Raw genomic sequence first — 51,583 nt, forward strand, 5'->3', positions numbered from 1 at the left:
GATCACCATTGGCATCATTGATTGGATCGCCGTTTTGATCAGTTAATGTGACTGTCATCTTCGGAGCGGTTTGACCAGTTATCGTGTAGCCACCGTTATTAGTACTAATACTAGTTTCATTAATGACGGGTGTATAAGTAACTGTTTCGGTAGTTGTAATTGTTCCGTCAGGATTGACCTCAGCTGGTACTGTTGTCTTATCAGCTTTATAACCAGTTAATATCGGAACTGTGACGTCAATCTTCTGACCTGTCTTACCTGAGATATCTGGCACAACCTGATTACCAATATTACTTGGAATAGTAACGGACGCCGTAATTTGATTACCAACATACACGACATTAACATTGCCGTCAGCTGGTACAATCAAATTCTGGTTGCTCTCCACCGTGTAACCCTTGATGGGTGGGAATAATGTAGTATCAACTGCTTCACCAGTCGTTCCGTTTGCCGACACTTCTGCACCAAGTACTGTTTCACTATCATCAACAGGGATTAGTGTGTATGAATGTGCCGCTGGCACATAATTTGCTGTTTCAGTTGTGGTGATCGTACCATCAGGGTTAACCTTCGCCGTGACTTCTGCCGGGTCAGCCGTATAACCAGCCTTTGCTGGCACTGGAACGTTTACGACATTGCCCACAGTTCCTGAAACATCGGGAACCGTTGTGTCTGTGGGGTTTTCTCCGTCAGTAGTTGTAGTGAATGTTACAGTTCCAGTAACCTTATTACCGGTATAATTAATCGTAATTGAAGGTTTCACAAGATTTCCATTAGCATCCGTCGTAAAATCAGCCGTGTATGTGGACTCATCAGGTGTGTATCCTTGAACAGGCTGCGGGGTTATTGTTTGGGTTGTGTTAATATCACCAGTAACACTGTTTTGAGAAGGCACTAAATCTGCCGGTAAACCAGTGTAGTGAATACTTACACTCTGTTGACTTAATGTATATTTCAACGTAATTGAATTATTGTCTGATCCTACAATATAAGAAGTTGGATTGGATGAAAGTGGTGTATAGCCCTCAATACTTGGGCTCGTAACCGTAATATTTTCACCATCGATACCTTTTAATGTCGTATCAGCAGGGAGCAACGAGTTATCAATCGGCTGATTATTCTGATCAACATAATTAACCGTCACTGTTTGTTGTTGAATATAGCTTAAAGTGACAACGTTATTGCCATCACCATCTTTATTAACAACGTACGTTCTTGGGCTATTTGGTTCTAATTCATAGCCATCAATGTTGTAATTATCATCAACTTCAGTCAAGCTAACCGTGGTGCCAAAGGTTGTACCAATTGTCTTGTCATAAGTTCCATTATCAATTGGCGTTCCATTCTCATCAACATGTTTAATTAAAACTGTTTCCTTATTGGCAATGTAATGAAGTGTAACCACATTATCTGCTTGATTAAGAGATGTAATAGCAAAAGTCGTTGGATTATCTGTCACAGTCGACTTAAATTGAGAGTCATACGTATAACCCATAACGGCAATATCTTTGGGAATTGTAGCTGTCCCATTGTATGAGCCAAGTACTGATTGGGGAACACTTGAATCAACATTAATTGGATTTCCCTGTTCGTCCACATATTTTATCGTTATAGGTACTTGATCTGCATTGTAAGTATACGTAATTGTCGTTGTTTGGGGAATAAACGGATTAATTGCCAAATAATTTGCAGCAAGTTTTTCGGTACCCTCAGTTGGATTAGTGTAAGTAGATTTAGGATCATATATTAAATTTCCTCCCACATCACCATAACCAGTTCGTTTATACACAAAGCTCATTGTACCCTTGTCAATATCAGTAACTGTATAAGTCAACGTACCAATGGGTGTCGAACGAATAGTTTCAACGACAGATTGACCCGTGTACGAGAATGGTGACATATACCCCGTGGCATTAGGACTGGGAGTGACTGTATATCCCGGAAAGGCATCGGAAGGACTAGTTGTATACGACTGACCAGATAACCCTGTCATCACAACATTGGTAGCTCCAGGAAGTGCATCACCGTTTTGATCAACGTATTCAGTGGTTTGTGTAATAATGCTTGGCTTTAAAACAGCATCACCAGGCCAAGTCATTGCATTGCCTTTTGAATCAACTCTTTCGCCATCTAGATACCCATAGACGTTTGTTAAGATGGTGTATCCGCTACCACTTAGCCAAATAGAATCTGCGTCATTATACACAGTAACTCCTGAAGAACTATCAGTATAAGACTTCCCTGCTGCCACAGTGTTGCTGGATACTTGTGTCCAAGTATCACCAGTCTGCTTTGTCACGATTACAATCACTTGACTCGCAGTGCTCCGATCAGTCGCAATCGAGACGTGGTATTTATTTTGACTTACTTCAAAATAAATATAGTCATCTGCTAACAACGGATCGTTCGTTGATTCAAGATATGCCGCATAAGTGTCACTTGCATAAGCCGGATCAGTCACACTAAATCCGGCCGGCAAAGTATCAGTTGTCCCGGTAGCGTCGCTAGTTGCACTATCTGAATTCGATATGGCAACGGCGTCGACTTTGGCCCGAAATAACACGATTGAGCTTGCACTCAAATCTGCGCCAGTTAATGAATGATTGCTATTAGATAAGGCAGCACTATCCGTCGCGCTAACAGAACCACTCGAGAGATTAGCAGCATTACTGCCGGATTCAGCACTCGAACTAACTGCACTAGAAGATACCGCTAAGCTGCCCGTGTTGCTGACAGTCGTGTTATTAATATTAGCTGTACTATTGATGTCATTAACTGTCTGTTGCGAAGTTGGCTGCTCAGCTTTTTTAGTTTCAGCACTGATGCCTTCAGATTGAGTGGAACTCGAAGCTTGTTGTTTCGTATTTTCCACCACACTACTACCAGCACTAGCAGCCTGCTCACTAGCCGAGCTAACAGCAGAAGAAGCCGCTTCACTAGAAGCAGTTACACTGTCACTCGTCGCTGATGCGGTTGATGTTGCTGAAGTGCTAGTTGTGGCTGTTGCACTAGTCGCTGTATCTGAAGTGCTTACCGTAGTGGTGTTCTTCAACTTGACACTTGAATCAGCCACAACTGGATTAGCGTCCGTTGCCTCACTAGTACTATCAGCCGTATTCGTGTCCGCTTGTGCCGGCGTGATAAAGCCAGCTTGAGCCAACCCAAAAGAGACCGTTGCTAGTCCAGCAACAAGCCAAAGTTTTCCAGCCTTGTAGAGCTTAAAGTGCTCCTTCTTGGTACTACAATCCCGGTTTAATTTATGATTATGCTTTCCAACATTACCCATATCTACCCCTCCAAACTAAGGTATGTCCTTTGAAATCCCATCAATTCTCTATTGATCAGCCTACGCATTTACATGGTGACTACCCCCGTTCAACTGTTTTGCGACTAACATTGTCCTATATCAACGTTTAAAAGATAAAACTTTTCTTCACATTTTCTATCAATAGATATCCCACTATCTATATAATTACGGTAAAGAGTCGACTATTCAACTAGTATTATAGAATTAAATACATAAAATACCAGTCAATATGATTATTTTTTTATTACATTTTTGTAACTACGATTAGGCCCTTAACGATTTAACCATAGTTTTACCGGATTACCCAAATGAAACGTTTACTTGCCCAACAGATCAGTAATTGAACATTTTGAGTGGCTCATTTAAATTGACTTAGCAAGGTTGAATCAAGTAATTCTATTTATAATTTATGAACATCAAATCCAGCAAAACTGATGTTTAAAATCTGACTATAATTTGAAAAATCAACTATTTTTTTGCTTATAAATCCATCATCACATCCCTCATTCCATTTAATCTAATCACCACGTCCACACCTTGATTCCTTAAACTTTAATTAATCTCATTTTCTCCCCACAAACACCCTATCTTTGTTGTTTCAATCCGGTTATTTATGGTATGATATTCGTAGTTTATTAGAGAGTTCTAATTATTAGGAGGTTACACCCAATGTTGTTGAAATCCTTAGTTAAACCTAAAGAGCGCTTGGTGACAGTTCAGGAAAATGTCACACTTGAAGAGGCTTTGAAGGTACTTGAAGATTCTGGGTATCGTTGTGTGCCGATTCTAGATGAAACTGGCACGATTTTCCGTGGTAACATCTACAAAATGCACATTTATCGTCACAAGTCTCGCGGTGGCGACATGCAACTTCCCGTTACGACGCTGTTAAAAAACGCCACGAAGTTTATTTCGGTCCAAGCTGCTTTCTTTAACGTCTTCTTCTCAATTAAGGACTTACCTTACATTGCAGTTCTGGACACGAACAACAAGTTTTATGGCATCCTCACACATACCCGTTTGATGGATATGCTGTCACAATCTTGGAACGTCAACATTGGTTCTTACGTGTTGACTGTGGTATCACCAGGTAATCGTGGCGATTTAGCCGGCATTGCTAAAATCATTACAAAATATACTAACATTGTGAGTGTCATTAGCCTGGATGCACAAGAAGGCGAATTGGTGCACCGGATCATGTTCACCTTACCAGCCGATGTTGATGAAGATAAGCTTGATCGCATCGTCCATGCGCTGGAACGTAAGGAATTCCGCGTTCCAGAAATTGAATACTTACACAACGAACTTTAATTTCATTACCAAACACAAATAAGGGGTCCAATCAGTCATCTCAATTGACGACTGATTGGACCCTTTTGATTTAAGACTAATACTGTTTATGTAGTTATTTGCTAGGCACGCTTGCGTTTTTTATACTCACTCTTCTTGTTCAGCCCGATGCTGACTTCTAAGGCCCGATCAACTTGTAACATGGTTGCTTCATCGAGCTGGGCAACATGATCCTTCAACCGTTGCTTGTCGATTGTTCTCACCTGTTCTAATAAAATCACCGAGTCTTTTTCAATTCCGGTATGGTGCGCCTTGATCCCAACGTGGGTTGGCATCTTAGGCTTAGAAATCTTAGCCGTAATTGCCGCCACAATTACCGTTGGACTATAGTGGTTCCCAATATTGTTTTGGACGATCAACACTGGCCGCACTCCACCCTGCTCAGAACCAACCACGGGCGATAAATCAGCGTAAAAAATATCGCCCCGCTTAATCTCGTCTTCTGCCATCTCTTCACCCCCTAACGTAACGTTACTCACTTTGGTTCAAATACAGTTGCGCCACCTCGTCTTCACAAGGCAGGTATTCCTGTACAATCTCTTCATTAAGTTGACTCATCTCCTGATACCCGGTAATCAGTGATTCCGTCATGATGACCGACCGTGGTGTTAATTCGAGGCTAGCGCGCTGCTGCACAGCACTCACCAATCGTAACCGTCGAAACGGCGTCTGTAGGTGGTTAAATTGATCACTAGTTTCGTCTCGTACAACATAGTTTTTCATGATAGACTCCTAATCGTTCCGTTACTCATTCTTATAATTCTACCATTGCCAACTCAAAAAAAGAACCCCTCGCCGACTAATCTGACAAAGGATTCTAATCTTGTAATTATAATTAACGATATACGCGGGGTACCCGTGATGTGAACCCGCAAGCAATCTCATAGTGAATCGTTTGGCAGTAATCCGCAACATCCTGTAAGCTGATTGTCAGACCATGGTCCTCGCCAACCAACGTTACCGGTGTTCCAACCGGGTATTCGTGTGGCAGCCGAATCATCAGTTGATCCATGCACACTCGACCAACAATTTCACAGAAGTGACCATCTACAATCACGTGAAACCCTTGTAAACGTCGTTCGTAACCATCTGCATAACCAATTGGCAATGTTGCAATGCACTCATCGGCTTTGGCCGTGTACGTAGCACCATAACTAACGGACCGACCAGCTGGTAATTGTTTAACAAAAACCAGTTCGCTGGTTAAACTCATTGCTGGGTGTAAATCAAACGGTGCCGTTAACTCTGTCCCTGATGGGTTAAGACCGTAAGCTGCTACACCATAGCGAATCATATTACCGTTACAGACCTCATGCCACAAACTTGTTGCTGAGTTGGACACGTGGACGTACTTGGGCTTTTCGGGCAAAACAGCCATGAACGCTTGCCAGCGGGAAACTTGTTGTTCAAAATAGGCCGTATCCGCAGCATCCGCCGTGGCAAAATGCGTGAAGATTCCTTCAAATTCAAGTTGTTCCGAAGCGATTAAATACTTAACAGCCGTTTCAAGTTCGGCTGGATGCTGAAAACCAATTCTGCCCATCCCGGTATCTAACCCTAAGTGAACTGTCAATTGATGGGGCACTTTAATCACCTGGGTTGCGGTTTGCAACCATTCAAGTGAGCCGACTGTCGCAGAAATATGCCGACTAGCCATTAAATCAGCGTACTTCGGGTCAGTAATCCCTAACACTAAAATGGGTTGAGTAAAGCCAGCATCACGTAACGTGAGCGCTTCATCCAAAATTGCCACGCAAAAACCTGTCGCACCGGCCTTCTCAGCTGTTCGTGCAACTTGGGTGATTCCGTGACCGTAACCATTCGCTTTGACGACCTGAAACAGTTCAGTTCCAGGTTTTAAACGGGCCTTTTCAGTCGCGATATTTTGATAAATCGCCGCTTGATCAATAATCAACTGCGTCGGGCGATGTCGTCCAATTGTCATTTTTCTGACACTCCTTCTAATAATACCTGTGTCATGACGAGATCACGTGTGTGTGAGATTGACACAAACCCATTACCTTCAAACGGATGCTGTACCAGCACCGGTTTGCCGGTTTCGTCGTCCAAAATCTCCACATCTTGGAACGATACCGCGTGACCGATTCCGGTCCCAAGCGCCTTACTGTACGCTTCCTTTGCAGACCAGCGTCCAGCCAAGAATTCCGCCGACCGTTTATCACTTAACGCTTCATAAACCGCAACCTCGTTAGGCGTTAAGACCTTGGTCACAAAGTGTTGTCGGTCAGCCATTTTTCGAATTCGGTCAATCTCTTCAATATCCACACCAATCCCGTAAATCACACAAAGTTCCTCACTTTTCTCACTGATTTCGTAGTTTTATTCTACCACACCAATTAAATTTGTAGCGTGACCGTCACTCACCTCAACTTGAATGACTTTCACGATAATTTTCTTGTCAAAAAAACGCCCGATTTCAAAATTGAAATCAGACGTTTAAACTTTTAATTTTCAACGCTGACTCATATCAGCGTGAAAGTGATTAGTCTTTTTTACGGATGGTAAAGCCGTGTTTGCCACCACCGTTGTTCTTGTTACGATCACGATTACCACCATGATCGCGATGATCCTTGTTAGAACCATAGCGACGGTGATTATCGTTACTCTTACCGTAACGACGGTTGTTACCGCCACGTCCATGGCCACCGCCATGACCGCCACGATAGTTACGACTGCCACCATGACCGCCCTTACGCTTAGGTAATGGCCGTTCTGGTGTAATCTTAACGGGTACTTGAGTCGAATCATCCTTAGTTAAGTCATTTAGTAAGGCAGCTACTAAATCAACTGCTTCATACTGGTCAAGTAACTTAGAAGCGACCTTCTCGTACTTTTCAGTATCGGTCTTTTCCACTAATTCCTTAACCGTTGACTCAGCGTTAGAAAGTTGACCGGTAAATGCTTCTTCAGCCGAAGGTGGCTTCAAAGGCAGCATCCGCACCTTGGTTAACTTTTCGATTTCACGCAAGTAGTCCATTTCGTTAGGGGTAACAAAGGTTAATGACACACCATGATGCCCGGCACGACCAGTACGTCCAACACGGTGAACGTAACTATCTGGATCTTGAGGAATATCGTAGTTAAAGACGTGCGTCACATCAGCAACGTCGATCCCACGGGCAGCCACATCGGTTGCCACTAAGATATCAAGTTGACTGTGCTTAAACTGGTTAAGGATCTGCATCCGACGTTTTTGCGTTAAATCACCATGGATCCCGGCAGCATTGTAACCACGTGCTTCCAACCCACGAGTGATCTCATCAACCCGACGCTTAGTACGGGTGAAGATGATACTCAAATCTGGTGCTTGAACGTCTAACATACGGGTCATGACGTCAAACTTCTCATAGTCTTTTGCACGAATATAGTATTGATCAATTAAGTCAGTTGTTAATTCTTTGGCTTTGATCTTAACGTGTTGTGGGTCTTGCATAAATTGAACCCCAACGCGCTTAATCTCTGGTGGCATCGTAGCAGAGAACAACAGAGTTTGTCGTTCAACTGGCATTGCCTTGATAATGGCTTCGATGTCATCCAAGAAGCCCATGTTTAACATCTCATCGGCTTCATCCAGGACCAACGTCTTAACGTGGTCCAGTTTTACCGTGCGACGGTTCATGTGGTCTAATAAACGACCAGGTGTCCCCACTAAGATTTGTGGGTGACTCTTCAAGCTGTTGATTTGGCGACGAATATCAGCACCACCGTAGACGACTTGAACCTTAGCGCGTTCTTCCTTACCCAATTGATACATCTGTTCTTGAGTTTGGATAGCTAATTCACGAGTTGGTGAAATCACCAAGGCTTGAATGTTTGGATCGTCCCGATCAATGGTTTCAAGAATTGGCAGTGAAAATGCGGCCGTCTTCCCGGTACCAGTCTGTGCTTGCCCGATAACATCTTTACCGGCCAATACCAACGGAATTGTTTCTGCTTGAATGGGGGTTGCTTCCTCGTAACCGTTACGCTCAACGGCCTTCAACAAAGCTTTTGATAACCCGAGTTCTGAAAACTTCAAATAAGTATCCTCCTAATAGGCTTTTACAAAGGGGATAGGACTAAGAGAAATCCGTCTCGTGTTGCGTCCTATCCCCCGATTGACATTAAGTTCGAAAAAATTACAACTAAAGTATCATACATCACTGCAACAAAATAAGCAACCAAAGGATTTCCAATGGTTGCCCTTACATTACTATTTTTGTAATGCAGCTAAAACATTTTCAAGGTGAATCCCGTGACTACCCTTGATTAACAAGGTATCAGTCGCTGTCAGGACACTTTGTAAATCCGTAATTAATTTACCTTGCTGATCAACGTTATATAGGTGTAACGCATCTGGTTGATAATCAGCCTGAAGGACATCATATAACGCAGCCATATGCGGTCCAACCAAATAAACATCCTGCACTAGTGCTGAATCAAAGGCCGTTTGAAGGCCAGCGTGCAGTGCATCAGATTGAGCCCCTAATTCAAGCATATCACCGAGGACCACGCGGCGCTTGCCCTCCGTTGCCACCTTCGAAAAGGCAGCCATCACTTCTTTAACTGCCGTTGGGTTGGAGTTATAAACGTCACTTAAGATTCGTTCACCGGCCTTGCCCTGAATCCATTCAGCACGGTTTTTAGTCAAATCCAGTGACTTGAAAGCGTCGACCGCAACGTTAGGTGTAATACGGTAAAGCTTGGCCACACTCAAGGCTGCCAGTGCATTATTAATATTATAATCACCGATCATAGGTACTGTAACCGTCTGATCTGGCCACTGATTGGTCGAAAATTGAGTATGCGTGTCAGTTGCAACCACGTTCGTGGCGTACACATCATCCGTCGCTTGACGCCCAAAGGTTACCTGACGTTGCGTCACGGCTTTAGCACGCTCAGTCAGCAATGGTTCGTCGCCGTCAAAGATAAATGTCCCATCCGCTTTTAGGCCGTGGGTGATCTCCATCTTCGCATCGGCAATCTTATCCCGCGTCCCGAAGAACTCGATGTGTGCTTCACCAATCATGGTGATGATTGCCAAATCGGGCGACACTAACTTGCTCAAGAAATCGAGTTGACCTGGACGATCCATCCCTAATTCCACGACCAGTACTTCGGTATTGGGTTCCATTGCCAAAATCGTAACGGGCACCCCAATTTCGTTGTTGAAGTTATCCGTCGTCTTCGTCACGTTAAACTGTGTCGATAACACCGCAGCAACCATGTCCTTGGTCGTCGTCTTACCGTTCGAACCGGTAATGGCCACCACTTTGGGATTAATTTTAAGCAAATAATGCTTACTGAGTGCTTGCAGTGCCGTTAACGGATCATCCACAACTAGCACTGGAAAATCACTTGGTACGGCACCGTGATCAGCCTTCCACAGGGCAGCTACCGCACCGTTTTGTTTGGCGCTTTGAATAAATTCGTGACCATCGCGTTCACCTTCCAACGGTACAAACAGTGCACCATTTGTCACTTGTCGACTATCAAAAGCAACGCTAGACACTTCAATATCATGCCAAGCAGTCGTATCATTTTGGGCAGTAACCGCCGTAGCGATTTCACCAAGTTGCATCTTCATTGAAAAAAATCTCCTATATCCGTTCTGGTTTAAGTTGACTATCCGAAACATTATACCATGTTTATCGGTAGACAGTTGTGCTGGTTCTTACGTAACGGCGTTCACACCGACGTCAATTATAAATCAATCTCATTTTCGACAAATGGTGCTTGGTCTTGGATGGACAACCCCCACGTTTTGCGTTCCACATCGTAACTGAGTGTCGCGACCTGACGGGTTGTTTCGTACACATCCATCCGGTCATGCCACCAGTTTTGACGTTCTGGGTGCATCTGTAACCGTAACGGAATCAGGTACTGTCGACGTCGCTCAACCGCTTGATCAAACGCCATGATAATGCCATCCGAGAAAACCGTCTCCAACTGTTTCAAAATATCATTTGGAACATCACTCACCGAGAATGGGCGGTTAAACATCATCCAACGGTTGCTGTGCAAGAGTCGTAGATGACGCTTGAGTGAAATATCCAACACGTGATTAAAGGTGCGCATGTCGCGATAATAAACTTTCGAAAAGCCATCGTTCACGCTTAAATAGGCGTATTTGTTTTGGAGTTTAGAATATAGTGGTAAATGATAGTGCGTACCCATGTGCGCCATATAAAGTAGTTCAGCGATCTCACTAGGCATCAAAAGATCTAAATCGTCGTTTTCATGGAAGTCCAGCCACTTCTTCGGTGTCTGAGTCTTCCCAAGCAAAAAGGCCCTTACTGAGCTCTGCCCAGTAACGGTTGGAAAACGCGTATGATTGTTGATTTGATTGCCCTCAAGCTGGCCGTCAATTAACACAATTCGTTGCGGCACATCTGCCACACCATTCACAAAATCTGCTGGGGTAATCCCATAGGAAATAACGAGGTTGTTCACCTGTTCCCAGTTAATGTAGATAAAATTACCTTGCATCACTATACTCACACTCTCCCAAGTTTTAGACACTTTAATTGTACTACGAAACCCCTTAAAAAAGGACGTGAAACCAGTAAACGGTGTAATTATTTTTCACACCTAGCTACCCCCAATTCAACAAGGTTTTCAATTGGAATTTGGCTTGACGGTCTCATAATAGTTCAATATGATGGAGAAAACGTGAAAGGAAGATTGACATGACCAACGTCCTCTTTGTGTGTCTTGGCAATATCTGTCGCTCCCCGATGGCAGAAGCCATCTTTAAAAATTTAGTAAACCAGCAGAATCTAACTGATCAGATTGCAGTCGATTCCTGTGCGACTAGCAGCGAAGAATTAGGTAATCCACCTCATCCTGGCGCTCAAAAGGTAATGGCGGCTCACGGTTTAGACTACAGTGAGATGCACTCGCGCCCAATTACTAAACGTGACTTTGAATGGGCGGATTACATCATTACCATGGATAATCAAAACGTGTTTAACCTACGCCAAAAAGCGCCGACAGCCGATCAAGCCAAAATTCATTTATGCTTAGATATCCTGCCTGGCAAACATGGTGAGGAGATTCCTGATCCTTGGTATACTCACCGGTTTGAGTATACATATCAAGTACTCAGTGACGCTTTGCCCGTTTGGTTAACCAAAATTAAGCAAGATAACGACTTACATTAACGTACTAGTTAAACGAACAGCGCCATAAATTCCGATTTGGAATTTATGGCGCTGTTTGGGTTTGTTCCCATTGGTGGACTCGCTTCATCCTTCATTTCAAGCGTCAGCGAGTCAGCCAACGTTACTTATTATTAAACTTCGCTGCGAATTGTTTTTGGACACTCACAGGTGTATCTGAATACTTAGTCGTGGCTGTCAACTTGCCCCGAATCATTAATCGACGTGCACCCGTGGCATCACAAGTAACTAGTGTAATGATTTTAGACCGTGTCCGGTTAACAACGTCAACTCTGGTCGCATCGATAAAGGCCCGTTTGTAAACTTTATAGGTGTACACTTTTTTCATGTTGGTGAGATAAATCGTGTCACCCACTTTGGTTTTGAAATAAAGTGGTGAGAATAAAATATCTTTGCGCACCATGTGGTGGCCAGCAAGTGGGTAATTGCCTTCACCCATCTTCTGATCCGCACGCATGGTCCCAGCTGCTAGAGCAAGCGTTTCGTTGGCGACCCCTTTGGCAATTGGTAAATGAATCTTAGACTTTGGTACTAAGATCTCCCCGACAACGTGAATCTTTTGCGCGTTCATCCGTGCCTTGGCAACGGTACTGAAGTTCAAAGATTTAGCGTTTTTAAAGTTAAAATCAGCCGACTTCTTGTCGTTGGCAGCAGCCGACTTAGCCGTCACCTTCGGCTGATAAGAACTGACCAAGTAGTTTTTGATTTGTTGGTTAAAAATCAAGCCTAACGAAACTAATATCAGTAACGTAATGCCGATTCGGTATAACCATTTGGCTACCGATGATTGACCCCTTTTTTTCATTTGAATATCTCCCTATCTTCGCGTTCAGTAACCCTTGTCAGCGCTACCACTGACACCAACTGCCAACTTGACAACTTGGTTCACATCACAAAACGTGCTACCCTATATGTTACTGCTATATTTTACTCGTTTTAAGCTATTTTTGAAAGGAAGAAGATCAAGACATTGACTGAACCAGAACCCGTTATTTCCAAGCCACATCGCCCACTATGGCGACGTAATTTGTTTGTTTTGTGGTTTGGTACCTTCATGGCTGGGCTCGCATTTAGCGAAATCATGCCGTTTTTGTCCCTTTACGTTGATACTTTAGGTCAATTTACCAAAGATCAGTTGAATCTCTACTCCGGCATTACCTTTTCGGCTACCTACCTCGTCACTGCCATTGCCAGTCCCATCTGGGGAAAATTGGCCGATAGCAAAGGCCGAAAATTGATGCTCCTGCGCGCCTCGCTCGGTATGGCAATCGTCATGGCACTCATGGGTGCCGTCACGAACGTCTGGGAACTCATGGCATTGCGATTTATTCAGGGGATTTTCTCAGGTTACATTAGTAACGCTAACGCTCTAATGGCCACCCAAGCACCCAAAAGTAAAAGCGGTCAGGCACTTGGTACCCTGGCCACCGGCTACGTTGCCGGGTCACTCTTTGGCCCGCTGCTTGGCGGAATTTTAGCCGAAATCTTTTCATACCGAGTCACCTTTTTCATTACCGGCGCACTCTTATTATCCGTGTTTTTCTTAAGCTACTTTTTTGTAACAGAATCCTTCACACCGGTCAAAAAGGAAAATATGCTCTCTGGCAAAGAAGTGGTGGCCGTTCTCAATCACCCTAAGTTAATCTTGGGCATGTTCATCACAACTTTGATCATCCAGGCTTCCAATATGTCGATTTCACCAATTCTATCACTGTACGTGCGTGAAATTATGCCAAAGGGTGCTGCCATCACCTTCTTCAGCGGCATTGTAGCTGCCATTCCCGGTGTTGCCACACTCTTTGCGGCTCCACAATTAGGCCGCTTAGGCGATAAGGTGGGGACAGAACTGATCCTTTCAATTGGGTTTATTTTTGCCATTATCGTCTACATCCCCATGGCGTTTGTAACCAACGTCTGGCAGCTCATGTTTTTACGGTTTCTAATTGGGATTTCAAACGCAACCATGTTGCCGGCCGTGCAAACCCTCCTATCTAAAAACACACCGCCGCAAGTGACTGGTCGAATTTTCAGTTACAATCAATCATTCCAAGCGGTTGGTAGTGTTTTAGGGCCGATGATTGGATCAACGGTTTCAACTGTCTTTGATTACTCTGGTGTCTTTATTTCCACTTCCATCCTAGTTTTAGCGAACTTCTTACTGGTTTGGCATAACACCGCCAGTTTACGTAAAAAACATTTAAAATAACTATCCGTTAGCCTGCTGTTTTCCTAGGAACTTCAGTTACGCTTTAATCAGACGCGCCGGTAGTGACCTCATCCAGGTCACTGCCGGCGCGTTTTGATTATTATTTAACATCAAAAAAACCACCAACACATCGCTGTGTCAGTGGTTTGGTTGTTTTTACTAGTTGTTTGATAAACCGTACTTCTTGTTGAAACGGTCCACAGCACCATCGGCCTTGGCAAACTTTTGCTTACCAGTGTAGAAAGGATGTGAATCTGAAGAAATTTCAACACGAATCAATGGATAAGTGTTGCCATCTTCCCATTCAACCGTTTCTTCTGAAGTTGCAGTTGAACCTGACAAGAACTTGTAACCAGTACTTGAATCTTGGAATACCACTTGGTGGTAATCTGGATGAATTCCGTTTTTCATAATCGTTTCGCTCCTTTGCCCTGAATCATCGACTGAAACAGAGATTGATTAAATCGTCAACTGTACTAGAATATCATACGCCTTCATGAAATACAAGGACTCAAAAAGGATTAATTACCTTCTTCGATAACTGCTGAGTCGACAATGCTGACGTCAGCGTTCAAGCTGGTTAATTTTTCGACGATACTCCCGTAACCACGCAAAATATTTTCGGCATTTTCAATGGTCGTTTCACCATCGGCCATTAAGGCGGCAATCATCAATGATGCACCAGCGCGAATCTCACCAGCATCGACAGTTGCCCCCACTAATTGTTCGGTATGATCAACGACGATCATATCATCTTCTGGCCGAATCTTAGCGCCCATCTTTTGTAGTTCGGGAACGTGTTTGAGTCGTTGTGGATAAATGGTATCCACAATCACACTACTCCCTTCAGCAGTTAACAAAAGTGGTGTAATCGGTTGTTGTAAGTCAGTTGCAAAGCCTGGAAATGGCATCGTTTTGACCTGAATCGCCTTCAATTGCTTTGATGGCCCAACGTAAGCCTGATCTTCGCCAATTTGAAGATCAACGCCCATTTCAATCAGCTTAGCCGTAAATGACTCTAAATGTTCGGGAATAATATTGTTGATCTGAACCCCGTCACCAACCGCAGCAGCAAGTGACAGAAAAGTGCCCGCTTCAATACGATCTGGAATAATCGTATGCACATTGGTTGCCCGCAAAGCAGGTACCCCTTCAATTCGGATCACGTCCGTACCAGCGCCACGAACGTGAGCCCCCATATTATTGAGGAAAGTTGCAATATCAATAATTTCTGGTTCCTTTGCGGCGTTTTCGATGGTTGTTAAGCCAGTTGCTTTAACGGCCGCTAAGATCGTGTTGATTGTTGCACCAACCGAGACGACATCTAAAAAAATGCGGGCGCCATGAAGGCCACCTTCACCGGTTGTGATGCGCACAGTCCCGTGCTCATCACTGACTTCAGCACCTAAGGCTTTAAACGCCTTGATGTGTTGATCAATTGGCCGTGGCCCAATGTTATCGCCACCAGGAAAAGTCAGCGTTGCACGCCCAAATCGCCCTAATAGTGCACCCATAAAGTAGTAAGATGCCCGCAGGCTCTTAATTGCGCGACTTGGCATTGGTGCTTCAACAATTTCGGTGGGATCGATAGTCAATACGCCATCTCCAAATTCGGAGTGAACATTCATCGACTCCAAAATAAGCATCAGATTATGAACGTCTAAAATATCTGGTACCATATCAAATTTAACGGGTGTATCGGCCAGGATTGCCGCGGGAATTAACGCGACCGTGCTATTTTTAGCGCCACCGATGTTGACGCTACCTGACAGGCGCCGACCACCGTGGATTATCATTTTTTTCATGCCATAATTATCCTCTACTATAAAAATCGTGCTTCGATGCAATCATTAATTAATGATAAATAATGGACAGGCAAAATACAATACTTTAACGCTGATTAGGCGAATTTGTAATATTTAAACCGGAAAAACCTGGGTTTCTGAGTATTTTGCCATCTAATTATGGCTATTCTATTAGGAAAGATGCTTTAATGCCGCTGTTTTATCATTTTGTACTGGAAGGCCTTTTTGACAGTAAAAAAAGCTGTCATAAATTCTAAACTTAGAATCTACGACAGCCTTCATTGAATTCTAAACAACTTCATGTCCTGAATTCGTTTTAGTTAGTTTTACTGATTATCATGTTGATGATTAGCAGCTGCAACAAATGCCTTGAACAATCCTTCAGGTCGGTTTGGTCGTGATAGGAATTCTGGGTGATATTGCGCTGCAACAAAGAACCGGTTAGTTGGTAATTCGATCACTTCAACCAAGTGGTTGTCAGGTGACGTACCAGCAAATACCAAGCCCTTCTTGGTCATCTCATCACGGTAAGCATTGTTGAATTCATAACGGTGACGGTGACGTTCTGAAATAGTTTCTTGGTTACCGTAGGCAGCGGCTGCAACGGTGTTAGGTTGCAACTTGCAAGGATAAGCACCGAGTCGTTGGGTTCCACCCATATCAACCACATCCGTTTGATCGGCCATTAAATCAATGATCTTGTGGGTGGTGTTAGGATTCATTTCAGTTGAATTAGCATCATCATAGCCTAAGACATGACGGGCGAATTCAACACTGGCCATCTGCATCCCAAGGCAGATGCCAAGGAATGGAATATCGTTTTCACGAACGTATTGAATAGCCGTGATCATCCCTTCAATACCACGGTCACCAAAGCCACCAGGTACGATGATACCATCCACGCCACGCAATACTTCAGCAACGTTTTCAGGGGTAACTTTTTCTGAGTCGACCATTTGCAGATCAATGTCAGCATCCAGCGGATAGCCAGCGTGCTTTAGTGCTTCTGCAACCGAAATGTAAGCATCTTGAAGACCCACGTATTTACCAACTAAGGCAATTTTGATGGTCTTCTTCAGGTTTGTCACCTTAGTCACTAATTGAGACCACTCTGTCATGTCAGCGACTGGTGCATCAACGTGTAAATGATCAAGCACTAATTGATCCATGCCTTGCTTTTGAAGCCGCAATGGAATTTCGTAAATCGTGTCAACGTCCATCGACTCAACCACGGCTTCTGGTTTAACGTCACAGAACAACGCAATCTTACGACGCATGGCATCAGTGATTGGTGCTTCCGTTCGAACCACTAACACATTGGGTTGGATCCCTAAGCCGCGTAACTCACGCACACTGTGTTGCGTTGGCTTGGTCTTCATTTCACCGGCCGCATGAAGGTAAGGAATTAACGTCGTGTGAATATAAATCACGTTATCGTCGCCCACTTCGGCCTTCATTTGACGAATGGCTTCCAAGAATGGTTGTGATTCAATATCACCAACCGTCCCACCAATTTCGGTGATCACGATGTCGGCGTTTAACGTCTTACCCGCCCGCATAATCTTTTCTTTGATCATGCCGGTAATGTGTGGAATAACTTGTACAGTTGCGCCAAGGTAATCGCCGTGACGTTCCTTTTCCAGAACTTCTGAGTAAATCTTACCGGTCGTGACGTTAGAATACTTATTGAGGTCATTGTCAATGAACCGTTCGTAGTGACCTAAATCCAAGTCAGTTTCAGTCCCGTCATTCGTAACGAAGACTTCACCATGTTGGTAAGGACTCATGGTTCCGGGGTCAACGTTAATGTAAGGATCAAACTTTTGGATGGTCACCTTTAACCCACGGTTCTTAAGCAAACGTCCAAGGGATGCTGCCACAATTCCTTTGCCAAGTGAAGAAACCACGCCGCCGGTTACAAAAATATATTTGGTCATTGTATAACTCCTCATAGATTAGTTTGGGGTTGAAGCTGTCAGTAAATTAATAAAAAACTCCCTATTCCAACGAATAGGGAGCGTTTATTCCGAACAATGACTTTACGATTCCTCGTAAAGTGCCCAAAAAATATAATACCTTGTTCAACGAAATGCGTCAAGGCGAAACTACCGAAAACATTTTGAATTTGCCAAAACCGGGACACAATTACCCGCAGTACTTAGCTAGGTGTGGTTAAATTGATGTCACGATTCTTTGGACAAAAAATCCAGACAAGCAAGCGCTCATCTGGACCATTCGTCAATTAAAAAACTGGCTTACTTTTCTGACTCTTCATCATCGTCATCAAAGTCATCATCATCTTCGTTGAATTCGGAGAGCTGACCTTCAATACCATCAGGCATCTCATCATCAGAATCTTCGTCAGCATCACTGCCGTCGTCGATATCAGCTAAGTCAGCCTTGTACTTGCCAAGTTCCTTAGCGTCGTCTTCATCTTCATCGTCTTCATCTTCGTCGTAATCTGCATCGAGATCGTCGTCATCAACGTCAACGTCATCTTGATCTTCTGGATCATCGTCGTCGTAGTCGATCACATCATCGTCGTCAGCAGAATCAGCTAAGAAGGCGTTAACTTTCTTACGCTTCTTCGCCTTTGGATGATCCTCATCATCCTCTGCACCAATCGTAGCTTCGTCGATTGATTCGAATGGATACCAGGTCCGTAAACCCCAGAGGTTATCACCTAACGAAATGAAACTACCATCAATGTTCATGTCAGTATAGAACTGAGAAAGCCGCTCGCGAATTTCCTTATCCGAATCGCCCAGGTATGCCTGAACCTCATTGGCTAAGTCAACAAACGGCATGGCATCCCCACGTTCAGCTAAGATGGCGTGAGCTACTTCAATCATCGATAATTCGTTTTTGTTTTGGCCTTCAAAGACTTTTAATTCCAAACTGGTGCACGTCCCTTCCACAGTCTACTAAAAACTATACTCGATTATACCGTAAATTGCAATCTAATCTCGTAATTTCCCAATAATTGTTCGCCGGCGTAAAGTTGGTAATCAATTGAAGCGGAACCACCAAACGGTCGTTCATGAAAACCGACCCTTAGTTGAGGTGTCACAGTTTCAACTGGCATCAAGCCATAAGGCGTTCGGTAAGTGGCCCGTACCCGTTTACCAGCGCTAAAATGCATCCGTAAACGGTTCTCACCGTTGCGGGTGAGTGAAACATCGCCGTTTGGCAAAAACTTGATCGTAACTGGCACGCTAGATGGTTGCTCATCACTTTCTGGTTCCTGATATCTTAAATAAATGGTTTCACCAATCTGAACAATTTGACCTTCAACGTCGAGGGCGTAATCGGAGGTTTGACCATCTTGAACAGTATGCGTGGTGAGATGAATACCAACCGGTATGCTGGTTGACAAGTCGTACATCGCAACCCTTCCCTTCTCTTTAAAAAACACTGTGTTTATTATAACGCTTTTTCAAACGGAATTGCATGCTTTAACCTCCAACTTTTATCTGACCGCGACTTAATCCAACGAACTCAATTCTGACACGATTCACAATAAATGGACTAGTCCAAATTTTAGTGACGAACCCCATTTTTTCGGCTATAATGTAAGAAGCTTAATTGAAATAGAATGAGGCCAATAATCATGAAAAATGAACAGCTTTTTTCAACTTTACAAGTGATTGACACCCCACTAACGGTCGATAATCAACTGGCAGCGTTTGGTATGACCAACGCACTGTTGGATCTATGTGGTGAAACCAATCAAGCAATGCTTCACTTTTGGACCCTGCCACCAACTTTGATTCTTGGTTTGAAAGATCGGCGCTTACCAGCATTGTCCGCCGCCCTTGACACCGTCACTCAAAGTGGTTACGGTCACTTCATTCGCAATTCTGGTGGCTTAGCTGTTATCAGTGATGGTGGCATTCTCAACGTATCACTGTTCATCCCGCAGACGACGGCTGAACACCTCTCCGTGGATGCGGGTTATGAATTAATGAAACAACTTTTCTTACAAACCTTTCCTGGCCAACCAATCGAAAGTTATGAGATCACCCACTCTTACTGTCCAGGTGATTACGACTTAAGCATTAATGGCCGTAAAATTGCCGGCATTTCACAACGCCGAAGTCCAAACGCCCTGGTAGTGATGGCCTACCTTAGTGTCACAGGTGATCAAGCTTTTCGGGGCAAGCTTGTCCGTCAATTTTACGAGACCGGCTTAGCTGGTCATACGAATGACTGGGACTTTCCCGATGTTTGGCCAGACAGCATGATCAACGTCGAAGATGCACTTGATCAAACACTCTCGTTGACACAAGTTAAAAGCGCCATGCTAGCAGCTTACCAACAGCAAGGCATTACGCTTGATCAACAGTCACTGATCACACAGACCCAATCACCGGACTTTCAGGCCCGATATTCAAAAGAACTTGCCAAAATGCAAAAACGACAGCTTGGCATTTAATGAAGGAGGCAATGCTGTTTGCCATATCAAGCCGAACGGTTACCACGCGAAAAAGTGTTGCGTGATCCCGTTCATAATTACATTTACATTGAATACCGATTGATCATGGATTTAATTAATACCCGTGAATTTCAACGCTTACGACGGATCAAACAGCTTGGGACGGCCTCACTGGTTTTCCATGGTGCAGAACATACGCGCTTCACCCACTCACTGGGTGTTTACGAAATCACCAGACAAATTTGTGACAATTTCCAACGAAACTTTCCGACTCACACCCCGGGTGATGGCCTTTGGGATGACAACGAACGCTTAGTTGCCCTGTGTGCCGCACTGTTACACGATATTGGCCATGGCCCGTATAGTCATACGTTTGAACACATTTTCAAAACTGATCATGAAGCCATCACCGTTGCAATTTTGACATCGCCTGACACCGAGGTAAATCAAGTGTTACGCTCGGTCAGCCCCGAATTTCCAGCACAGGTTGCTTCAGTGATTCAAAAAACTTACCCGAATCCTCAAGTTGTTCAGATGATTTCCAGCCAAATTGATGCCGATCGTATGGATTACCTTCTGCGAGACGCCTACCATACCGGTACCAAGTACGGCACCTTCGATCTCACTCGGATTTTACGGGTCATGCGCCCCTATCAAGATGGCATTGCCTTTGAAATCAGCGGCATGCACGCGGTGGAAGACTACATTATGAGTCGTTTTCAAATGTATCAACAAATTTACTTTCATCCAGTGTCTCGTGCTATGGAGGTCATTTTGAGTCATCTGCTGCAACGGGCCAAGGAAGACTATGAATCACCTGAAGCCGTTAACGAAGCAGCTGCACCGTACCTGTTATTTCCGTTCTTCAAACACGAGTTCAACCTTGAAGATTACCTTTTACTTGATGATGGCACACTCACCACTTACTTTGCGCACTGGCGTCAATCAAGTGATCCAATTTTAGCGGACCTTTCCCATCGTTTCTTAGACCGGAAACCGCTTAAGTCGGTTAAATTTGATGAACAGTCAAAGGCCAAGTTACCTGAACTGCGCCAACTCATCGAAAAGGCCGGTTTTAACGCCGAATATTACACTGATACCAATAACAGTTACGACCTGCCATATGACGCTTATGATCCTAAAATGAAAAAGCCACTCACCCAGATTGAATTAATGCAATCGGATGGGCAACTCGTGGAATTATCAACGGTCAGTGCCTTGGTCAGCGCCATCACCGGTAAATTTTCAGGTGATCGTCGTTTCTTCTTCCCAAAGGAAATGTTACAACCACAGTCCGGTAACATCGAACTGTTCGATCCAATTTACGAATCATTTCAACAACACCTACACAACGATTACATTATCTAAAAAGGAGTTTTCACATGGCAATCAAACTTATCGCAATCGACATCGACGGTACCTTAGTTAACGATCAAAAACAACTTACACAGCACACAATTGACACGATTACGAAAGCGCGACAAAAGGGCATCAAAGTTGTGCTATGTACTGGCCGACCACTCACTGGTGTCGCCCAATACCTCAAGCCACTTAACATTAGCGGTGATGACGAATATGTCGTCACTTTTAATGGGAGTTTGGCACAGAGCATCTCTGGCAACGTCATCGTTAGCCACAACATTACGACTGATGATTACATTGAACTAGAAGCACTCGCCCGTCGTGCTAACATTCACTTCCACATGGAAACCCTCGACCACATCTACACCGCCAACCGTGACATCAGTCCCTACACGATTGCTGAGGCCTTTTTGGTTCAAATGCCCGTTCGCTATCGGACCCCTGAAGAAATCACTGACGACCTCACCATTTCAAAGGCAATGTTTGTGGACTTCCCAGAAAAGCTGACGCCATTCATTCAACAATTTCCAGCTGAATTGAAGGATCGTTTCTACGTTGTTCAAAGTGAACCCTACTTCTTTGAAGCAATGAACAAAAAAGCCAGCAAAGGTAACGCCGTTGCTGAGTTAGCTGCCACGCTCGGCTTTAGCGCTGATGAAGTCATGGCCATTGGCGATCAAGGCAATGACTTGACCATGGTTGAATATGCAGGCACCGGTGTTGCGATGGGTAACGGCATTGATGACTTAAAGGCCATCGCTCAATTTGTGACTAAAACGAATGAAGAAGATGGTGTTGCGTATGCCATTGAAAAGTTTGCGTTGTAATATGATTATTTTCGAAAAAAACGTGCTTTGCCAATCAAATCTGGCATAGCACGTTTTTTTGGTTATAGCGTCAGTAAAATGCTTAATAAAATTAAACCAACAGCATTAATTAAGCAAAATCGAGCATAGCGATTCACAATAATTGGACCATTTTTAACGGTTGCAACATCCCGTGCTTTAATTTTTTCCTCAGGGAGTTCCATTTCCAACGGCCCGTTGTTCTTCCGGCGCCGTCTGCGCCAACCAGCAAACAGATGCCCTTTTTCCAAAATAAAAAAGGCAGCGCCGATTAAAAAAGCCAAGCCAACCATGAACCAGACGTTTGCCACCGCAACGACGGAGGTCCAAATCATGGCTACTAAACCAATCACGATGATCAAGCCAAGCGTGTACCAGGCCCAGCGATTTTGTTTCATTATCTTCAAACAACTTCACCCACTCTTATTATCTTGCTATCAAGGATAGTTGATTTTGAAAGCTGACACAAGCTTAATTTACGTGACGTCTGTCGGCTGGACGAGTGACGGTCACAATCAATTAGCGTTTCTAGGCGACTTTCATCGCTCTTGGACGCTAACTTCAGACATATAAAAAGCCGGATCAGCAAACTGCTGACCCGGCTTTTTAATACCACCAGACTGCTATTCATTACCGCGGAAACGGTTATGGAATAGTGGACTAACTGGTTTATTTTCGTGGATTCGCTTAATTGCGTCACCAATGAGTGGCCCAACTGAAATCTGCTTAATCTTGTCAATTTGTTTTTCTGGTGGTAACTGAATGGAATCAGTCACAACCAGTTGTTTGATTGCTGAACCTGAAATTCGTTCAATTGCTGGACCAGAAAGAACTGGATGGGTACAACTTGCGTACACTTCCAAAGCACCGGCATCCATCAAAGCTTGTGCGCCAAGTGTAATGGTCCCAGCGGTATCAATCATGTCATCAATCATGATGGCACGCTTGCCCTTAACGTCACCGATAATGTTCATAATCTCAGCAACATTCGCCTTTGGCCGACGCTTGTCGATAATGGCGATTGGCGCTTTCAAAAATTCAGCAAGAGCGCGGGCACGCGTAACCCCACCATGATCGGGTGAAACAACAACGGCGTTTTCATCAATCCCATGGTTAATGAAGTAGTCAGCCAGCAATGGGGCACCCATCAAATGGTCAACTGGTACGTCGAAGAAACCTTGAATCTGAGCAGCGTGTAAATCTAAAGCAACAACTCGGCTAATGCCAGCTTTTTCCAACATGTTGGCAACTAACTTCGCCGTAATTGGTTCACGAGAACGGGCTTTACGGTCTTGACGTGCATAACCGTAATACGGAATGACCACATTAATCGTCTCAGCACTGGCACGACGCAAAGCATCGACCATAATCAACAATTCCATCAAGTTATCATTGACGGGTGCTGAGGTGGACTGAATCACATAAACGTGGCAACCTCGGATACTTTCTTCAATATTGATCCGAATCTCACCATCACTAAAACGATCGACGGACGTTTTACCAAGTTCAACACCCACTTCGTCAGCAATGCGCTGTGCAAGTGGTTTGTTGGAATTTAACGCAAAGATTTTCAACTTTGGGTCATTATATTTCTCTGACATGGGATCCTCCAATGGCTTATTTCTAGCTTCATTTTACACTAACTCTACGATTGCGTACATTACTTTTCAGGGTCATATGGTAACTTTTTAAAGTAACCGGCCTTATTGGTCTGCCTTGCACGTGCGATGGCCATATCATACTGGTTAACCTCATCCGTGATGGTCGAGCCTGCTGCAATGAAGGAATGGTCTGCAACGCTCAATGGTGCAACTAAGTTGGAGTTGCTACCGATGAAAGCATCATCACCGACAGTTGTATCGTGCTTATGGGCCCCGTCGTAATTCACAAAGACGACCCCACAGCCAACGTTGATTCGCTTGCCTAAGTGGGCGTTACCAACGTAGGTTAAATGGCCAACCTTCGTGCCTTCATCAATGGTTGACTTTTTAACTTCTACAAAATTACCCAAGTGCACATTTTTGCCAATGTGAGAATCTGGTCGTAAATGACTCATTGGGCCAATGTTGCTACCGGTGTCCATTTCAGAATCTTCTAGATATGAAGAAGTAACCGTCACGTGGTCGTGTAAGATGGCATCGTGTAGTTCTGAATGAGCGCCAATGAAACAATCCTCACCGATCACTGTCTTACCCTTCAACAATACACCAGGTTCGATGATCGTGTCGGCACCAATCTTAATGTCCACGTCAATGTAAGTGTCTTCCGGGTTGATCAGTGTGACACCATTACGCATGTGGGCTTCGTTGATGCGTCGTTGCATGACCTTGGTGGCCTTGGAAAGCGCAATTCGATCGTTAACACCCATGGACTCCTCAAAATCATTCATCCGGTAAGCAGCAACGATATCACCCTGTTCCTTCAAAATTTGAATCACATCAGTCAGGTAGTATTCGCCTTGTGCATTATTATTTGAAGTCTGGTGCAGGGCCTTAAATAACGCTTGATTATCAAAAACGTAGACACCCGTGTTGATCTCATCAATTTCTTGTTCTTCTTTGGTGGCATCTTTTTGTTCGACGATTTTTTCAACGATGCCAATATCGTTTCGAACGATCCGACCATAACCAGTCGGATCTGGTGCCTTAGAAGTTAGAATAGTGGCAACTGCTTTTTTGGCTTCATGATACTTAAACAACTTTTCGAAGGTTTCAGCTTGAAATAACGGTGTATCGCCACTCACAACAAGGGTTGTGCCTTCTTGATCCTTTAACAAAGGTTCCGTTTGCAAAACGGCATGGCCCGTCCCAAGTTGTTCCTTTTGTAACACGTACTTGGTCCGATCACCTAAAGTCTCCTCGACTTTTTCAGCGCCATAACCAACAACCGTCACCACTTGATCCATGTCAGTTTTTTCAACTTGGGTCAAAACGTGATCCACCATGGCCCGTCCGCAAACTTGGTGAAGTACTTTGTAGAGCTTTGACTTCATCCGGGTACCCTTACCAGCAGCTAAAATGATCGTGTTTCTTGTACTCATCTAAACAAACTCCTTATTTATTCAATTCATCATATCTCGTCGATTATCTTCTGGTTAGTTACTTCTTTAACAGACTCACACGATCAGGCGTATAAATTTGTTCCACAAAGTTTCCTGGGGTCACATCGACGTGATCATTAGTCGCATGAATTCGAAGTAACGACGTGTAATTTGGTACCACGCGTTCACCTTCAAACGCACCTTCTGCAAACACAGCGACACCGGCAACCGTGGCGTCAAATTCTTTGACGAGTGATTGCATACCACCAAGGGTGCCGCCACCCTTCATGAAATCATCAACGATTAAAACCCGGGCACCAGGTGCCAGACTCCGCTTGGAGAGTGCCATTTTTTCGATTCGACTGCTCGAACCCGAAACATAGTTCACACTAACCGTCGACCCCTCAGTAATCTGAGAATCGTGACGGGCGATGACAAAGGGGACGTTTAAGTACTCCGAGATGCTTTGGGCAATTGGAATCCCCTTGGTAGCCACGGTCATCACAGCATCAACTTCATCGCTGAGGTACTGCGTAGCAATCAAACGCCCAATTTGCCGCAATACGTTTGGCCGCCCCAATAAATCAGACATATACAAATAGCCACCAGGTAAGAACCGATCCGCTTCGGAAAGTGATGCAATCACTTCGTCCACAAACTGGGTTGCCTCACCCTGGGTGACGTACGGGATGAACCGTGCGCCACCAGCAGCGCCGGGAACTGTTTCAAGCATCCCAGTGCCCCGGGCTTTAAATGTTCGTTTTAAAATAGTTAAATCTTCGCTGATTGATGACTTAGCCGATTCATAACGTTCCGAAAAAAAGGTCAACGACACTAATCGATGAGGCCGTTCCAACAGGTACCGGGTCATATCAATTAGCCGGTCGCTTCTTCTGACTTTCACTATGGTTTCCTCCATGTCACATATACATCTTATTTAATATTTTTATTTTAGCATAAATGTTCGGGTTTTAGCCATGAATTCTCTGAATCTCATGATTTTATCACTTGACCATGCCGGTTTAAGTCGATTTACCTCGCTTTTTAATTTTGAGTTATCCGGTTTTGGTATCTAAATCAATCCACCATGTATAAGTCAGAAGCTAAATGAAGTGACGGTGAAAGTCTGACGCGTAAAAGCTTTACGTAGCTCGTGTTCGTATCAAAAAAGCACCTCAGATTTCAATGAAAAATCCAAGGTGCACTCGCTTAAGCTTTTAAACGCTGAAAAATCAACGCACTAAAGTAAAACAACACTTCAATCACCGCAATAAAGAAGCTGACTGGCCAGTTAGTCACGTAACTCAAGTATAACCCGATCCACACCCCTAACAGTGAAAACGTCACAGCAACTCCGATCATCATCCCAACCGTGTGGGCATAGTACTTCGCCGCAGCGGCCGGCAACGTGAGTAGAATAAAAATCAGCAATGATCCCACAATTTGGGCTGCAACACTAACTGAAAAAGCCAGTAGAACTAGAAAAATTACCGATAACGTTCTGGTCCATAAACCTTCGACCCTTGCACCAATTGCATCAAAGGAATCGAACTTTAAAAACCGATAAATGAACGCCGTCACAATTAATACTACAGCTGACAAAGCGACCATTTGAATCACGTTTTGCCGGCTGATACCAATCACGCTTCCGAATAAAATACCGGTCGCATAACTGGCATTACTATCGGCCAGTGAAAGAAAGAGGATGCCTAAGCCAATCGCCAAAGCTGAAATCGCCGTAATCGAATTTTCTCGTCGTGAAGACTTGGCCCCAAGCTCGCCGACGCCAATGGAACTAATGGTGGTAAAAAGTAACATGCCATTTAATGGCTGCCAACCCATAAAGATGCCGAACGCCGCACCCGCAAAGCCAATTTCGGATAACGTATGGGTTAAAAATGACATATTACGGGCAATCACAAACACCCCCATGATTCCGGAAATGATGGCAATCAAGGTCCCAGCCATATAGGCATTTTGCATAAAGGGATAACTAAGCATGATCCATGTCACCTACTTTCTCATTGGTTAACGCTGCAATCGGACCGGCTTCATAATGGCCAGCACTCAAAAACAGATAATCATCCGCATAACGCCTTGCCAAGGGAATATCATGGGTCACAAAAATAACCGTCAATTGCTGTTCCTGGTTGATTTGCTTAACCAAATCCAGTAACTCCGTTTTAGCAATTGGGTCCAGGCTGGCGGTTGATTCGTCCAGAATGAGCAAATTCGGTTGGTCCAATAGGGCCTGTGCCAAGTAGGCTTTCTGTTTTTCACCACCAGAGGCCTGCCCTAATGGCCGATGCCTCATTTGAATCAACTTAGTTTCAGCTAAAATGTCACTCACGCGTTTGCGTTCAGCACGATTTAACCACGGCAACCCCACCCGAGCAAAGTTTAGCCCAACAAAATCTTGAATACTGAGTGGGTACTCCGAATCAATATTTCGAAATTGGGGCACGTAGCCCACTTTAACTGCTTGACGATTCGGTAAAAAGCTCAGTGTCCCACCAGTTGGTTTTAATTCCTGCAAAATAAGTCGCATTAAGGTTGTTTTCCCCACACCGTTTTCACCAACGATGCTTAAAAAATCTCCCTTTTTTAAATCATAATTTAAATTTGTAAACACTTGCTTATCTGAATAAGCAAATGCCAATTGATTCAATTTTAGAATTGATTCAGTCATACTACACTCCCATCAATTAGACCATGACGCTCATGGTGATTATAAACCCCAAAATAAAACGAAAATCCAGTAGGCCGTTACCGACCACTCGGACTTTCGACTTAAGAACCTGATTTAAATGAAGTCATCATTCGTGTAAATAGTAATAATTACTATTTCATTCTAATTGATTATGCGCTAATGTCAATCCCTTTTCATAGATACTGCGTTAAAAACTGACTCAAAACTTCACGATAACGCTTAGGGTCGTGGGCGTATGCCTCGATGTGTTGCGTATCAGGTACAATGTACGCCTGCTTTGGGCCCTTGATTGCTTCAAATAAGGCACGAGCATGACCAACCGGAACAACCTGATCTTTTTCGCCGTGAATAATCAGGATTGGTACCATCGCGCGTTTTAATTGGTCCGTGACCCGTTCTTGGCTTAACCGAGAACCGGTACGCCACTTTGCCAACCAGTCCGCGATTGGAACGATTGGATTGGCGGGTAAATGATAGTCCCGCCGCAATGTAGTTTTGGCCATTTGATAAATAGAAGCAAAGCCTGAATCGGCTACCACGGCTTTAACGTTGCTTGGCAGCGTTTCACCAGCCGTCGCAAGTACAGTGGCCGCCCCCATGCTAAAGCCCATCAGCACGATTTCAGTCTGGTCACCCAATTGTGAAATCACCAAGTTGATCCAGCCAAGGTAATCCACGCGATCTGGCCACCCGAATCCGATTCGATGGCCGTCACTTTGACCTTGCGCACGCGCATCCGGCATCAACACATTGTATCCCTGCTCGTGAAACAAGCGCGCGTACGGAATCATCTGTTCACGCGCATGGTTGATGCCATGGGCTAAAATGATAACTTTTTGACTGGTTTGCTCAGCCGGAATATAACTCGCTCGCAAAACCAAGCCATCGTCAGTTGCTTGGTGCCATTCTTGAATCGGCTGTTTGAGATACCAAACGTTATCGGCTGCCGTATTTTCGGCGACTGCTTTTTGATGACCACGGTCTTTTTCTTGATTACTGACGTGCGTCAGGCCATGATAGGCCGTAATGCTTGCCGCTAAGGTTGCCGTAACACCGGCTACAGCAGTTATGGCCGCAACTTTGATCCACTTCGACATTAATTTGACCTCCTGTTTTTACAACGATCGCACTAAGTAGGCTTCCGAACAAAAACCGCGAATACTATTAAAGACGCGCTGAGCACGCGACTGTTTGTTGAAGATTGCAAAAACAGTGGGTCCGGTACCGCTCATAATGGCTGTTTGAGCACCATACACCTGCATTCTTGCTTTAATCTGTTCAATCTCAGGGTAACGGTTGACCGAAATTGGTTCCAATGCATTACCCATATTGGCAACTAATTGCTGATAATCACCCTGTTCAATGGCTGATAAAATCGCCCCGATGGCCGGATGAGCCAGAGAATCATAGTCAATTTGACGTAAAATACTGGGGGTGGAGACGCTCACGTTGGGCTTAGCCAACACAACCCAGACTGGTGTCAAAGGTGGATTCAGTACATGCACGTTTTCACCAAGCCCGGTCACGTGCGCAGTTTTGCTAAAAATACAGTATGGCACGTCCGAATCCACGTTCAAACTCAGCTTTGCCAACTCAGCCAAGGGTAGCTGAAGTCCCCACAGTTCATTTAATGCCCGCATCACCGCGGCCGCATCCGATGAGCCACCACCTAAGCCAGCAGCTACAGGGATGTTTTTTTGGATATTAATAACCGCCCCTTGCTTCACGTGGAAGGTCCGTTGCAGAAGTGATGCCGCTTGAAACGCTAGGTTTCGCTGATCATTCGGTAAAAAGCCAGAGTTAGAAGACACCACGATTTGCGGTGTGCCAGTCGCTTGAACTTCAACATAGTCCGCTAAATCAACTGAGGTCATGACCATGTTCCACTCGGGCATCCCGTCCGAATGCCTGTAGGTCGTATCAAGCCCGAGGTTAATTTTCGCCGCTGCTTTTTCCACTACTTTCAAATTTTGTTCACCTACACTTCAGTTATAAGTCTTGTCTATCGCTGTAGCTCCTTTTGGATATTAGTAATTACTGATATTATACTCGATTTAGGACGGAAAAGAATAGTGTTAAAAAGCTGGTCAATCAAACTACTAAGATAACTGACAGCCAACTCATTAATTAACCATAGTTAGTGAATGAGTCATTAAGCGCCTGACTTTCAAAAATGGACCGGCCAAACACTGCGTCAATATCAGGCAAGTCACAGATAATCCCTAATTAAACACAAAAAAAGAAGGCCCATTCCAATCGGAATTACCTTCTTTTTTAGTTAAAACTATTGCAGATCACAACGAATGCTTATTCGTCATCCTCAGCATCACCAAAGTTAACTTGGATGTTTTGTGTCAAAATATCCGTATAACTGTATGATACCCGTTCAAATGAGTTTTCGTCTTGATCTAAATCCACAACGAACACAGCCGGATATGTCTCCTTCAAAATTCCGTGCCGTTCCGTTGTTTTTTTGCGCCCTGCCTGGGCGACTACCATAAGTTCCTGGCCAATATGACTCTGAAGCCGGTCCTTAATCGTTGCTAAACTTGTTGGCATGACCTCACCCCTTGTGAAACATTCTACCATCGTTTCACAAAAATGTCAAATTATACCACAACTCCTAAATGACAACAAGTATTTTGTTAGAAAATTTTCGATTGTAAGCCTAGTCTCATGCGCTTTTCATCGAAAAAAGTCATAAACACACTGTTCAAAAAAGGCGTGTAAACACCCCTATGATACCCGGATTAGCTTGCACGTCTTAAAAATATTTTTTTATAATAATCCTTCTTCATGTAACGCGTTCACAAGTTCAATAAATTGGGGTATCGTTAGTTTTTCTGACCGGATGGATGGCGAGATTCGGACTCGCTCTAAAACGTTCGTTAAGCGGGTCTTCACGTCACTGTCCTTACCGAACATGGCTAACAGATTGTTCCAAAAACTCTTTCGACGGTGTAGGAAACTACCCTTTACAAATTTCGTAAACGCTTTTTCATCAAATGGCGCCGGATTGAATGGTTCTCGCTTGGTCATGGTCACGATGGCCGAATCCACGTTAGGCTGAGGAATAAAGGCAGTCCGCGGTACCGTGAAGGACACCTTTGCCTCAGTTTGGTACTGCACCGCAATTGATAATGAGCCATATGCTTTGGTCCCAGGTACAGCAACTAACCGGTCAGCAACCTCTTTTTGCATCATCACGGTAATCGCATCAAAATGTAGACCGCTTTGTAAGACGTTCATTAAGATGGGCGTCGTGATGTAGTACGGTAAGTTAGCCACCAATTTTAACGGACGGTCAGGTTCAAAATGTTCCGCAATCAGCTGTGGTAAATTGGCTTGCAAAATATCTTGGTTAATGACCGTAATATTGTCATACTGGGCTAAAGTTTCACCCAAAATTGGTACCAATTGGTCATCAATTTCAAAAGCCAACACTTGGTGGGCGTTTTGAGCTAAAAACTCTGTCAAAGCACCAATGCCGGGGCCAATTTCAATCACGTTATCTTTTGGCGAAAGGTCGGCGGCTTGAACAATGTGTTCCAAAATATTGATATCGGTTAAAAAGTTTTGACCCAAGCTCTTTTTGATATTTAAACCATACCGATTAATGATTGCCTGGGTACGCGCCGGACTCGCAATCAAAGGTGTTTTACTCATACATTGCCCTCCTCTTCATCAATGGCATCAATGGCCTGCCAAAAAACTGCTTGACTGATCTGAAACATCTGAAGCCGCTTTTTAAGTTGCTTACCATTGACGTAACCAATTCGCAAATACTCGCCAAGTGCTTCCCTTCTGCCCTTAGCTTCAGGGCCACCAATCAACCGTGCCTTAATGAGGTCAGCTTGACTAATAGTCTCAGTCGTCGCGTCTGTTTCCGTATACACGTGTGCTAACGCTTCTTGGATGGCAGCGGCACTGGCATGTTCAACGCCGAGTGATCCACCAGCCTTGGTGGGCACACCAGCGGCTTTGGGTAGAAAAGCGTGCTTGGCGTTAGGCACAACTTCAGAAACAATTTTACGAATTTTTTCACCCGAAAAGTCAGGGTCCGTAAAAATAATAATGCCGCGTTTTTTGGCAACTTCTTCGATTAGGGCCAACGTTTCCTCTGGAACCGCCGAACCACGAGTTTCAATCGTATCAGCGTTAATCGCCTTAGCAATTTGTTTCGTATCGTCTTTACCTTCGACGACAATCACTTCTTTAATGGTTTTCAAGCTAGGACTCCTTAATTTTGAAGAATCGGTGCGCGTTATGCCAGGTTGCTTCGGCAATCGCTTCTGGGGTTGTATCACGTTCTTTGGCAATCGCTTCAACAGTATAACGCGTGTAGCCAGGTTCGTTTTGTTCGCCACGGTGTGGTTCAGGCGTCAAGTAGGGGGCATCGGTTTCAACCATCATTCGATCGAGTGGTGTTGCCCGTACCGAATCGTGGACTTCATGCGCATTTTTAAAGCTCGCAACCCCAGAATATGAAATCATCATACCTAAGTCAAGGAACTTTTCAAGCCAGGTTGGATCACCATTGAAGCTGTGCATGACGCCACCAGTTTCTTGAATCCCAACTGATTTAATAATGTTATAAGTATCTTCAAAGGCATCGCGGTTATGAACCACAATCGGTAAACCATGATCCTTAGCAATTTCAATTTGGCGTTTAAATACACGTCGTTGAACATCCTGTGGTGAGCTATCCCAATGGTAATCAAGGCCAATTTCACCAAGCGCAACGACCCGTTCTTCTTCAAGTTGTTGTTCCAGTACTTTTTCGGTGGCCGCATCGTAGAATTTAGAATCCTCTGGGTGCCAACCGACTGCTGCATACAATTGCGGATATTTGTGCGCCAGATTAATGGCTTGCGCGTTTAGTTCGGTGTTCGAGCCGACAATCGTCATCTTATCGACATTCAAATCGGCAGCTTGCTGCAAAAAGCGTGGTACTTCATTAATAAACTCAGGACTGTTTAAATGAGTATGTGAATCAAAAATTTGCATGTTGGTCCCTCCTACATCTAAGAAAAAGTCCGAAATTTCAATAATCTGAAAATTCGGACTTTTGTTGTGTGTTTAGCGTCAATTAATGATCGAATATAATCATTTTGCACGGCAACTAGTCACACAAACCTGCATCATTATTCGACTGTTGAACCATTTTCGATACTGTCAGAAACAGTAATCAAGGTTACGTTACCCTGACTATCCTCAGAAGAAAGTAACATGCCTTGGCTGACTTGTCCACGCATCTTCCGTGGTTTCAAGTTCGCCACGATAATGACCTTTTTACCAATCAAATCCTTAGGTTCTGGGTAGTACTCAGCAATCCCCGAAAGAATCTGGCGGTGATCAGAATCACCAGCGTCCAAACGGAATTGCAGGAGCTTATCAGCACCCTGAACGCGTTGAACATCAATGATTTCAGCCACTTTTAATTCAATCTTTTCGAAAGCTTCAAAGCGAACTTCCTTCTTAGTTGTAGTCAGTTCGGTTTCTTCTGGGTTCCAAACGCCAGCGTTATCGGCAGCCTCCTGCTTCGCAGCAGCCATGGCAGCGCGACCCTTCTTCTTATCAGACTTAGTCATCTGATTGGCGATAAAGGCCACTTCTTCCTCCGCGTCACGCCGTGGGAAAATTGGTGTCCCCTTAGCAACAACGTGGCTGTTTTGAGGTAAATCGGCAATCGACAGGTTCTTCAAGTTAATTTGATCATCAAACTCAAGGCCGAGTTGCACCAAAATTTCTTTTGGTGCATGCGTCATAACGGGACTAAGCAAGTAAGCAATTACCCGTAAACTAGCTGCCAAATGAGCCATAACAGCTGCCAACTTAGCCTTACTATCCGCATCATCACTCTTAGCCAGTACCCAAGGTTCAGTTTCATCGATGTACTTATTAGTTCGAGCAATCAACTTCCATACCTCAGCTAAGGCATCTGACATATGCAATTCATCCATCAACCGATGGTAATTTGCCATGGTTTCAACGGAAGTCGCTTCTAGTGAGGCATCAAAATCAGTCACACCGGCTTCAAACGTTGGAATGACACCATCTTCATACTTATTGATCATGGCAACGGTCCGGTTAAGCAAGTTACCAAGGTCATTGGCCAAATCGTAATTCAAACGATCCACGAAATCTTCCGGTGTAAAGGTCCCGTCGTTACCATAAGGCATCGCACGAATTAGATAGTATCGAACAGAATCTAGACCGTAACGATCAACCAAAGTTTCAGGGTAAATAACGTTTCCCTTTGATTTCGACATCTTACCGTCTTTCATCAAGAGCCAGTTATGACCAAAGACCGTCTTAGGAAGTGGTAAACCAAGCGCATGCAAAATAATTGGCCAGTAAATAGTGTGGAACCGAACGATTTCCTTACCAACCATGTGGACATCGGCTGGCCAGAATTTCTTAAATAAACTGTCATCATCAGTATCATAACCAAGCGCCGTAATGTAATTAGTTAAAGCGTCAAGCCAAACATACACCACGTGCTTTGGATCAGACTTAACTGGTACGCCCCAGCTAAAGGTCGTTCGAGAAACCGCTAAGTCTTCCAAACCTGGTTTAATAAAGTTATTGATCATCTCGTTCATCCGCGTGGCTGGTTGAATGAAATCAGGGTGGCTGTGATAGTAATCAAGTAACCAATCGGCGTACTTGCCCATCTTAAAGAAGTAAGATTCTTCCTTCACCAACTCAACTTCGTGGCCACTTGGTGCTTTACCACCGGTAACCTTGCCGTTTTCATCACGATACACTTCAGCTAATTGGGTCTCGGTGAAATATTCTTCGTCGTCAACAGAATACCAGCCCTCATATTCACCCAGGTAAATATCACCTTGGTCTTGAAGCTGCTGGAACATCTTTTGAACAGCTGCTTCATGGTAGTCGTCCGTTGTTCGGATAAACTTGTCGTTTGAAATTTCAAGTTTCTTCCAGAGTTGCTTGATGCCCGCTGCCATTTCATCGACGTAGCTCTTTGGATCAGTCCCAAGTTTTTCAGCTTTTTCTTCGATCTTTAAGCCGTGTTCATCGGTTCCCGTTAGGAAAAACACGTCATAGCCAGTTTCACGCTTGTAACGGGCTAACGCATCACAAGCAATTGTAGTATAAGAATTACCGATGTGTAATTTACCAGAAGGGTAATAAATCGGCGTGGTTATGTAGTACGTAGGTTTCGTTTCTGCCATGTTGTCAACAGACCCCTTTCAAATCATTTCATTGGTTTAATTTATTTAAATTTTAATGAACAAAGTCTTGAATAGTATAGCATAAATCCCGCCACCGCGGAACCTACGCCTAAAACAAACTCATTTGCTGTGGCCCCAAACCGGTCCAGTTTAAATTTAGCTGATCGCGCAATGACAGCGCATTGGGGGCGGCGTCCTTACCAGAGTTGTTGTTGAAAATGACGCAGACTTCTTTAGCCTGATGGGTCAGTGCTTCAACATGATCGGCAAAAAAGGTCAACTCCGTTTCATTGTAGCGGTATAACGTACGCACCCCGCGCCAATTTGCACCGCGTTCAAACCAACCCTTTTCGTTACGACCATGGAGTCGTAGGAGCGCCAATGACGGCTCGGCAACCTTGGGGACAAATGGCACACCATCATTTAAGCGATGTGGTTCGTCCACGATTACGTGAGTCATTTCAAGCTGCTTCAGATACCCCATCAAGTCATCTACGAGCGCTGGGTCATACCAACTGGGGTTTCGGAACTCAACTGCAATTGGCAAATCGCCCAACTGTTGACGAATTTCAAATAACCACTGTAAGTTCTCAGTGTTCCGTTGAAAAAAAGGTGGAAACTGAAACAAAATACTTTTGAGCTGCTGCCGTTTTACCAGCGGTTTAATTGCGATTTTGTAATCATGAAAGGCTTGACTTCGCGCTTCATCAGCGGCCGGTTTTTGACCGAGATCATGCTTCGTCATCAGTTGGTTGGCCTTCAAAATAAACTGAAATTGTTCTGGCACCTGCTGTTGCCAATTCACGATTGTTGATGAACGCGGAATGCCATAGAACGGCGTGTCAACTTCAACTACGGGTAACACCGCACTATATTCTTGCAAGGTCACATCTCGATCAGCGTCTTGAATCAACGCTGGGTGTTCTTTCCAGGTCGTTAAACCAATTGTAATCATGTTGCTCACCTCACTTATACCGTTTAAATCGACGTACCAACTCAACGGTTTGATCAGCTAACCGCCCATCAAGTTGTGCAATCAAATGTTGGCCGGCCAGCCGATCGTTACGTCGAATTGCGGTAAAGCTTAAATCGATGATGGCCAGAAAAATGACGATAATAATCCCATTTTTTTGACTAAAGTATCGTCCAAGCAGACTCACATCAGGGCCGCCAGCCATCAGTAATTTAACAAACGTATATATCATGAAGAAATCCGCTGTCACCTGCAGGCCAATCATGAGTTTCATATGACGGAGTAGCCGGCCGAGCTGAACTGCAATTTCATTTTCCGACATCCTGCCACCTCCGAATTAATTTTTACTTTGTAAATAATGGTCAACCCGGTGATCTGGAATAATCCAAGGAATCAAGTTGGCAAAAGAAAAGATGGCGACAAACGGTGGCCAGATAAAGCCCAGTAAAATACCGATCAGTGTGAAGCCCATTGAAAACCAAGACTTGTAATTTCGCTGACCAAAGAACGTCGTTAACGCTGAATCGGCAGGATGCACCGCAAGTAACGTCTTAATCAAAACGTAGAAACTCGTATTCACTAAGAAGAAAATTAACCCCATTGTCGCTTCAGGTGCAAAACTGTCAATGTGGGTCCCGGCCCAAGCAGTCGCAATTGGCATCAAACTGATGGTCAATAAGAAAAAGTTATTCGCCCAAAGAACTTTGCCACTCACCTGCTCCGTAATCTGAAATAAGTGGTGGTGATTGTTCCAGTATACGGCAATTGTTAAAAAGCTCAATAAGTAAAGGATCAGCTTATACCGAAGTGGCCATAGCGCCGCAAAAGTTGCCCCATCTGGCTCGGGGATCTCCAATACCAAAATTGTGACGATAATCGCCATTACACCGTCCGTAAAGGCTTCTAAACGATCTTTCCCCATGTGTCTCCTCCTTGTATGTAGCGTGTCACATCAGCAATCAATGACTGACGTGACACCAATTAACTAATCGTATGTGGGTTGTATCATAACAAACCGCCGTTAGACCTGCAATGCTTCAAAAAAACTAGCCGCATCTTGCTGAATCATCTGATAGTCAAACGGAAATGAGAGTGCCTCATTATTGATGACGATCACCGGTGCCATCGGATTGCGGTAGTCTAACAGACCAGCAAATGGATACACTCGCATTGACGTACCAACAATGACGATTAAGTCGGCGTTGCTCATGGCGTTTACCGCATTGGCAATGTTTTCTTCATTGAGGCCTTCTTCATAAAGCACCACATCCGGGCGTAATTGGCCGCCACAATTTGCATGGACGGGGCTTTTCAAGTAGGTCTGCCAGTCAACATCTTGATGACATTTTTGACAGTAAACATGATACAAGTTGCCATGAAATTCAACTAAGTGTTTGGCGTTAGCTTGGTGGTACAAATTATCAATGTTTTGGGTAATAATCGTCGCACGGTCCTGCTGCGTCAAGGCCGCTTGCTTTTCGTGAATCACGTTCGGCTTGGCCTCAGGTTTATAGAGGTTTTGTTTGACGTAATCATAAAAAACACTCGGTTCCTTCGTTAAACAGGTGTGACTCAAATAATATTCGGCGTTTCGATGGCCGGTATATAAGCCGTTGTTTGACCGATAATCCGGAATACCAGAGGGTGTCGAGACGCCCGCACCCGTCAAAAATACGATGCGCTTTGATTGCTCAAACGCGCGTTGAATCGTCGCTTCCATTCCAACATCTCCCGTTCAGAATTTTTCAGGTTACCTAACGTATAATGTAAGGCATTTCAAGCTTCTTGAACAGGTCTTCAACGGTTAAACTATAAATCGCCTTGTAATACTCTGGTGTATCATCTTTTTTGGTTGGTGCCGAAATCACAAACGAATTCTGGTCATCACTGTGGCTAATGCCGACGTAGGCACGTCGTTTTGATTTAATGTCCACCATGTCAGAATGGTAAAGTTCGAATAACTGACGAACTTCTAGGCGTAGCTGACGTTTCGAAACAACACTGGTGATCGTCGCAAATTCTTGCATATTGATTGGCGGTAATCCCCAGTCTTGAAGTTGTGCGTCAAACTGCTTGAACAGTTTCACGATGTTACGTCGCAAAGCAAACGGCGAGTCCACGGGTTTAGCTGTAATGTCGGCATAAAGTTTTTTAGCAGCTTCAAAGCTAACTGGATAATCCGCAGCCAGCTGCTGGTTAACTTCTTTATTATCCGCACCATAGAATACTAAAGCATCGGTTAAGGTTAACAAACGAAGCGTCATTTTATCATCGCCAGCCTCTGATTCAGGGGTAATGGTTGCTTGAACGCCCTTGAGATAGAGCTTTTCGATTTCATCGTCGATCAAATGATGTTTGCGTTGCTCGCTAACTACCACGATATGGCAAACAATGTCGTAGAGTTCAGTTCCAAGCATCATCAATTGCTGATCCAAAGTCTCATCGCCCATTGAGATGGCAAAATAAATCTGTGGAAAACCACGTAACGTCATCAAGATGTGTAAGAGTTCGTGAGAAGCCGTATAGTTCGGTGCGGTTAGATCACTCACCTGAACGCTGATTGCATCCTTATCTTGTACTGCTTGTGCTTGGTCATGCCGGACATAACCGCTCTGTAATTGACCAACAAATTGCAGGTCAACTTTACCTGGAAACAACTCGTTAACTGCATCTAGCAAGGATTGCACGTCATCATTAATTTCAATGTTTTGCATTGTTATCTGCACGTTCCTTTCTCATCTGTGTCAGAATTTGTTGCGCATCAGTCTGCGTCGGGTCTTGATGCGTTTTTAATTGCGTCACCACATCGTCAATTTCATGATCCTGTGCGCCAACGCTCATGGCTAGGGATCGTAATTGCATCCGCATGTGGCCTTGTTGAATACCAGTGGTAACCAGGGCCTTAATGGCTGCAAAATTTTGCGCCAGTCCCACCGAAACAATCAATGCCATCAGTTCCTCTGGCGACTGAATACCCGCAATCTTTTGGTTAACTGCTACTAGGGGTAACACGGTCGTAGCGCCACCAACTGTCCCAACCGGTAACGGTAAAGTCAGTGTGCCCACTAATTGATCACCGTTGACCTGCCACTGACTGAGCCCCCGGTATTGGCCATCACGAGCGGCATACGCGTGAGCCGCACTTTCAATTGCCCGCCAGTCATTACCCATCGCCACCACAACAGCGTCGACACCGTTCATAATGCCCTTATTATGTGTCACTGCACGCATTGGATCGAGTTGTGCAATTTGACTAGCTTGTGCCATTTTAGTTGCGGTCAGTTGCGCTTCAGCATCTTCTTGTGCCAGCTGGGCAATCGGAATCGAACAACTCGCGGTCGCCAAACTTTGATCACCTGCATTGGATAGGATACTAAACAAAGTCGTGTGATGAAGTTTAGTTTGAATGACCTTAGCAACCGCCTCTAGCATCGTGTTCATCATGTTAGCACCCATAGCCGCTCTAACGTCCACACTTAGATCAATGGAAACGAAGCCCTCACCTAAGTCGCGGGTTCGAACCAGTTTAGGGCCACCACCGCGTTTGACGATTGATGGATGAGCTGCGGCAGCAGTCTCCAACAATTCAGTTTGGTGTAACGCCACCCAATCATCAATTGAAGCGTAGACCTTAACGTCACTTAAGACAATTTGGCCAGTCAGTAAGCGCGAAGAAACAGTCGCCGTCATGCCACCGGCCCGTGCTAATTGTTTCGCCCCATTACTGGCAGCTGCTATGACGGACGGTTCTTCTGTCACCATCGGCACCACGTAATCACGCCCGTTCACAACAAAATTGACCGCCACACCCTCAGGTAATTGATAGGCAGCAATCGTGTTCTCAATTAATTGTGGTGCATCGGCATGTGCCTCGTGTGCCTCAAGAATGGCACGTTGTTCATCAGTCAAGCCACGGGTTTGCTGTAAGATTGACAGTCGCTGTTGCTGTGTTCGTTTATAAAAGTGTGAAAACTCGGATTCCATGGTCACCTATTCCTTTGTTCATAATTAATATGCTTGATTCAAATATGCGTTAATAATCCCCTCACGAACGCCACTTTCTGAAAAAATAACGCGATCAGAATCAAGCATCTGCAACAGTAAAATCAATGGCATAATACCACCAACAATGATGTCAGCACGATCAGGCTCAAGCCCAGATATTTGTTGACGTTCAGTACGACTTTTACGAAGTAAGTTTGAAAACAACCGAAAAACGTCTTGTGTCGCCAGTTGATAACCGTGAATTTGTTCAACGTGTAAAACCTGTTGCTGGCGACGACTCATTCTTGCCAGTGAGCGATTAGCGCCACCAAGCAGGATGAACGGTTTGGTTTTAGCTTCATTTAGCCACCAGATATCTTTCAACCGTTGACGTAAGAAGACCGTGGCGTCAAAAAAATCAGCCGAGTTAATTCGGTCAGCCAGCTTAAATTGTTCAGACAGATTCACCGCACCGAAGGGAATACTGATCAGGTTACTTTCTTTACCACCTGCAATATTAACCATTTCTAAGCTGGCACCACCAACATCCAACATCAGTGCGTCCTCAACCCGCAGCCGATTCATCACACCAAGATAATCGTAATAGGCTTCATCATCACCAGACAAAACGTCAAATTGCAGCCCAGTTTCTCGTGACACCCGTTCCAAAAAATCAGCTTGGTTGCTAGCTTGACGCACCGCCGCTGTGGTAATCGCCTTCACGGTTAAATTAGGTAACGTTTGATACCGCTGCTTAAACGCATGAAGTGCAGTGAGCGTTCGTTGGATAGCCGGTTCCTGCAGGATTTTCTCACGACCCATCCCCTCAGATAATCGTGAATCTTCTTTGTAGCGCCCCAATTCACGAAACGTTTTATCAGGTCTAACTTCATTAATCGTCATCCGAACCGAGTTAGACCCCAAATCTACAATTACTAAATTGTCCATTGTGCCAACTCCTCCAGTTATTTACGTTGCGATTAGTCGAAGTAGTTGATGCCAATCGCATTAGTCACTTCTGTCAGTGTCTGGTTAGCGACCTTGTTTGCTTTTTCGCTACCATCCTTCAAAATTTGGTAAACCCCTGGAATATCTTGTGCGTATTGTTCCCGACGCGTCCGAATTGGTTCTAATTTTGCTTGTAAAACATCGTTTAAATACCGTTTAATTTTAACATCACCAAGGCCACCATGCTGGTATTGTGCCTTCAAATCGGCAATTTTTTCCGTATCCTCACCGAAGATATCTAAGTAAGTGAACACCGTGTTACCTTCGACATGACCAGGATCTTCAACGTGAATGTGCGTTGGATCAGTGTACATTGACATGACCTTCTTTTGAATCGTGTCGGCATCATCGGATAGGTAAATGGCGTTACCCAGTGACTTACTCATTTTAGCGTTGCCATCAAGTCCTGGGATTCGACCTTCGCCTTCTGGCGGGAAATAGCCCTCTGGTTCAACTAAGACATCACCGTAAATGTTATTAAAGCTCCGAACAATTTCACGGGTTTGCTCCAGCATTGGTTCTTGATCTTCGCCCACTGGCACCGTGGTAGCCTTAAAAGCCGTAATATCAGCAGCTTGGCTCACTGGATAAATGAAAAAGCCGGCTGGCACACTTTGGCCAAACTTCTTTTGCTTGATTTCGGTTTTGACAGTTGGGTTACGCTCCAATCGTGACACGCTTACCAAATTAAGGTAGTGCATCGTCAATTCACTTAAAGCTGGAATTTGTGATTGCACTAAAATGGTCGATTTTGCAGGATCAATGCCAACAGCCAAATAATCCAAAGCAACTTGGATCAGACTGTTACGAATTTTCTCCGGATCACGTGCATTATCTGTTAATGCTTGTTGATCCGCAATCATGATGTATGACTCGTACTCACCAGAATTTTGTAATTTAACCCGGTTCTGTAATGATCCAACATAGTGACCAATGTGAAGCTTTCCGGTTGGTCGGTCACCCGTTAAAATAATTTTTTTGTTACTCATCTTACTCATCCTTTCGTGATTGTGCACTCATCGTAATCGTCCGAGATTGAAAAAACGCCCCATTGCATATGCAATAGGACGTCAACCGCGGTACCACCTAAAATTGTGACCAAAGTCACCACTCAAGCCGATAAGGAAGCACCCTAAAATTCAATTGCTAGCTCCAAATAAACGATTGTAGTTGGTTTCAGCACTTCCAACCTCTCTGCCATGATCGTCTTAACGCACTAGCGAATTTTTATCAATATAATGTTCTTATTCTAAGCAATTTTACGGTCGATGTCAAAGTGACCGAATGTGTTCTTACCTTAATATAATCAAAATTTTTAAAGGTAAAGCCATTCGCAACCTGACACGTGACTAACTTTCGAGTAAATCCAATTGACAAGCCCAATCAAGGCCACTAGAATGGTTCAAGCAAACTAAACGAAAGAGGCGGTTTCTTGACATCGCAGGAACAAATTAAAGAGCAGCAACGTGTTGATTCGGTGATTCATCAAATCACCGCAAAGATTAAATCAGTTTCCATGGAGTACGCCAAAGCTAAAACTGAAATGAAGTTAGTGCAAGAAAACTACAGTGCTAACACCTCGGTCAACTACATTGAAGTTGATGACCGAATTGAAACTTCAGCCGACTTACAACAGCAACGGGCCCTGGCGTCACGATTGATTGAAAATGAGCAAATCATCGCCGGCCAACTACGGACCTACCAAGATTTGGAAAAGTCACCTTACTTTGGTCGCATTGACATTCAAGATCCAGAGGAACCAACACCAGAACAGCTTTACATCGGAACGGCTTCATTTACCGATGAAAAGCAGAATTTTCTCGTATACGATTGGCGGGCACCTATTTCGGCCGTGTATTACAACGGTACGCTTGGGGACGTCACCTACGATACACCAGCTGGCAAACAACTGACCAAGCTTACCAAGAAGCGTCAATTTTTAATTCAACATGGCCAAATTCAAAGTATGTTCGATACGAACGAAACCGTTGGTGACGAACTACTTCAGCACGTTTTAGGTCAGCAAAACGATGAAACCATGCAAAACATCGTGGCCACTATCCAACGTGAGCAAAATGACATCATTCGCGATACCCGCTCAGATTTGCTCGTCGTACAAGGGGTTGCCGGCTCAGGCAAGACGAGCGCCATTCTACAACGGATTGCTTTTTTGCTCTATCACAGTCGTCAAGAACTTCAAGCTGATCAGATTGTGCTTTTTTCACCAAATAAGCTCTTCAGCCACTACATCTCAGACGTACTGCCCAGCCTTGGTGAACGAAACATGCGACAAGTCACCTTAGCTGAATTTTTAAGTCAACGACTCTTAGGCTTAGACGTTGAGACGCTCTTTGACCGTTACGAAAAGGCTAATCAGCTGACCACTACTCAAGAAATTTATCAACGTTTTAAGTCATCAGCCGCATACATGCACCAGATTAACGATTACTGTCAGCGTTTGACGCCTGACCATTTTAAGTTCAATCACATTTACTTTGAAGGCCGGATCTTTTTTGACCGGGCTGAAATTGAAAAAATTTACCAGTCGCTGCCAGCGTTGCAACCTGCTGAACGGTTCTTACGCACTAAAAACATCTTAATCAAACGTTTGAAGCGACGCATCGGTCAGGAGACTAAGGCCAAGTGGGTCACTGATCAAATCGATCAACTGTCTGATGAACAATATCACGACCTGCTTGGCACGAAACGCCGCCGCGATTTTCAAGCGTTGGATGACGAAGCTGATTACATTGCCCGCAAAATTGTGACGCGGCGGTTACGAGTTATTTATGACGCGATTTATAACAATTACTTTTTAGACACTTATAGTCAATACGCGGATTTTATGCAACAAGTCACACCGCCGACTGGCATCAATCAAGACGACATGTCATTGGACGCCAAACACTTTTTAAATGAAATTGAGTACCACCGATGTCCGTTGGTCGATGCAGCACCGCTGTTATACTTACGTGACCTCCTCACTGGCGGTGGTCAAAACCACGCCATGCAGCATTTATTTGTAGACGAGATGCAAGATTACTCCATTGCCCAACTGCAGTACCTTCACCACGCCTTTCCAAAGGCCCACATGACCTTTCTGGGTGATAGTGAACAAGCGCTCTTTAAAGCAGTTGAATCACCAGAAAGTCTGTTGAAACGACTCAAAGCCGCGTTTAATGTCCACCGGCCACGGCTACTTAAGCTGAATCGGTCATACCGATCAACCGCGCCCATCACAACGTTTGCTAAGGCCCTCTTACCAGACGGTGACCAAATTGAGGCCTTCAGCCGCCCAGGAGATCTACCACGCATGATTATGCGCTACGATACTGAAAGCGGATTAGAGGCACTGGCACAAGAAGCGGCTCGTTTGCGACAAACCAATGGGACTGTTGCTATTCTCACCAAGAATCTGAATCAAGCCCACCTGATCTATCAAAAGCTGCATCATCAATCTGATGACGTTACGCTCATGACGGATGCTGACCTCTCCTTACCAAAGGGAACGTTAGTGCTGCCAATCTACTTAGCCAAGGGCCTAGAATTTGACGCAGTGATTGGTTGGGATGTCAGTCAAACTAATTTTCCTGATCAGCGCTATACGGGAACGCTCTACACCATTGCGACCCGCGCGATGCACCAACTCGTTCTTATGAGTATCGGTCAGGTTTCGCCATTAATAGCATCCGATAAGATGCCACAAACCGTATTACAAATTGAACATGAACTGACTAATTAACTGACAAAGATGTTGCAGTGAAAAAATCTATAAAAGTCTAAATTAGTAAGTATCGAATTGACTTCTCACTCAAAAAAATTAAACATTTTAGTTGGTTTTAAGACTGTTACCTAGTCTATACGTGTGCCACGGCCAAATCAGAGAACGGGCCCGTGAATTCCCAAAAAATCAGGAATTCATGGGCTCGTTCTCTTTCTATATTCTGGGACTCAATGAGCTTTTTCCCACTCTGATATTCAATTCACTTGCTTTTCGCCTGCCAGGTGCTGCTTTGAAACTAACGCCTGTTTTAACACAAACGGCGCAATCATAGTTGCCAGGATAATGACCAACACCATTTTAGAATAGGTCGCAGCCGATAGTAAGCCTGACTGCAATCCGATTTGAACGGTTATCATGCCCATCTCACCACGCGAGATCATGCCACTACCGATCACGTAACTGCTTTTGAGGTCAAAACCAGTTAATTTCGCACCTAAGCCACACCCCAGCAGCTTACTCAAACAAGCCAACACCGTCATAACCACGATCAACCACAATGATTGGCCGAGATACTTAAACGACATACTCAACCCAATTCCAACAAAGAAAAGTGGCACAAAGGTTGCATAGCCAATTGGTTCCATGTGGGCCTCGACCACTTCGCGATACGGTGTGTGAGCGACCGCAATCCCCGCGAAAAAGGCACCAACCGCGCCACTCAAACCAACCGCATCTGCCAACCAAGCCATTCCAAGACAAATCACCATCGACATAATTGTGACACTCGAGTTCATGACCAGCTTTTCACTAATTGACATGAGGTATGGTGCAATCCAACGAACAACAAAATAAGTGCCACCAAAAAAGGCAAGCTGTTCCAATAATATCCAGCCTAAGTTAGGCTGATGACCATGCGAACTTAACCCTTGAGCGCCCATGAAACTAATCATAATCGATAGTAAAATCACCCCAATGATATCGTCTGCAACTGCTGCACCAAGGATGGTCGCCCCCTCAGCTGTGTCCAAAGCTTGATAATCACGCAGTACGGCGACCGATAAGGAAACTGACGTTGCGCTGAAGATAACGCCTATGTAGATTGCTTCAAAAGTACCAAAATGAAATAAAATTGCCGCCCCACCCATCAGCACGACCGGAGCAATAACCCCGCAACATGCAACAATAATGGCTGGCTTAAAAAAGCGCCGTAACAAGGTTAAATTACTCTCTAAACCACCAATGAACATTAGCATGATGACGCCAATATCCGAAAAAGTATTTAAGAGTTGGTTCGGCTGAATCCAATTAAACAGCGCTGGGCCAACAACTACGCCAACCAGGATTTGACCAATCACAGCAGGAATTCCCAGCCGATTGGAAAAATGACCCGCAAAAGTCGTTAGTATCAGTAATAAACAGAGTGTGCCAATAAATGCCATCTGCCACCCACCTTTCAATTTTGTAGTACGATAAACATGTTGATTATCTTTAACATTACGCCACATGCGCAACGAATTCCAGAGTAAGGGAGAACCCGATATGTTTAAAAATTGGCATCAACCCGGTAACATCCTGCAACAAACCACGCGTTATCAAGGACCCGTCTTTTCAGTGGAGCAATGTCACATCAAAACACCAGACGGGCTGCTAGTTGAACGCGACCTAGTGCATTGTTCGGCCACGGTCACCATTTTAGCCATGACCGCAGACCAAGAAGTCGTGTTAACCAGCGAATATCGGGTGGGCGTGAACGCTGATTCAGTGTCGCTACCTGCTGGCCTTGTCAATCCAGGTGAAACAGTATTACAGGCTGCTAAAAGAGAATTTCGAGAAGAAACTGGCTTTATTGCGCAGAGCGCCAAAGTGATGACCACGGTCACAGCTTCAGAAGGTTTTATGGACCAAACTGCGGCACTCGTGTTCATTGAATTTGATCAAAGTATTCGAAAGACCCAACACTTTGATACTGATGAATTCGTCAATGTTAACTTGGTCGATTATATAAAATTGCGTCAATGGCTGGCCGACGGTAAAATCAATACCACGCAAGCTATGGCCGCAGTAGGCTACTATGAATTATTTCTCAAAGATCAGCCTAAAGATTAGTTTGGTGCATCACAAAAGAGGCTGGGAAAAAAGTCTATATTGGCAAAAATCGAACTAGTTCCTTAGCTTCGGATTAATTAAAAATTTCAATTAATTCCAAGACTATTATCTGGTCTAAACGTGCGCAAAAACTCAGGCCCCGGCCATATAACAAGACCGGCCCGTAGATTCTCAAACCAGGAATCCACGGGCCGGTCTTGTTATATTCTGGGACCTAAACGAGTTTTTGCCCACTCTTTTTGAGTCTACCTTGTTCGCTTAAACTTGGCGTTTCCGTTGGCGAACTCGCCAGTAACTTAAGCTACCAACGACGATCAATAACAGTCCGATCAGCCACCAATACAGTGCATTTGAATGCGGATTTAACCGACGTGCTTGAGCCTTTGTGATGGTAAACGTCTGATCACTTAACCATTTTTTTGTCCCGGAAGTGATCACCATCTTTAAGCGATAGGTGCCCGGTTCAAATTTCTGGTTAGGCCAAATAAATTGATAATTAAAACTGGAGTGTGGTGCCATTTGAAGGTTGGTTTTTGAATCGTGAAAGATTTGCGAATCCCCGCCCTTAGGTTGAATGGTTGCCTTTACAGTCATTTGACCAAATGCAGTTGGTGCGTTGTTTTTAATCCTGACACCAACAGCGAGGCGTCCGTGTTGCTTATGCGGTATCACTTTAGCGGTTGAAACTTTGGGTGTCACAGGCTGCCGGTTCATTTGCATCGTGGCGCCAACCACCATCGCATAGTGATTTTTAATTGAAAAACCTTTTTGAGACTGTGAGCGTTGTTTTTCATGAATCGGCGTTAGCTTAAAACCGCCATCAATCATGCCAGCAACCTGATTCTTAGGCGTTTTCAATTTAAACGTCACGCGCTTGGTTGATTTTGGTCCAATCTTGACTACCTGTGGGTTGCTAACAAATCGACTGAACTGTTGGGTAGCTGGGACGGTCTGCGGATTTCGCTGATACGCAATCACACCGTTATCGTTTGTATATGCCGATACGGGTGCTATTTTAACTTGGCGTTCTTGATTGCGCTGATTATGCACTTTTAAAGTTAATGTGATTGTCTGCCGGGGTTTAACTAACAGCTGGAAATAAGCGTTTGTATTGGTCATTTGCTGTTTAGGTTGTTGCACCGTTACCGAATAATTAAGTCCTTCTTGTGCACTTGCGGCATTGGCAGTTTGACAGCTGAAAGTCAGGCTTGCAAGTCCAAGTGCAATAACCGTGAATACTTTTTTTAACATACGACATCCTTTCATCTCAATCCTTCCAAATAAAAAACGCGGCTCGTCGCCCTTCAAACGGTATGAGTCGCGTTTTATTTATCTCCCTGAATGGTCTCACTACTTAGCTGCTGCCACGGCCGGTGTTTGATTAACCGTCCAAGTAACGTTAGAGGTATATTGACCAGTCGCCAGTTGGGCAAGTGAGACATTTGATAAATCAAGGTAAGTCGCTTTCGTGTCAACACTCGCCTTTGTGACACCCAAGGCCGGAGCGCCACTCAATACAGTAGCAGCGTTACCCATGATGTCCACGGAACCAGTTGATTGAGCGGCCTTACTTGATTCGTCATCACCATAGGTGGCCGCTGCATCTGCTTGATCACCCTCTTTAGTAACACCGGGGGTTAAACCTAAGTTAAAGCTGACGTTATTAAGGGTTGCGTCACCGTTCGTAAATGGCGATGCTTCAGCTGTAACTGACCAGTTTTTGACAGTTGAGTCAAAGTTTGAAATCACAAATTGAGGTAATTTGCTGGTCGATTGCAATGCTGTTTTGGCCCGTTTGGCACTGGCAAAATTGCTTAATTTAATACTACCAAAATCAAATTGGCTATCCGTTGTGGTTTGAGCTGCTGTTAGTTCACCATTTTGAATATCAAAACTCGCTTTACTACTACCTGGCGTGTTAGTAATGGTAGTATCCGCCTGGGCGACACTACCCATCGCCATTGTACTAACCATGATGAGGCCTGCAAGACTCAATTGAACTAAACGTTTCATAAAAAATTCCCTCCGAAATATTGTTTTTTAAATGGGTATCTAATAAGAATGGTTATTGGTTGTACGTAGCGCCAATCGTCAACCGCCACTTTAAGCCCACCGAGGCGCTACGATATTGGCTTGTGGTTGGTACCGTCAGTTGAAAGCCTGACAGTTGACTTACCTGTGGTGGATCCAAGCCATTGGTTACTCGTTGAACAGCTTCCGCTACTGTTGGATTCGCCTGGAGCAGCGTTGCTGGATCAGTCATTAAAAACCAATCTTTGGTATCGCGATAACTAAATTGATGGGTGCCCAAGAACACGTTTTGCTGACTGTCTTGTGGATCTGCCACACTGGCATCGCCCATAACTTGTAAATCAAAAGGCGCTGATAAAGTGTTTATAACGCTGACTTGAGGCGTTTCACTGGGCCTGACTGTCACCTCATCGGCGTTCAAGTCACTCACCTGATCAAAGTTGATTCGGGATGGCAAACTCATTTCAAAATCTGCCAGCGGATACGTGATCCGGCTAGACCAAAGTAATTGCGAGTTGTCATCACTCGGCATCTGGGTGGCGAGTGCGAACCGAACTGTTTTCCGATTAGCAGCTTTAAACACGAGTTGGTTATTTAAAACCGATTGTGTCACTACTGGCTCACGAGCTGGGTAAAGTGAGTCACTGTCTGAGGTCGAATCATACTGTCCTTCTCCGCTGCTACCTTTAGTCACCAACCGCCAACTCTGATTGTTGGTTGATTCATATAAATTGGCATCAGGATAGCCTGCCCAATCGATGTAATAATTGACCTGATCATCAAACTTTAGCGTACTATTCAGAGTTGTATCTTCATCAAAGGAGCGAGTAGCCTGTCGACCATCGGCAAATTTCAAAAAGAGCGTGGTGTTCATTTTTTTAGTTGCTGAAGCCCCGTCCGTCTGGTTAGCAGGATCACTAAAATCACTCGGGTTAAAAACCCCTTGCGAGCCATCGGTATTAACTGATGCATTAACTGCAATGTCTTTGGCAGCAATTGCGGTCAAATTGGTATTAAGCTGATTAATTTTAACGGTGGTCGAGGGTGCCAAGACGCTGCCAACAAATTGATGATCGAATTCTAAAGTGTCTAGTGTATTAAAGTTTAACAGTAAGTGGTTTTTATCTTTAATGGTTGACTGATTATCTGCAGGACCATAGGTGACATTGACATGGTCATTCGGACTATAAAGTTCAAAATCTCCCGTTAGCTGTGGAAAGTTCAAAACTACGATTGGTTCGGTTTTGTCTTTGGTAATGTACTTGATTTTAATACTGACATCATTGTTATTTTCACGAAGATCAGCCGCTGTCTCTGCCGGAACGTTAACGACCAGTAACTTGTGGCCACTTGTCTCACTATCCGTGTCATCAACCACTGTATTCACACCTTGATTACGACCTACATCACTTTGGGGGACATCGACCGTTTTTAAAAAATGATCTGCAAAAACGGCTTTTAGTTGTGCTTGATCATCATAAAATGCACTTAGTTGAGTTAATTGCGCCTTCGCGGCCTCAAAACTAGTCAAACCGTTATCGGTAAAATCAGTTACTGTTTGCAACTTATCAGCAACCACTGGCTGACTCGGCGTTGCAGTGTTATGAAGTACCGGTGTCGTTTGATCTTCGGCAGCGAATAGATTAGTGGTCAAATCTGAATTTAGTTTAGTAGACAGTGTATTGGCATCTTGACTTAATTGATTGACAACCAACATGTGAGAATCAATGCCTTCAACCGCATTTTGCCAACCTAAAGTTTGCTGCCAATTATCTAACGTAAAATGATTGGCAGCAATTCGCGCGTTACCAACACTATTAGCCTGAGTGTACTGATCAGTAGCGAATAGATTAAAGTTGGAAGCGACCCCAAGTGCGTATTTATGGGTCACCAAATAGCCTAAAGTAGTTTGATCAGTACTTGGTGTAACTGCTGCTTGGCTTACGAGGGGAAAGTAACAGCTTAACCCTAAGCACATCAGCAGCCATCCGAATAGTTTTTTGATTGTCTGTTCACCTCCCTCATTAATTCAGTACAGTCAAGGAGCCAATTATAGTTATAGTTGACTGAGTAATTTAGAGATTAAGCTATTATTCGGGTTTTAGTTCATGTCATAAACGGACTATAATATATCAAATGAATATGTTGTCAGTTGTATATATTACTCAAAAAACGATTCAATTGCAATGTGGTTTCGATTAGGAAAAACTAAAAAAGCAACTCTCATTTGAGAAATGAGAGTTGCTTTTTTAATATAATATACCGGAGGTGGGGTTCGAACCCACACGTCCTCAACGGACACTGGATTTTGAGT

At 44.3% G+C, this 51,583-nt stretch carries 47 protein-coding genes; 8 read left to right on the forward strand and 39 right to left on the reverse strand.

Translation table 11 applies throughout. The features are described from left to right. Positions 1 to 3,286: MucBP domain-containing protein (locus FD04_RS01975; RefSeq protein ID WP_056946563.1), on the reverse strand; the 3,286-nt coding region annotated here is incomplete at its 3' end. A 690-nt stretch (positions 3,287 to 3,976) separates the two neighbouring features. Between FD04_RS01975 and cbpA the strand changes: the two genes are divergently transcribed. Further along, on the forward strand, positions 3,977 to 4,618 hold the full coding sequence (gene cbpA, locus FD04_RS01980; RefSeq protein WP_056946565.1) for a cyclic di-AMP binding protein CbpA: 642 nt from the start codon (positions 3,977 to 3,979) through the stop codon (positions 4,616 to 4,618). Between the two features lie 101 nt (positions 4,619 to 4,719). Here cbpA and FD04_RS01985 read toward each other — a convergent pair whose 3' ends face one another. From FD04_RS01985 to FD04_RS02015, 7 genes are all read right to left on the reverse strand, one after another. Continuing rightward, positions 4,720 to 5,106, reverse strand: a complete 387-nt coding sequence (locus FD04_RS01985; protein WP_056946567.1) for a type II toxin-antitoxin system PemK/MazF family toxin — start codon at positions 5,104 to 5,106, stop codon at positions 4,720 to 4,722. Between the two features lie 22 nt (positions 5,107 to 5,128). Then, a complete protein-coding gene (locus FD04_RS01990; RefSeq protein WP_054702566.1) occupies positions 5,129 to 5,380 on the reverse strand; it encodes a hypothetical protein in 252 nt (83 codons plus the stop codon). Between the two features lie 112 nt (positions 5,381 to 5,492). Continuing rightward, positions 5,493 to 6,602, reverse strand: a complete 1,110-nt coding sequence (gene alr / locus FD04_RS01995; protein WP_056946569.1) for an alanine racemase — start codon at positions 6,600 to 6,602, stop codon at positions 5,493 to 5,495. Further along, entirely contained in the window at positions 6,599 to 6,961 is a 363-nt protein-coding gene (gene acpS, locus FD04_RS02000; protein ID WP_054702563.1) for a holo-ACP synthase, read from the reverse strand. Before acpS ends, alr begins: the two co-directional genes overlap by 4 nt. A gap of 199 nt (positions 6,962 to 7,160) precedes the next feature. Then, on the reverse strand, positions 7,161 to 8,696 hold the full coding sequence (gene cshA, locus FD04_RS02005) for a degradosome RNA helicase CshA (protein WP_056946571.1): 1,536 nt from the start codon (positions 8,694 to 8,696) through the stop codon (positions 7,161 to 7,163). A 174-nt stretch (positions 8,697 to 8,870) separates the two neighbouring features. After that, positions 8,871 to 10,244 carry a UDP-N-acetylmuramoyl-tripeptide--D-alanyl-D-alanine ligase gene (locus FD04_RS02010; RefSeq protein ID WP_054702557.1) on the reverse strand — a complete coding sequence of 458 codons (1,374 nt, stop codon included), beginning with the start codon at positions 10,242 to 10,244 and terminating at the stop codon, positions 8,871 to 8,873. Positions 10,245 to 10,360: 116 nt separating this feature from the next. Next, positions 10,361 to 11,146, reverse strand: a complete 786-nt coding sequence (locus FD04_RS02015; protein WP_054702575.1) for a hypothetical protein — start codon at positions 11,144 to 11,146, stop codon at positions 10,361 to 10,363. Between the two features lie 200 nt (positions 11,147 to 11,346). Here FD04_RS02015 and FD04_RS02020 point away from each other — a divergent pair, with 200 nt between their 5' ends. After that, positions 11,347 to 11,820: a low molecular weight protein-tyrosine-phosphatase gene (locus FD04_RS02020; protein WP_056946573.1), complete on the forward strand. Its 474-nt coding sequence runs from the start codon at positions 11,347 to 11,349 to the stop codon at positions 11,818 to 11,820. Positions 11,821 to 11,941: 121 nt separating this feature from the next. Here the strand turns inward: FD04_RS02020 and FD04_RS02025 are convergent, their stop codons facing one another. Continuing rightward, entirely contained in the window at positions 11,942 to 12,643 is a 702-nt protein-coding gene (locus FD04_RS02025) for a class A sortase (RefSeq protein ID WP_056946575.1), read from the reverse strand. 165 nt (positions 12,644 to 12,808) lie between these two features. On the opposite strand from FD04_RS02025, the gene FD04_RS02030 reads away from it, so the two are divergent. Beyond that, on the forward strand, positions 12,809 to 14,044 hold the full coding sequence (locus FD04_RS02030) for a multidrug efflux MFS transporter (RefSeq protein ID WP_056946577.1): 1,236 nt from the start codon (positions 12,809 to 12,811) through the stop codon (positions 14,042 to 14,044). 159 nt (positions 14,045 to 14,203) lie between these two features. Here the strand turns inward: FD04_RS02030 and FD04_RS02035 are convergent, their stop codons facing one another. The 5 genes from FD04_RS02035 to FD04_RS02055 all read right to left on the reverse strand — a co-directional run bounded on the left by FD04_RS02035 (position 14,204) and on the right by FD04_RS02055 (position 19,234). Then, positions 14,204 to 14,455 carry a type B 50S ribosomal protein L31 gene (locus FD04_RS02035; RefSeq protein ID WP_054702554.1) on the reverse strand — a complete coding sequence of 84 codons (252 nt, stop codon included), beginning with the start codon at positions 14,453 to 14,455 and terminating at the stop codon, positions 14,204 to 14,206. Positions 14,456 to 14,565: 110 nt separating this feature from the next. Then, the gene (locus tag FD04_RS02040) at positions 14,566 to 15,849 is read right to left on the reverse strand and encodes a UDP-N-acetylglucosamine 1-carboxyvinyltransferase (RefSeq protein WP_056946579.1); all 1,284 of its coding nucleotides are present in this window, start codon (positions 15,847 to 15,849) and stop codon (positions 14,566 to 14,568) included. Positions 15,850 to 16,175: 326 nt separating this feature from the next. Then, on the reverse strand, positions 16,176 to 17,786 hold the full coding sequence (locus tag FD04_RS02045; protein ID WP_054702551.1) for a CTP synthase: 1,611 nt from the start codon (positions 17,784 to 17,786) through the stop codon (positions 16,176 to 16,178). 318 nt (positions 17,787 to 18,104) lie between these two features. Beyond that, positions 18,105 to 18,746 (reverse strand): DNA-directed RNA polymerase subunit delta, encoded by a 642-nt coding sequence (gene rpoE, locus FD04_RS02050; protein ID WP_054702548.1) that lies wholly within the window; start codon positions 18,744 to 18,746, stop codon positions 18,105 to 18,107. A 44-nt stretch (positions 18,747 to 18,790) separates the two neighbouring features. Beyond that, the gene (locus FD04_RS02055) at positions 18,791 to 19,234 is read right to left on the reverse strand and encodes a YwiB family protein (RefSeq protein WP_056946581.1); all 444 of its coding nucleotides are present in this window, start codon (positions 19,232 to 19,234) and stop codon (positions 18,791 to 18,793) included. A 225-nt stretch (positions 19,235 to 19,459) separates the two neighbouring features. Here FD04_RS02055 and FD04_RS02060 point away from each other — a divergent pair, with 225 nt between their 5' ends. The 3 genes from FD04_RS02060 to yidA are packed head-to-tail and all read left to right on the forward strand — an operon-like array spanning position 19,460 to position 22,473. Beyond that, positions 19,460 to 20,284: a lipoate--protein ligase family protein gene (locus FD04_RS02060; protein ID WP_054702545.1), complete on the forward strand. Its 825-nt coding sequence runs from the start codon at positions 19,460 to 19,462 to the stop codon at positions 20,282 to 20,284. Between the two features lie 18 nt (positions 20,285 to 20,302). Then, positions 20,303 to 21,652 (forward strand): HD domain-containing protein, encoded by a 1,350-nt coding sequence (locus FD04_RS02065; RefSeq protein ID WP_056946582.1) that lies wholly within the window; start codon positions 20,303 to 20,305, stop codon positions 21,650 to 21,652. Positions 21,653 to 21,666: 14 nt separating this feature from the next. Next, on the forward strand, positions 21,667 to 22,473 hold the full coding sequence (gene yidA, locus FD04_RS02070) for a sugar-phosphatase (RefSeq protein ID WP_056946584.1): 807 nt from the start codon (positions 21,667 to 21,669) through the stop codon (positions 22,471 to 22,473). Between the two features lie 62 nt (positions 22,474 to 22,535). On the opposite strand, the gene FD04_RS02075 is transcribed toward yidA, so the two are convergent. The 21 genes from FD04_RS02075 to trpS form a co-directional block, all read right to left on the reverse strand. After that, positions 22,536 to 22,889, reverse strand: coding sequence for a DUF3899 domain-containing protein (locus FD04_RS02075; RefSeq protein ID WP_056946586.1), 354 nt, complete (start codon positions 22,887 to 22,889; stop codon positions 22,536 to 22,538). 225 nt (positions 22,890 to 23,114) lie between these two features. Further along, positions 23,115 to 24,092 carry a ribose-phosphate diphosphokinase gene (locus FD04_RS02080; RefSeq protein WP_054702539.1) on the reverse strand — a complete coding sequence of 326 codons (978 nt, stop codon included), beginning with the start codon at positions 24,090 to 24,092 and terminating at the stop codon, positions 23,115 to 23,117. 59 nt (positions 24,093 to 24,151) lie between these two features. Continuing rightward, a complete protein-coding gene (gene glmU, locus FD04_RS02085; RefSeq protein ID WP_056946588.1) occupies positions 24,152 to 25,531 on the reverse strand; it encodes a bifunctional UDP-N-acetylglucosamine diphosphorylase/glucosamine-1-phosphate N-acetyltransferase GlmU in 1,380 nt (459 codons plus the stop codon). A gap of 58 nt (positions 25,532 to 25,589) precedes the next feature. Further along, positions 25,590 to 26,435: a pur operon repressor gene (gene purR, locus FD04_RS02090; RefSeq protein ID WP_056946589.1), complete on the reverse strand. Its 846-nt coding sequence runs from the start codon at positions 26,433 to 26,435 to the stop codon at positions 25,590 to 25,592. 305 nt (positions 26,436 to 26,740) lie between these two features. After that, a complete protein-coding gene (locus FD04_RS02095) occupies positions 26,741 to 27,532 on the reverse strand; it encodes a metal ABC transporter permease (protein WP_056946592.1) in 792 nt (263 codons plus the stop codon). Continuing rightward, entirely contained in the window at positions 27,525 to 28,220 is a 696-nt protein-coding gene (locus tag FD04_RS02100; RefSeq protein WP_056946594.1) for a metal ABC transporter ATP-binding protein, read from the reverse strand. The genes FD04_RS02095 and FD04_RS02100 overlap by 8 nt, the downstream gene beginning before the upstream one ends. 194 nt (positions 28,221 to 28,414) lie before the next feature. Beyond that, positions 28,415 to 29,338 carry an alpha/beta hydrolase gene (locus FD04_RS02105; RefSeq protein ID WP_056946596.1) on the reverse strand — a complete coding sequence of 308 codons (924 nt, stop codon included), beginning with the start codon at positions 29,336 to 29,338 and terminating at the stop codon, positions 28,415 to 28,417. 18 nt (positions 29,339 to 29,356) lie between these two features. Continuing rightward, a complete protein-coding gene (gene ispE, locus FD04_RS02110; RefSeq protein ID WP_054702529.1) occupies positions 29,357 to 30,208 on the reverse strand; it encodes a 4-(cytidine 5'-diphospho)-2-C-methyl-D-erythritol kinase in 852 nt (283 codons plus the stop codon). A gap of 340 nt (positions 30,209 to 30,548) precedes the next feature. Further along, positions 30,549 to 30,800, reverse strand: a complete 252-nt coding sequence (locus FD04_RS02115; protein ID WP_056946598.1) for a Veg family protein — start codon at positions 30,798 to 30,800, stop codon at positions 30,549 to 30,551. Positions 30,801 to 31,019: 219 nt separating this feature from the next. Further along, on the reverse strand, positions 31,020 to 31,907 hold the full coding sequence (rsmA, locus tag FD04_RS02120; protein ID WP_056946600.1) for a 16S rRNA (adenine(1518)-N(6)/adenine(1519)-N(6))-dimethyltransferase RsmA: 888 nt from the start codon (positions 31,905 to 31,907) through the stop codon (positions 31,020 to 31,022). Then, positions 31,904 to 32,470: a ribonuclease M5 gene (gene rnmV / locus FD04_RS02125; protein ID WP_056946603.1), complete on the reverse strand. Its 567-nt coding sequence runs from the start codon at positions 32,468 to 32,470 to the stop codon at positions 31,904 to 31,906. Before rnmV ends, rsmA begins: the two co-directional genes overlap by 4 nt. A 1-nt stretch (position 32,471) precedes the next feature. Then, complete coding sequence (locus FD04_RS02130; RefSeq protein WP_056946604.1) at positions 32,472 to 33,248, reverse strand: TatD family hydrolase; 777 nt, start codon at positions 33,246 to 33,248, stop codon at positions 32,472 to 32,474. Positions 33,249 to 33,385: 137 nt separating this feature from the next. Then, positions 33,386 to 35,443, reverse strand: a complete 2,058-nt coding sequence (gene metG, locus FD04_RS02135; RefSeq protein WP_056946606.1) for a methionine--tRNA ligase — start codon at positions 35,441 to 35,443, stop codon at positions 33,386 to 33,388. Between the two features lie 109 nt (positions 35,444 to 35,552). Continuing rightward, positions 35,553 to 36,398, reverse strand: a complete 846-nt coding sequence (locus FD04_RS02140; protein ID WP_056946608.1) for a DUF72 domain-containing protein — start codon at positions 36,396 to 36,398, stop codon at positions 35,553 to 35,555. A gap of 10 nt (positions 36,399 to 36,408) precedes the next feature. After that, on the reverse strand, positions 36,409 to 36,738 hold the full coding sequence (locus FD04_RS02145) for a hypothetical protein (RefSeq protein WP_056946610.1): 330 nt from the start codon (positions 36,736 to 36,738) through the stop codon (positions 36,409 to 36,411). Positions 36,739 to 36,753: 15 nt separating this feature from the next. Then, positions 36,754 to 37,338 carry a TMEM175 family protein gene (locus tag FD04_RS02150; RefSeq protein WP_054702523.1) on the reverse strand — a complete coding sequence of 195 codons (585 nt, stop codon included), beginning with the start codon at positions 37,336 to 37,338 and terminating at the stop codon, positions 36,754 to 36,756. 99 nt (positions 37,339 to 37,437) lie between these two features. Beyond that, positions 37,438 to 38,136, reverse strand: a complete 699-nt coding sequence (locus FD04_RS02155; protein ID WP_056946612.1) for an NAD-dependent protein deacylase — start codon at positions 38,134 to 38,136, stop codon at positions 37,438 to 37,440. Positions 38,137 to 38,170: 34 nt separating this feature from the next. Continuing rightward, on the reverse strand, positions 38,171 to 39,136 hold the full coding sequence (locus FD04_RS02160) for an IpaB/EvcA family protein (RefSeq protein ID WP_235805627.1): 966 nt from the start codon (positions 39,134 to 39,136) through the stop codon (positions 38,171 to 38,173). After that, entirely contained in the window at positions 39,117 to 40,400 is a 1,284-nt protein-coding gene (locus FD04_RS02165; RefSeq protein ID WP_054702520.1) for a hydroxymethylglutaryl-CoA reductase, degradative, read from the reverse strand. The genes FD04_RS02160 and FD04_RS02165 overlap by 20 nt, the downstream gene beginning before the upstream one ends. A gap of 24 nt (positions 40,401 to 40,424) precedes the next feature. Next, a complete protein-coding gene (locus tag FD04_RS02170; protein ID WP_056946616.1) occupies positions 40,425 to 41,348 on the reverse strand; it encodes a Ppx/GppA family phosphatase in 924 nt (307 codons plus the stop codon). Positions 41,349 to 41,380: 32 nt separating this feature from the next. Continuing rightward, complete coding sequence (trpS, locus tag FD04_RS02175) at positions 41,381 to 42,397, reverse strand: tryptophan--tRNA ligase (RefSeq protein WP_056946618.1); 1,017 nt, start codon at positions 42,395 to 42,397, stop codon at positions 41,381 to 41,383. Between the two features lie 443 nt (positions 42,398 to 42,840). Between trpS and helD the strand changes: the two genes are divergently transcribed. Continuing rightward, complete coding sequence (gene helD / locus FD04_RS02180; RefSeq protein WP_056946620.1) at positions 42,841 to 45,150, forward strand: RNA polymerase recycling motor HelD; 2,310 nt, start codon at positions 42,841 to 42,843, stop codon at positions 45,148 to 45,150. 236 nt (positions 45,151 to 45,386) lie between these two features. Here the strand turns inward: helD and FD04_RS02185 are convergent, their stop codons facing one another. Beyond that, positions 45,387 to 46,571: a cation:proton antiporter gene (locus FD04_RS02185; protein ID WP_056946622.1), complete on the reverse strand. Its 1,185-nt coding sequence runs from the start codon at positions 46,569 to 46,571 to the stop codon at positions 45,387 to 45,389. 100 nt (positions 46,572 to 46,671) lie between these two features. Here FD04_RS02185 and FD04_RS02190 point away from each other — a divergent pair, with 100 nt between their 5' ends. Continuing rightward, positions 46,672 to 47,238, forward strand: a complete 567-nt coding sequence (locus FD04_RS02190) for an NUDIX hydrolase (RefSeq protein ID WP_054702518.1) — start codon at positions 46,672 to 46,674, stop codon at positions 47,236 to 47,238. A 258-nt stretch (positions 47,239 to 47,496) separates the two neighbouring features. On the opposite strand, the gene FD04_RS02195 is transcribed toward FD04_RS02190, so the two are convergent. From FD04_RS02195 to FD04_RS02205, 3 genes are all read right to left on the reverse strand, one after another. Next, entirely contained in the window at positions 47,497 to 48,489 is a 993-nt protein-coding gene (locus tag FD04_RS02195; RefSeq protein WP_056946624.1) for a WxLIP family cell surface protein, read from the reverse strand. Between the two features lie 99 nt (positions 48,490 to 48,588). Then, a complete protein-coding gene (locus tag FD04_RS02200; RefSeq protein WP_054702511.1) occupies positions 48,589 to 49,251 on the reverse strand; it encodes a WxL domain-containing protein in 663 nt (220 codons plus the stop codon). Positions 49,252 to 49,303: 52 nt separating this feature from the next. After that, a complete protein-coding gene (locus FD04_RS02205; RefSeq protein ID WP_056946625.1) occupies positions 49,304 to 51,247 on the reverse strand; it encodes a hypothetical protein in 1,944 nt (647 codons plus the stop codon). Between the last annotated feature and the right edge of the window lie 336 nt (positions 51,248 to 51,583).

Origin of the sequence: Secundilactobacillus odoratitofui DSM 19909 = JCM 15043, from assembly GCF_001434895.1 — a bacterium.
Lineage (GTDB): Bacteria > Bacillota > Bacilli > Lactobacillales > Lactobacillaceae > Secundilactobacillus > Secundilactobacillus odoratitofui.

Coding starts and splice junctions, on each gene's coding strand:
- FD04_RS02095 (WP_056946592.1), bottom strand. CDS start 27,532: ATGCTTAGTTATCCCTTTATGCAAAATGCCTATATGGCTGGGACCTTG.
- FD04_RS02185 (WP_056946622.1), bottom strand. CDS start 46,571: ATGGCATTTATTGGCACACTCTGTTTATTACTGATACTAACGACTTTT.
- FD04_RS02195 (WP_056946624.1), bottom strand. CDS start 48,489: ATGTTAAAAAAAGTATTCACGGTTATTGCACTTGGACTTGCAAGCCTG.
- rsmA (WP_056946600.1), bottom strand. CDS start 31,907: ATGAGTAAAACACCTTTGATTGCGAGTCCGGCGCGTACCCAGGCAATC.
- FD04_RS02015 (WP_054702575.1), bottom strand. CDS start 11,146: ATGCAAGGTAATTTTATCTACATTAACTGGGAACAGGTGAACAACCTC.
- glmU (WP_056946588.1), bottom strand. CDS start 25,531: ATGAGTACAAGAAACACGATCATTTTAGCTGCTGGTAAGGGTACCCGG.
- FD04_RS02115 (WP_056946598.1), bottom strand. CDS start 30,800: ATGCCAACAAGTTTAGCAACGATTAAGGACCGGCTTCAGAGTCATATT.
- FD04_RS02010 (WP_054702557.1), bottom strand. CDS start 10,244: ATGAAGATGCAACTTGGTGAAATCGCTACGGCGGTTACTGCCCAAAAT.
- yidA (WP_056946584.1), top strand. CDS start 21,667: ATGGCAATCAAACTTATCGCAATCGACATCGACGGTACCTTAGTTAAC.
- FD04_RS02140 (WP_056946608.1), bottom strand. CDS start 36,398: ATGATTACAATTGGTTTAACGACCTGGAAAGAACACCCAGCGTTGATT.
- FD04_RS02025 (WP_056946575.1), bottom strand. CDS start 12,643: ATGAAAAAAAGGGGTCAATCATCGGTAGCCAAATGGTTATACCGAATC.
- FD04_RS01985 (WP_056946567.1), bottom strand. CDS start 5,106: ATGGCAGAAGACGAGATTAAGCGGGGCGATATTTTTTACGCTGATTTA.
- FD04_RS02080 (WP_054702539.1), bottom strand. CDS start 24,092: ATGTCAGAGAAATATAATGACCCAAAGTTGAAAATCTTTGCGTTAAAT.
- FD04_RS02040 (WP_056946579.1), bottom strand. CDS start 15,849: ATGAAAAAAATGATAATCCACGGTGGTCGGCGCCTGTCAGGTAGCGTC.
- FD04_RS02060 (WP_054702545.1), top strand. CDS start 19,460: ATGAAAAATGAACAGCTTTTTTCAACTTTACAAGTGATTGACACCCCA.
- trpS (WP_056946618.1), bottom strand. CDS start 42,397: ATGAGTAACAAAAAAATTATTTTAACGGGTGACCGACCAACCGGAAAG.
- FD04_RS02100 (WP_056946594.1), bottom strand. CDS start 28,220: ATGACTGAATCAATTCTAAAATTGAATCAATTGGCATTTGCTTATTCA.
- metG (WP_056946606.1), bottom strand. CDS start 35,443: ATGGCAGAAACGAAACCTACGTACTACATAACCACGCCGATTTATTAC.
- FD04_RS02055 (WP_056946581.1), bottom strand. CDS start 19,234: ATGTACGACTTGTCAACCAGCATACCGGTTGGTATTCATCTCACCACG.
- FD04_RS02020 (WP_056946573.1), top strand. CDS start 11,347: ATGACCAACGTCCTCTTTGTGTGTCTTGGCAATATCTGTCGCTCCCCG.
- FD04_RS01990 (WP_054702566.1), bottom strand. CDS start 5,380: ATGAAAAACTATGTTGTACGAGACGAAACTAGTGATCAATTTAACCAC.
- FD04_RS02075 (WP_056946586.1), bottom strand. CDS start 22,889: ATGAAACAAAATCGCTGGGCCTGGTACACGCTTGGCTTGATCATCGTG.
- FD04_RS02045 (WP_054702551.1), bottom strand. CDS start 17,786: ATGACCAAATATATTTTTGTAACCGGCGGCGTGGTTTCTTCACTTGGC.
- FD04_RS02150 (WP_054702523.1), bottom strand. CDS start 37,338: ATGGGGAAAGATCGTTTAGAAGCCTTTACGGACGGTGTAATGGCGATT.
- FD04_RS02190 (WP_054702518.1), top strand. CDS start 46,672: ATGTTTAAAAATTGGCATCAACCCGGTAACATCCTGCAACAAACCACG.
- cbpA (WP_056946565.1), top strand. CDS start 3,977: ATGTTGTTGAAATCCTTAGTTAAACCTAAAGAGCGCTTGGTGACAGTT.
- FD04_RS02200 (WP_054702511.1), bottom strand. CDS start 49,251: ATGAAACGTTTAGTTCAATTGAGTCTTGCAGGCCTCATCATGGTTAGT.
- alr (WP_056946569.1), bottom strand. CDS start 6,602: ATGACAATTGGACGACATCGCCCGACGCAGTTGATTATTGATCAAGCG.
- FD04_RS02205 (WP_056946625.1), bottom strand. CDS start 51,247: ATGTGCTTAGGGTTAAGCTGTTACTTTCCCCTCGTAAGCCAAGCAGCA.
- FD04_RS02165 (WP_054702520.1), bottom strand. CDS start 40,400: ATGGAATCCGAGTTTTCACACTTTTATAAACGAACACAGCAACAGCGA.
- FD04_RS02035 (WP_054702554.1), bottom strand. CDS start 14,455: ATGAAAAACGGAATTCATCCAGATTACCACCAAGTGGTATTCCAAGAT.
- FD04_RS02155 (WP_056946612.1), bottom strand. CDS start 38,136: ATGGAAGCGACGATTCAACGCGCGTTTGAGCAATCAAAGCGCATCGTA.
- FD04_RS02130 (WP_056946604.1), bottom strand. CDS start 33,248: ATGCAAATTTTTGATTCACATACTCATTTAAACAGTCCTGAGTTTATT.
- FD04_RS02170 (WP_056946616.1), bottom strand. CDS start 41,348: ATGGACAATTTAGTAATTGTAGATTTGGGGTCTAACTCGGTTCGGATG.
- FD04_RS02145 (WP_056946610.1), bottom strand. CDS start 36,738: ATGTCGGAAAATGAAATTGCAGTTCAGCTCGGCCGGCTACTCCGTCAT.
- FD04_RS02105 (WP_056946596.1), bottom strand. CDS start 29,338: ATGTCGAAGTGGATCAAAGTTGCGGCCATAACTGCTGTAGCCGGTGTT.